Origin of the sequence: Edaphobacter sp. HDX4 (genome assembly GCF_036877565.1) — a bacterium.
Lineage (GTDB): Bacteria > Acidobacteriota > Terriglobia > Terriglobales > Acidobacteriaceae > Edaphobacter.
This window is the reverse complement of record NZ_JAEDXW010000007.1, coordinates 57,672-115,342: the sequence shown is the minus strand read 5'-3', so window position 1 is coordinate 115,342 and position 57,671 is coordinate 57,672. Positions and strand designations below refer to the sequence as shown.

The 57,671-nt window shown below is 55.8% G+C and carries 35 protein-coding genes and 1 pseudogene (2 of these 36 cut by a window edge); 18 read left to right on the top strand and 18 right to left on the bottom strand.

Translation table 11 applies throughout. The features are described 5' to 3' along the window. Both JAO29_RS09165 and JAO29_RS09160 read right to left on the bottom strand, forming a co-directional pair. A protein-coding gene (locus JAO29_RS09165) for a phage tail sheath subtilisin-like domain-containing protein (protein ID WP_334267901.1) crosses the window boundary here: on the bottom strand, nt 1–762 show its start. Its footprint begins 876 nt before the window's first position; 762 of the gene's 1,638 nt are visible here — the first part of the coding sequence; the start codon lies at nt 760–762; its stop codon lies beyond the left edge, outside the window. A gap of 51 nt (nt 763–813) precedes the next feature. Further along, complete coding sequence (locus JAO29_RS09160) at nt 814–1,680, bottom strand: hypothetical protein (protein ID WP_334267900.1); 867 nt, start codon at nt 1,678–1,680, stop codon at nt 814–816. Nucleotides 1,681–2,031: 351 nt separating this feature from the next. Between JAO29_RS09160 and JAO29_RS09155 the strand changes: the two genes are divergently transcribed. After that, nucleotides 2,032–3,366 (top strand): sensor histidine kinase, encoded by a 1,335-nt coding sequence (locus JAO29_RS09155; RefSeq protein ID WP_334267899.1) that lies wholly within the window; start codon nt 2,032–2,034, stop codon nt 3,364–3,366. 210 nt (nt 3,367–3,576) lie between these two features. After that, a complete protein-coding gene (locus tag JAO29_RS09150; RefSeq protein ID WP_334267898.1) occupies nt 3,577–4,224 on the top strand; it encodes a response regulator transcription factor in 648 nt (215 codons plus the stop codon). 1,822 nt (nt 4,225–6,046) lie between these two features. On the opposite strand, the gene JAO29_RS09145 is transcribed toward JAO29_RS09150, so the two are convergent. After that, on the bottom strand, nt 6,047–9,553 hold the full coding sequence (locus JAO29_RS09145; protein ID WP_334267897.1) for a TonB-dependent receptor domain-containing protein: 3,507 nt from the start codon (nt 9,551–9,553) through the stop codon (nt 6,047–6,049). A 306-nt stretch (nt 9,554–9,859) separates the two neighbouring features. Between JAO29_RS09145 and JAO29_RS09140 the strand changes: the two genes are divergently transcribed. The 3 genes from JAO29_RS09140 (at nt 9,860) to JAO29_RS09130 (ending at nt 13,566) form a co-directional block, all read left to right on the top strand. After that, nucleotides 9,860–11,134: a mandelate racemase/muconate lactonizing enzyme family protein gene (locus tag JAO29_RS09140; protein WP_334267896.1), complete on the top strand. Its 1,275-nt coding sequence runs from the start codon at nt 9,860–9,862 to the stop codon at nt 11,132–11,134. Between the two features lie 42 nt (nt 11,135–11,176). After that, nucleotides 11,177–12,547, top strand: a complete 1,371-nt coding sequence (locus tag JAO29_RS09135; protein ID WP_334267895.1) for a mandelate racemase/muconate lactonizing enzyme family protein — start codon at nt 11,177–11,179, stop codon at nt 12,545–12,547. An 80-nt stretch (nt 12,548–12,627) separates the two neighbouring features. After that, nucleotides 12,628–13,566, top strand: coding sequence for an RraA family protein (locus tag JAO29_RS09130; RefSeq protein WP_334267894.1), 939 nt, complete (start codon nt 12,628–12,630; stop codon nt 13,564–13,566). Between the two features lie 1,636 nt (nt 13,567–15,202). Here the strand turns inward: JAO29_RS09130 and JAO29_RS09125 are convergent. The 3 genes from JAO29_RS09125 to JAO29_RS09115 are packed head-to-tail and all read right to left on the bottom strand — an operon-like array spanning nt 15,203 to nt 18,935. Continuing rightward, nucleotides 15,203–16,165, bottom strand: coding sequence for an EamA family transporter (locus JAO29_RS09125; protein WP_334267893.1), 963 nt, complete (start codon nt 16,163–16,165; stop codon nt 15,203–15,205). 14 nt (nt 16,166–16,179) lie between these two features. After that, entirely contained in the window at nt 16,180–17,865 is a 1,686-nt protein-coding gene (locus JAO29_RS09120) for a sulfatase-like hydrolase/transferase (protein ID WP_334267892.1), read from the bottom strand. Between the two features lie 53 nt (nt 17,866–17,918). Next, entirely contained in the window at nt 17,919–18,935 is a 1,017-nt protein-coding gene (locus JAO29_RS09115; RefSeq protein ID WP_334267891.1) for a LacI family DNA-binding transcriptional regulator, read from the bottom strand. 193 nt (nt 18,936–19,128) lie between these two features. Between JAO29_RS09115 and JAO29_RS09110 the strand changes: the two genes are divergently transcribed. The 3 genes from JAO29_RS09110 (at nt 19,129) to JAO29_RS09100 (ending at nt 25,842) form a co-directional block, all read left to right on the top strand. After that, nucleotides 19,129–22,506 (top strand): TonB-dependent receptor, encoded by a 3,378-nt coding sequence (locus JAO29_RS09110; protein WP_334267890.1) that lies wholly within the window; start codon nt 19,129–19,131, stop codon nt 22,504–22,506. 178 nt (nt 22,507–22,684) lie between these two features. Continuing rightward, nucleotides 22,685–24,682 carry an alpha-L-arabinofuranosidase C-terminal domain-containing protein gene (locus tag JAO29_RS09105; protein WP_334267889.1) on the top strand — a complete coding sequence of 666 codons (1,998 nt, stop codon included), beginning with the start codon at nt 22,685–22,687 and terminating at the stop codon, nt 24,680–24,682. 56 nt (nt 24,683–24,738) lie between these two features. Next, nucleotides 24,739–25,842 (top strand): aldose epimerase family protein, encoded by a 1,104-nt coding sequence (locus tag JAO29_RS09100; RefSeq protein WP_334267888.1) that lies wholly within the window; start codon nt 24,739–24,741, stop codon nt 25,840–25,842. 557 nt (nt 25,843–26,399) lie between these two features. Here JAO29_RS09100 and JAO29_RS09095 read toward each other — a convergent pair. The 3 genes from JAO29_RS09095 to copC form a co-directional block, all read right to left on the bottom strand. Then, the gene (locus JAO29_RS09095) at nt 26,400–27,560 is read right to left on the bottom strand and encodes an amidohydrolase (protein WP_334267887.1); all 1,161 of its coding nucleotides are present in this window, start codon (nt 27,558–27,560) and stop codon (nt 26,400–26,402) included. 251 nt (nt 27,561–27,811) lie between these two features. Continuing rightward, entirely contained in the window at nt 27,812–28,687 is an 876-nt protein-coding gene (locus JAO29_RS09090; protein ID WP_334267886.1) for a copper resistance D family protein, read from the bottom strand. A 2-nt stretch (nt 28,688–28,689) separates the two neighbouring features. Further along, on the bottom strand, nt 28,690–29,082 hold the full coding sequence (gene copC / locus JAO29_RS09085) for a copper homeostasis periplasmic binding protein CopC (RefSeq protein WP_334267885.1): 393 nt from the start codon (nt 29,080–29,082) through the stop codon (nt 28,690–28,692). On the opposite strand from copC, the pseudogene JAO29_RS09080 reads away from it, so the two are divergent. The 3 genes and pseudogenes from JAO29_RS09080 to JAO29_RS09070 all read left to right on the top strand — a co-directional run. Then, nucleotides 29,033–29,491: pseudogene (locus JAO29_RS09080) on the top strand (ABC transporter permease); the annotation flags it as partial. The gene copC and the pseudogene JAO29_RS09080 sit on opposite strands and share 50 nt — an antisense overlap. Nucleotides 29,492–29,524: 33 nt before the next feature. After that, a complete protein-coding gene (locus JAO29_RS09075) occupies nt 29,525–30,115 on the top strand; it encodes an ABC transporter permease (protein WP_334267998.1) in 591 nt (196 codons plus the stop codon). Between the two features lie 6 nt (nt 30,116–30,121). Next, the gene (locus tag JAO29_RS09070; RefSeq protein WP_334267884.1) at nt 30,122–31,642 is read left to right on the top strand and encodes an ABC transporter permease; all 1,521 of its coding nucleotides are present in this window, start codon (nt 30,122–30,124) and stop codon (nt 31,640–31,642) included. A 751-nt stretch (nt 31,643–32,393) separates the two neighbouring features. Here JAO29_RS09070 and JAO29_RS09065 read toward each other — a convergent pair. Genes JAO29_RS09065 through JAO29_RS09040 form a run of 6 tightly spaced genes read right to left on the bottom strand, consistent with a single transcriptional unit; the run spans nt 32,394 to nt 38,628 of the window. Further along, nucleotides 32,394–33,845 carry an ATP-binding response regulator gene (locus tag JAO29_RS09065; protein ID WP_334267883.1) on the bottom strand — a complete coding sequence of 484 codons (1,452 nt, stop codon included), beginning with the start codon at nt 33,843–33,845 and terminating at the stop codon, nt 32,394–32,396. Beyond that, entirely contained in the window at nt 33,838–35,973 is a 2,136-nt protein-coding gene (locus JAO29_RS09060; protein ID WP_334267882.1) for an ATP-binding protein, read from the bottom strand. Before JAO29_RS09060 ends, JAO29_RS09065 begins: the two co-directional genes overlap by 8 nt. Then, nucleotides 35,970–36,938 (bottom strand): SpoIIE family protein phosphatase, encoded by a 969-nt coding sequence (locus JAO29_RS09055; RefSeq protein WP_334267881.1) that lies wholly within the window; start codon nt 36,936–36,938, stop codon nt 35,970–35,972. Before JAO29_RS09055 ends, JAO29_RS09060 begins: the two co-directional genes overlap by 4 nt. Before the next feature lie 37 nt (nt 36,939–36,975). Beyond that, the gene (locus JAO29_RS09050) at nt 36,976–37,377 is read right to left on the bottom strand and encodes an anti-sigma regulatory factor (RefSeq protein WP_334267880.1); all 402 of its coding nucleotides are present in this window, start codon (nt 37,375–37,377) and stop codon (nt 36,976–36,978) included. Further along, nucleotides 37,361–37,756, bottom strand: a complete 396-nt coding sequence (locus tag JAO29_RS09045) for an STAS domain-containing protein (protein WP_334267879.1) — start codon at nt 37,754–37,756, stop codon at nt 37,361–37,363. Before JAO29_RS09045 ends, JAO29_RS09050 begins: the two co-directional genes overlap by 17 nt. A gap of 2 nt (nt 37,757–37,758) precedes the next feature. Continuing rightward, a complete protein-coding gene (locus JAO29_RS09040) occupies nt 37,759–38,628 on the bottom strand; it encodes an STAS domain-containing protein (protein WP_334267878.1) in 870 nt (289 codons plus the stop codon). A 398-nt stretch (nt 38,629–39,026) separates the two neighbouring features. On the opposite strand from JAO29_RS09040, the gene JAO29_RS09035 reads away from it, so the two are divergent. Both JAO29_RS09035 and JAO29_RS09030 read left to right on the top strand, forming a co-directional pair. Continuing rightward, nucleotides 39,027–41,051, top strand: coding sequence for a DUF5050 domain-containing protein (locus JAO29_RS09035; RefSeq protein ID WP_334267877.1), 2,025 nt, complete (start codon nt 39,027–39,029; stop codon nt 41,049–41,051). Nucleotides 41,052–41,569: 518 nt separating this feature from the next. Beyond that, complete coding sequence (locus JAO29_RS09030; RefSeq protein WP_334267876.1) at nt 41,570–42,667, top strand: LacI family DNA-binding transcriptional regulator; 1,098 nt, start codon at nt 41,570–41,572, stop codon at nt 42,665–42,667. A gap of 16 nt (nt 42,668–42,683) precedes the next feature. Here the strand turns inward: JAO29_RS09030 and JAO29_RS09025 are convergent, their stop codons facing one another. Next, nucleotides 42,684–44,633, bottom strand: coding sequence for an alpha-L-arabinofuranosidase C-terminal domain-containing protein (locus JAO29_RS09025; RefSeq protein ID WP_334267875.1), 1,950 nt, complete (start codon nt 44,631–44,633; stop codon nt 42,684–42,686). 529 nt (nt 44,634–45,162) lie between these two features. Between JAO29_RS09025 and JAO29_RS09020 the strand changes: the two genes are divergently transcribed. Continuing rightward, the gene (locus tag JAO29_RS09020) at nt 45,163–48,570 is read left to right on the top strand and encodes a carboxypeptidase-like regulatory domain-containing protein (protein ID WP_334267874.1); all 3,408 of its coding nucleotides are present in this window, start codon (nt 45,163–45,165) and stop codon (nt 48,568–48,570) included. Between the two features lie 58 nt (nt 48,571–48,628). On the opposite strand, the gene JAO29_RS09015 is transcribed toward JAO29_RS09020, so the two are convergent. Both JAO29_RS09015 and JAO29_RS09010 read right to left on the bottom strand, forming a co-directional pair. After that, nucleotides 48,629–50,401: a CRTAC1 family protein gene (locus tag JAO29_RS09015; RefSeq protein ID WP_334267873.1), complete on the bottom strand. Its 1,773-nt coding sequence runs from the start codon at nt 50,399–50,401 to the stop codon at nt 48,629–48,631. A 41-nt stretch (nt 50,402–50,442) separates the two neighbouring features. Beyond that, nucleotides 50,443–51,477 carry a tetratricopeptide repeat protein gene (locus JAO29_RS09010; RefSeq protein ID WP_334267872.1) on the bottom strand — a complete coding sequence of 345 codons (1,035 nt, stop codon included), beginning with the start codon at nt 51,475–51,477 and terminating at the stop codon, nt 50,443–50,445. 376 nt (nt 51,478–51,853) lie between these two features. Between JAO29_RS09010 and JAO29_RS09005 the strand changes: the two genes are divergently transcribed. The 4 genes from JAO29_RS09005 to JAO29_RS08990 form a co-directional block, all read left to right on the top strand. Beyond that, nucleotides 51,854–52,648, top strand: coding sequence for a carbohydrate-binding family 9-like protein (locus tag JAO29_RS09005; RefSeq protein ID WP_334267871.1), 795 nt, complete (start codon nt 51,854–51,856; stop codon nt 52,646–52,648). A 490-nt stretch (nt 52,649–53,138) separates the two neighbouring features. Then, nucleotides 53,139–54,686 (top strand): FAD-dependent oxidoreductase, encoded by a 1,548-nt coding sequence (locus tag JAO29_RS09000; RefSeq protein WP_334267870.1) that lies wholly within the window; start codon nt 53,139–53,141, stop codon nt 54,684–54,686. A 248-nt stretch (nt 54,687–54,934) separates the two neighbouring features. Next, complete coding sequence (gene aceB, locus JAO29_RS08995; RefSeq protein WP_334267869.1) at nt 54,935–56,539, top strand: malate synthase A; 1,605 nt, start codon at nt 54,935–54,937, stop codon at nt 56,537–56,539. Between the two features lie 44 nt (nt 56,540–56,583). Further along, nucleotides 56,584–57,671, top strand: partial view of an FAD-linked oxidase C-terminal domain-containing protein gene (locus JAO29_RS08990; RefSeq protein WP_334267868.1) — the 5' portion only. The gene runs 376 nt beyond the window's last position; the window shows 1,088 of its 1,464 coding nt (coding positions 1–1,088); it begins with the start codon at nt 56,584–56,586; the stop codon falls past the right edge of the window.

The following is a 57,671-nucleotide window of genomic DNA, read 5'->3' as shown; positions in this document are numbered from 1 at the left end:
CGCTGCGGGCTCTCCGATGAAAGCCTGGCTTGTCAAAGCGGTGCCTGCTGTTCCGTTATTGTCCGAAGAGATCACGATGCCTACAGGGTTTCCCTGAGCGTCCTTTGGTGGAAACTTTGGTGGCAGCCCGGGAAAGACCCAGTCCGTTGCGCCGGGCGTTGCCGTGATCACACTCACCAGCGAAGAACTCTGCTGCAAAACCCGGGGCGCGAATCTCGGGTTGGACGGATCAAACGATAAGCCTAGAAATTTCTCGACGGTTCCCGCGAGCTTTAAATCAGGTTTGTCGCCTTTAGAGACCGCAAGGTTGAAGATTGCAGGATCCTGTTCAAAGACCGTAAGGTTGAAGCTTGCAGAATTCTGAAGGTCGGTGGGCGGATCCACGATCATGTGAAGGGTGTTGCCAAAAACGCCGGGGCTCGTCGCAACAAAATGCATTACATCGTCAGGCGCAGGTTGCCCCGTAGGTACCGAAATGGTCGCGGCTTTCGCGTCGGAAGCGACGACCCTCACGATAATTGCCTGACCGCCGCCGTTGAGGAAGAAATCTTGCACAGCAAAACCCATGCTGAAAGTCAGAGACAGGCCACCGAATGCTCGCTGGTAATCCGCGAAGCCGTTGACCGTGGTGGGATCATTAACCGGACCGCGCTCCGCTCCGCCGACGAAAGCTGCTATCGAAGTGGCCACCCCGGTGATTGTCCGGACACCACTCTTGATCTCTTCAACGTAGACACCCGGATACGTAAGCGGTGTAGGCATTGGCTTGCTCTCCTTAGGAATTGAGGCCGGCTGTTTTCTGCATAGCGGAGGTTAGCGAGTTGTTGACGCGACACTGCCCCTAGGCTTAATTTCTTTCAACTGTTTCAAAACATTTGATCGGAAATTGGCCGAATCAGTGTTGAGTGCCTTTTGTGCCTCAATGTGAGCTTGAGTTTTCTTATCGGAGTCTTGTTTCCGGGTGGCGGCCGTTTGCTTAGACGCCTCGACATCCGCCTGACTCACCTTGAGTTGCGCTTCAACATCCGCCGGTTTCGGGACAGTGATATGTTTGAATTCCTCGGATGCTTGTTCCAGAAGAAAGTACATCCCGAAAACATCGCCTTGTGCGTCGAGAGCGGACGCTTGGTCGAGCAGGGATCTGACGCTCTTGATGGCCGCGTCTGTGGTTTTCTGCGTGTTCCTTAGGTCGTTATATGCTTTCTCCTTCGTCGCGACCGTGCTCGCCGCCGTTGCATACGCCTGCTGCGCGTGTTCGGCGGCCTTTCCAAGCGCTTCCACCTCTGCGGCTTGGTCACCGATGGCCTTCTTGAACGACTCGATCTTCTGGTTGACGATACCTTTCTGATCGCCAATTCCCGCCTCGGCCATCGACATCTTTGTTTCAAGTGCCCTTTTACTTGACGCCAAATCCTGTTCCAGTTGCGCGCTAGCGGCTTTGAAGCCATCGCTGGCGCTCCTAATCTCCGCGACCCGGGCTTCAAGTATCTTGATCTCAGCCGACAGGGTAGTTAGAGTTTTTGTGCTATCGTCTAGTTGATCTTTGAGAGTTTCCGCTTCCTTCTTTTTGGCGGCTAGTAAGACTCCGTCATCGGGCGGCGGCGGAGAGGCTTCCGCGTGCTTGTGTGGTTTTTTCTCAGGCTCCTCTACGGAGGTCGGATTTTGATCTTCTTGTGCCATCGAGAAACTCGATTCGTTAACCAGCGTTGTGACCAACGGACTAATCTGGGGTTGCTCCGAAAATATCGAACGGTCTTTAGCTTTTACGGAGTTAGGCTGCGGGAATTGCAGTATTATAGTCAGACTCGGTGACAGCTTTCGGCCAGCAAACTTGATGACAATCTAGATGCCACTGAGTCAGGATGACTATAGAGCATTCAGGGTAGGGCGACTAGAAAAACACACTACGGTGGCTAGAGAAAACCCTCCCTGCAGTCGGATGTAGCGTGGCAGTGTAGCTGCTTGCTTCTGCGCTATCCCAAACAGCGATGGCGATCGTGAGCCTACGCTGTTAAGGAGTACCGTTGCGATATGCGTGCCCGACTTTGGCCTGCGGTCGCCGTATCCTTTACCGCTCTGCTGTTGCTTTTGACGGTATTCGCGTGGCTCGTCTCACGCGAGGCTGCTCAGATTCATGAACGCACGAGGACCGCTCGCCAGGTCTACAACAGAGCGGATGATGCCATCTCAGACATACAGGTCAGCATCAACAAAGGCACACTCATTGAACAGAGGGGGTTCAGCACCGCCAGCAATGCCGATGCGGTTGAGTTGAAGAGACGAATCGCTGACTTGCAGAGACGTACTGCGGAGGATGGCACGACCTTGGCTGAGATGCTCGGTTCTAGCCTTAAACCAGAAATCTTTGCTCTGCAGCAAGGGCTGTATCGGTACTGGAGTTCAATTCAGCAAAGCCTTGGCACATTACGCACGCAGCATGACGAACAGGGACTTTTGCGTGAGTTGGGGAATCAACTAGAGAAAGTGCTCGATCTCGTGGGACGAATTGATTCTCTCAATCAAGCGAGCCTCGCCCATGAGGAACGGGAGATCGAAGCGCAGCAGATCAAGCTGCGAAAATTCGCGATCGCTGCGATGTTCATGTTGTTGCTGTTGGAGTGTACTGTTGCCGTGTTCAATACGGCATACATGGCTCAACTCGACAAAGCCTCCGACGCAGAGAGGCGACGCGCCGAGAAGGCGGAACAAGAACTCCGTCGCTTATCCAATCAGCTAATACAAGTACAGGAAGAAGAGAGAAAAACGATCTCGCGGGAACTGCATGACGAAGTAGGTCAGCTACTTACGGGCCTACGAATGGAATTGGGAACGTTGTCGAACAGCGACCCGGACGATGAATTTAGGGAACGACTTGAAAGCGTAAAACAACTGGCGGAACAATCCCTCCGTTCGGTGAGGAACCTTGCTTTACTAGTGCGACCTTCCATGTTGGACGATCTTGGACTCGAACCAGCGCTTCACTGGCAAGCAAAAGAATTCTCGCGGCGCTACGGTATACCTGTTTCGGTGAACGTGGCAGGTAGGATCGACAGACTGCCGGAAGCGTTTCGATTGTGTTTGTACCGAGCGATTCAAGAGGCTATAACCAATTGCGGAAAACATGCCTGCGCCCATACAGTTACGATAGCCGTCAAGCGAGATGAAACTCAAGTGTCTGCTTCCGTTTATGACGACGGCAGAGGTTTCGACGCTCTCACTCAAACCCCTGGTCTCGGGCTACTCGGCATGACGGAGCGAGTGCGGGCTCTGAATGGGCGAATGGCCGTTGATTCCCAGCCTGGCGGCGGAACGTTGATCAGAATCGAATTGCCTGCGAGACCTGACTCAAGCGATCCCTATAGATAGGCTTCGTGGTTCATAGTAGGTCCTGCTATTTAGGCCTGATGATGATGAGTTGAGGGGATGGGTATTTGGACACCCCTTCCGTTTGTTGTTACCTCGGAGAGCCTGAGGGACTTTCGATCCCCAAAACGGGGAGTGAGTGTTAAGTCTATTTGCGACCTCCTCCACTGCAGTGAATCGATACTCGGATCGGTATCGGAAAGCAGAGCAAGAATGAAATGCAGGATTCTCATCGCGGACGACCACGGAGTAGTGCGCAAGGGGCTTAGGCTTCTTCTCGAGCAATATCCTGAGCTAGCGGTGATTGGCGAGGCGGCGAATGGGCGTGAGGCGGTGATTACGGCGGCGACGCTCTCTCCACAGGTTGTTGTCATGGATGTTGCAATGCCAATTCTGAATGGAATTGAGGCGGCTGAACAAATTCTTAAGGACAACAGTCAGATCAGCATCATCATGCTCACGATGCACGCAGACGAGAGTTACGTGCTGAGGGCGCTGCATGTGGGTGTACGAGGATATTTGTTGAAAGAATCGGCCGAGAAAGATCTGCTGTTGGCCATCATGACCGTGGCCCAGGGAAAGCCGTTTTTCAGCCGTGAGATTGGAGAGTCGCTGCTTGAGGATTACGTTCGGGTGCTCAAGCAACAAGGTCTCACTGACACATTCGACATTCTCACGCCTAGAGAAAGAGAAGTGCTCCAACTATTGGCTGAAGGAAAAACGAACAAAGACGTGGCAGTGCTCCTTGACGTGAGTCCCTATACCGTCGAAAGCCACCGAACCAACTTAATGCAGAAACTAAATGTCCATAATACGGCTGAAATCGTTCTTTATGCGGTCCGGAAAGGTTTAGTTAAGTAAGATATCGACTTCTTTACGGCGCATGAAAGTCCGCAAAGCGGGATGCGAAAGAAGCGGTAGGAGCTAAGCGGCAACTACGCAAGGTCACGCACAGATTCAAAGTGATCTCTTCTATGACTACCGCACGAACGTCGATGCTTATCCAAGGCGTTGCTGCAGAAGACGCAGCAAAGGCTCTTGATCCTCTGGGGTAAGCACGATCTCTCATTCAACCTCGGCGAGCCGGGACGCTGCCGCAAAGACCTTCCAAGTGCAGAGTCCACGTTCTCGATGCAGGGCACTTTTCGCTCGATACCAAAGCAGACGAAATTGCCGCGACAATCAACGAGTGTTATGAAAAAGGTTAGTTTTCACGACGTAATGTTGATGTAATCTCAGGTACAGTTCGGGTACAGACACCTGTTCGGCTTCTCTACGCTCAGTTTCGCTAAATTGCTTAGCTCCATGTATTTGGAGCCTTACGAGACTTCCCTCGATTTCGCTTATTTTTCATAAACCTACGGCAATCTTCGGAAACTCAAAATCCGCCGAGGGCAACCTCATGGGGGTTCGACCCCCCCTCCCGGCACCAACTATAACATCTGTAAATTATTTATCTTCAATAAGATACATGGCTTATCGATGTGTGATTCCATGGCTCTGCGGCTGATTTCAGGTACAAATACAGGTACAGTGAGCATCGTATTTACTTTGAGGTACTTGCAGGATTCGCGGCTCTTTGCCCTTCCAGTCACCTACTCCTTCGTTCGTCCTAATTACGCCAAATTACGGAATGCGCGGCGGATAATCGGTCAGCGACGCCGGCCGGGGTCAAGCGTCATTTCCTGCTCAAAGGCAATCTCCAAGCTTCCAACAAATGCCCGGAAGGTCGAGTTGAAGGTATTCGCATCGACTGCGTAGTGGGCGCGGCGACGGCAATTGGCGCATACCGCGGCGACCAGCGTGGGTGATCCGATCCGTCATCCGCAAGACGGTCGATGTGATGCGGCTCTAAATAGGGCTCACCGGTTGGGGTTAGAAATGGCGCTTTCCGCCTGCAACCTTCGCAAATTCCCTGAGCTCGATGCAAGACATAGCGGCGAATAGCTTCGCTTCTCCGTCTGAATAACTTCGCGATCTTTTCCATCGATGTCTGGACTGGGCTGGAAAGGATGACCAGTACAGACGAACTGACCAAGGAATCGTGCTGGGACCGCTGAGCCTGCTCGAATCAGTAGAGGTCCTTACGTGTCTGGACGTGCTCAGCTATCGCTTTCTTTCCTTCCGAGTTGCATGTCGCCACGTTTGCCCTCACCCATGTAGAAATAAAGATCGCGAGCATTCCAACCGTCTATGTATCCATAGGTGGTACCGGACTCCCGGTGAAGATGAAATCAAAGGCTGATTTTGCGGTGCTAATTCCACCCACCTTGACGCTGTCTACCACACTTATTATGAAGATCCCGTCGGAGGTAGGTTCACCGCTTATGAACATCGGAAAAGTGAGGTGTGCTGGAGACTTTAGGTTCGAGCTTGGACTCTGCCCGTTTACGGCGCTTGAAACTCACTGGATGGAGAAAGCCGACGTGAGGAAAAAAGCTGCTCGCCCAGCAAGGCGGGTTATCGATTTGTCCCTGGGCTTAACTAGCTTGAGCATTGAACGATGAACTCTCTGGTGCGGAGATCGGAGCGCAGATGCAGATCGAGCCCACGCTTCTACGTAGTCTGTATCTGCAAAACTCTCGCACTGCTGATTTATACCGTAAAGGTTTCCGCGCGGAGGCGGAATGGGGTGGAGTCACCAGATGGATGCGCGATCAGGAGATATTTCGGGTATGTCGATTTAGAAATAGAACGTGAAGGATCCCTGCAGGTCTCGATTGTCGTTGACCGTGCCGGTAATCTGGCCCGCGGTGGATGATCCCAGTGCTGCGCTGGGCGTGGCAAAGTTTGGAGTGTTGAAGATGTTGAAGGCATCCAGCCTGAACGCTATGGTCATCTCGCGATATATGGGGAACCTCCTCTGCAGGCCGATGTCCCAGTTTTTTGTCGATGGACCGTAGAGCACCGATCGCGCGGAGTTGCCGTAAGTATTGGCCGGCGGCGTCTGGAAGGCGCACGAGGTTCCGTTGGCCAGTGTGGTTGCTCCCACTGGGCAGAGAGTTGTGTCGAAGAAACGGAGCGGTGTGCCCTTGTCTAGCTTGCCGCGACGGCCGATCCGATTGGGCCAACTGGGCGAGCCGCTATTGACGCCCGAGTTGAGGGTGACGGTAAACGGCGCTCCCGAACCGTAGGTAGTGATGGCGTCCACCTGGAATCCTCCAAGGATATGGGACATAGGCCCGGTCTTGAAGTAGGCGCGGCTGCCACCGAAGGGAAGCTCATAGTTGACGGAGCTTACGAAGCGATGCTTCTGATCGAAGCCTGAAGCACCGTAGCCTGCGCGGAGATTGGTAATGGTCTGTGGGTTTCCGGCGGATCCGCCTCCGGACGCCGCCGATCCACCGTAATCAAGCGACTTGCTGTAGGTATAGCTGATGAGAGCCGTGAGTCCATGGCTGTAGCGCTTTACGTATTTGATCTGCAGGCTGTTGTAGTTCGACGCGTTAATGGGTTCCTGCTGCACCCAGGTTGAGATGTTGTTGAGCGGCTGAATCAGGCGGCGCGCGGTCTGCGCCGTGGGGCCGCCGGACTGTATAAGGCCGACCTCATTCGGGTTGTAGCTATAGTTCAGGTGCAGACTATGACTGCCGGCATATCCGACGGCGAAGAGGCCGCCAAGCATCTGGCGCTCAACATTCAGCGTGTAGGTCTGCATGCTTGCGGTCTTGTTCTCGAGCGAGTGGCTCACGATCGCAGGGGCCGCAGCATTTAGTGTCGCGGTATTGGTAAGCGTAGAGATGGGAAGCGTCACCGCGCCTGCAGGAAAAGGATTGCTGAGCACGGGCTGGCAGGTAGCCGACAGGTTCGTCGCGGAGCACTGATTGGCAGGCGCAAAGGACGCGGGCAGGGGGAAGGTCGCGGGGCTCGAAAACGTCTGCGAGACCGTGAATGGGGGGTTTTGCCCGAGCTCATTCGAAGCTGACGCAGGAACGACGAAGTACGAGATGCCGAATCCTCCGCGAACGACTGTCGTTCCTTTGCCGTCGACGTCATAGGCAAAGCCAATGCGCGGGCCGAAGTTGTTGTATCGCGTCTTTACGCCTGCTGTGCGGCTTATACCGTTAAGCCCGGCGAAGATAAACACGTTTCTGGAGTAATCGAAGTTGGCCAGGCGGTTGTCCTTCTCCACGTCAGGGGTGAAGACGTCATACCGAAGCCCGAGATTCAGAGTCAGCCTGGGTGTTGCTCTCCAGTCGTCCTGGACGAAGCCGGCGAACTGCTGATTGTGGATGTAGTTCGGCTTGATCAGGAAGTTTCTGCTGCCTGCGTTGGGGAAGCCAAGGAGAATGGCAGCAAGCCCCGACCCGCCCGCGGATGCTGTCCCACTGTTCGTGAATTGAGTACCAAAGGTCAAGCCGCCGCGCGTTGTGGTGTTGGTGAAAGGAGATGCGAGCGTCCGCACATAACGGAAGCCGAACTTGATGGTGTTTCCTCCCTTTGTCACCGACACGTTGTCTTCAACCTGAATATTGGTTTGCCGCGGGTTCGCGGGAAGGAAGGCGGTCCCGCCCTGCAGGCAGGTAAACTCCGAACCGCAGGAGTTGCCGATCGTGAAGTTGGGTAGCCCGGTGGTATATGGGCTGAGATTGAGCCCTTGGATCCCCAGCGATGTGCTGGCGTTGTGGCCGTAATCCGATTGATAGGTGAAGGGATTGGTGCGGGCGTATCCAGTTCGAAATTCGTTGAAGACCGAAGGCGTGAAGACGTGGGTTTCGTTCAGCGAGAGTCCTTGCGCGATCAGGTCTGTGTTCTGAATGCCTGCGACGTAGGGGCCGAGGTCGAAACGCGAAGCTGCGCTGGACGGGGTGGGAAGACAGCAGGTGCCCTGGCCTCCTGTCAGCGGATTGGGCGAGGTCTGGATGAACCTCTCGTAGCTGAAGCGACCGAAGAGCGAGTCCTTTGCGCTTAGCCGGTAATCTATACGCGCATTGCCGCCATTGTCATCGATGATCTGATTCGCCACGGAGGTGAAGTTGTTGAAGGTTCCGGGAGTCTGCGGAAGCGGGTAGATGCTTGCAACATTCAAGCCTACCTGCGACAGACGATTCGGGCAGATGACATTAGGATGCAGGCCATCGCACCCGGTGAACTGAGTGCGCGTAAAGGTTGAGGTTCCATTGACTGTAGTGGCTACCGTGGTAAGCGGATCGTAGATAGGAATCAGCGCGCCGCTCGCATTGCGAAAGTTGCTGAAGTCACCGCGGCGCTGCTCTGCAGTAGGCACGCTGTTCAGGTTGGTGATGCCTTTCAGGGATCGTTGGCCGTAGTAATCCGCAAAGAAGAAGAGTTTGTCCTTGAGGATCGCGCCGCCCACAGCGGCTCCAAACTGGCCGCGGCGGTATGCAGGTTTGGGAGTGACCGGCGCACGGGCGAAGTAATTGCGAGCATCGAGAGCGCTGTTGCGAAGGTAGAGGAACACCTCACCATGCAGAGCGTTTGATCCGGAGCGCGTCGAAGTGGAGAGCACGCCAGCGCCTCCACCGTATTCAGCCGAGTACGACCCGGTGAGTACTTTGAACTCCGCGATCGATTGGACGGACGGCTGCACCATGACGGTGTTGAAGGTGTACTCGTTATCGACGATACCGTCGACCAGATAGGTGTTGGTGTTGGCCTGGCTGCCGAGGGTGTTGAAGTTGGACGCCGCTCGCGGATTGAACGAGGAAGAGCCGCTCAGGTTTTCTCCTGCCTGCCCTGCCGTGACACCGGGCACGAGGTAAGTGAGTTGTACAAAGTTACGTCCGTTGAGAGGAAGGTTCTGCACCTGGGTTTTGCCGACCACGTCGCCAAGTTCTGATGAGTCGAGGCGAATGAGCGGCGCTGCCGACTCGACGTTCACCGTCTCCGTCGCTCCGCCAACCTGGAGGTCGACGTCGACGCGGGCCTTCTGGTCGATATCGACGACCACGTTATTGCTGACGCTCGTCTTGAAGCCGGTGTGCGTTACCGACACGTTGTAGGAACCGGGCAGCAGGAATGGAACGGTGTAGTTGCCGTCCTGATCGGTGGTTACTACCTTTGAGGTTCCCTTGCCGGTATCGACGATGGTGACGGTAGCGTCTTTCACGAGAGCGCCGGTGGTATCGCGCACCGTACCCAGAATGGTGCCGGTTGTCATCTGGGCGGTCAGCGCCACGGGGAGCAGAACGGTGAGGAATACAGCAGTTCCAAAGCTCTTCCATCTCATCTGACAATGCCTCCAAAAGGAATGCAGACGTGTAGCGTGCAGGGTCTGATCTGCTACGAGCTGGTTTAGAAGTTGCGTGCGCCCGTCCTTATAGACAGCGGAGACGCCATTGTCAAAGAGAATCTTTCGGGCCAGAAGTAATCGTTGATTTTTTTTGACATTAGTTCGGCACTTGACTATAAGGGCTACCGAACTTTGAGTCTGACGTGTGCTCACCGCAGCAACATTGGGAACATCCCATGCTGAATCCAGTCCATGCAAGCGAAGTGGGCCTGCAGAGCTTTTGTAAGTAGAGGAAGGACAAGCATGTTAGGTGACCGCAGAGGCTTCCTGAAAAAACTGGCGCTGGGCGCTGCCGGCGCCGCGACGTTTGCTCATCCTTTCGATCTTCTTGCGGAGCCACTCAAAAAGAAGATCAAAATCACCGACGTCAAAGTGATGATCGTTCGCGGAACCTGGGACTGGAACCTGATCAAGATCGAGACCGATTCCGGCCTCTACGGAATTGGAGAGGCTTACTGGGGACCAGGCGTTCGCGACATGATCGAGAAGCAGTTCAAGGCTCTGCTGGTCGGCGAAGACCCGCTGAACGTCGACAGGCTATACAAGAAGATGCTGCTGCGCAGCGGAGGCTATGGCGCTATTGCAGGCGTCACCATTACAGCAGCGAGCGGGGTGGAGATTGCACTCTGGGACCTTGCCGGCCGAATCCTTCAGACACCGGTCTGTAATCTGCTGGGCGGAAGATTTCGCGACCGTGTTCGTTTCTATCGCACTCTGCAGGTTCCAAGCGGCAACCCCGCCGATCCCGCGTCCTGGAAGCGACAGGCCCAAGAGGCGATCGGAAGCAATCCGTATGGGTTTACCGCTTTCAAGTTTCAGGGCGACAGCGTTCCTCCCACAGCGGACGCAGAGTTCAATGAACCTGGCCACGACCCTTACACGCTTCAGCTTACAAACAAGGATGTCCACCGCATCGTGTCCATCATGGAGAGCGTTCGCAACGTAATCGGACCGGATGTGGACATGGCCATTGAATGCCACTGGAAGTACAGCATGGGAGACGCGGTCAAGCTGTTGAATGCGCTCGAGCATGTGGAGCCGATGTGGTTGGAAGATCCCCTGCCGGCGGAAAACACGGATGCCATGGCGCGGCTGGCAAGAATGACCCGAACGCCGATCTGCACCGGCGAAAATCTCTACGGCCTGCATGGCTTCCGCACACTGATTGAAAGCCAGGCCTGCGCGGGCGTTCACATCGACATTCCCAAATCCGGTGGCCTGCTGGAGTCCAAGCGCATCTCCGATTTCGCCGATCTCTATGACATCTGGACCGCGGCTCACAACCCGGCAAGCCCCGTAGGAACCATCGCATCTGCACATGCCGCCGCTGCCATGCGCAACTTCCGAATCCACGAACTGGCGAAGTGGATCGACTGGTGGCCTACGCTCGTGACGCACGAAGGCGCGTTTTGGAAAGATGGCTACTTCATCATCGAGGACAAGCCGGGGCTGGGCATCGAGATCAATCCAGATGTTGCGAAAGCCCACCTTGCCCCCGGCGAGGCGTGGTGGGGATAACTTCGTTCATTCCACTCAATCGACCAAGAGGAGAGACAACGCATGTCGCAGGGAAACAAATTCAATCGGCGCAGCCTTCTTAAATCATCTCTTGCGGTGATGGCAGGTGGAATGGCGGGGGTGAACGCCCGTAAGCTCGAAGGCGAACCGGCTATTCAAAACGTCAATCCGCACTCTAGTCCTTCACAGCTGAAGATCACAGACATGCGGTACGCCATCATCACAAAGCCTGGACCTAGTCCTTGTCCCCTCATCCGCATCGACACTAACCAGGGGGTCTATGGTCTCGGAGAGGTTCGCGACGTGGCGAACTACCAGTACGCCATGGTGTTGAAGAGCCGCCTGGTGGGGGAGAATCCGCTTCAGGTCGATTACCTGTTCGAAAAGATCGCGCAGTTCGGCGGAATCTCACGCCAGGCCGGAGGAGTCGCCGCAGTTGAGATGGCTCTGTGGGATATCGCAGGCAAGGTCTACAACATTCCCATCTACCAGATGTTGGGAGGGAAGTGGCGCGACAAGGTAAGGATCTACGCCGATACTACGGAATCGGATGATCCGAAGGAATATGCCCGGCGCGCGAAGGAACGGAAGGCGATGGGGCTCACATGGATGAAGATGGATCTCGGCATCGTGATGCTCAAAGGGCAGCCGGGCATGGTGATGGAGCCCTCAGGTATGAGCAACTGGGAGCTGCGCAACCAGCCGCACCCTTTTACAGGAATCGAGGTCACTGACAAGGGAATCGAGCGCCTCAGCGAGTATGTGGACGCGGTTCGCGGGGCGATCGGCTACGACATGCCGCTCTCGATGGATCATCTCGGCCATATCGGCGTCAACTCGGCCATCCGCCTCTGCCGCGCCTTTGAGAAGTACAACCTGGAGTGGATGGAGGATCTGATTCCCTGGTACTACACGGACCTATGGAAGCAGATCACCGACTCCACGACAACGCCCACTCTCACCGGCGAAGACATCTATGAGCTCACCGACTTTGAGAAGATCTGCCAGATGCACGCTGTAGACAAGATCCATCCTGATCTCGCCACGTCGGGCGGCATTTTGCGCACGCACAAGATCGGCGACATGGCTTTCCGCCATGGTGTTCCCATGGCGATGCACTTTGCGGGGACGCCTGTCAGCTGCATGGCCAATGTCCACTGCGCGGCAGCGACCCGTAACTTCCTTGCGCTTGAGAATCATTCCCTCGATGTTCCCTTCTGGCAGGATCTGGTGAACGGCATCGAGAAGCCGATCGTCAACCAGGGATACATTACGGTTCCTGAAGGTCCCGGCCTGGGAGTTACGCTGAACGACGACGAATGCAAAAAACACCTGAAACCCGGCACCGGATACTTCGAGCCTACCCCTATGTGGGACGAGAAGCAGTCGTTCGACGATTACATCTTCAGCTAGAGACATCGTGGAGAGAAGGGAAGAGGAGCATGCATCTTCCCCGCTCTTTCCCGGGAATAAGATAACCAGGAGCGGAACCCTTGAGACGAATTCTGTTTGGAATCCTGTACGGTTGTGCGATCGTGGCAGGTCTTTCGGCGACGGCGCAGGTCAAGATGACGAAGGACCAGATGCTCTTCTATACCTCGGAGTGGAAGGGCGAGCGCTTCGCGGATGGACGGCCGAAGATTCCCGACAGTCTGCTTGAGCGCGCACTCTCCGTCACCATTGAAGACGTCTGGGGCTACCTGCGTGAGCGCGGCTACAACTGCCAGTACGAGGGCAATTGGCAGGCGCTGCACATGGATAAACCGATGGCTGGCCGTGCCCTGACCGCACAGTACATGCCCGCGCGACCCGACATGGTGTCCGCCATTACGGCTGAAGGGAAGAAAGAAAATCGTCTCGGCGGCAACAATATGTGGCCGATCAATGAGCTCCAGGTCGGCGATGTTTATGTCGCCGATGGTTTCGGAAAGATCGTCGAAGGTACGCTGATCGGATCGAACCTGGGCAGCGGCATCGCCGCACACTCGCATACAGGGTTTGTCTTCGATGCCGGAATTCGCGACGTGGAAGAGAATAAAGAGATCCCAAATATGAACGGGTTCTACCGGCAGGGCGATCCTTCTGCTTGGAAGGATATGACGCTCACCTCGATTAACGCGCCCATCCGCATCGGCCGGGCCACGGTGCTTCCCGGAGACCTGGTGTTGGCCAAGGCAGACGGCATCATCTTTATCCCGGCGTACCTTGCAGAGGGAGCAATCGTGAATGCCGAGTTCACCAAACTCGAGGATGCTTACAACTTCGAGCTGAACTCCTCCGGCAAGAATGGTGCCGAGTTCGAAGGAGGATGGACTCCGGCGAAGTATGATGCGCTTTCCAAGTGGATCGACGCCCATCCTGAGAAGCTGAAGATGAGCAAGGAAGAGTTCAACCAGGAGTTGGCCCGCCGTAAGGCGCCGCGAAGAAAGTGAATGTAGTTCTACCCTTCCTTGCAGGTCGACGCGCATAAAGGTTCCGCAAAGGTTCGCTTCTGCGCTCCGTTACTCTTAGCCAATGCACAGCTCGCATTGGAGACTCTGCTTGCGTTTCTGCCGAATTCTTTTATTCGGCTGGATCTCCTGTGCGATCCCCGCTGCGCTATCTCAAAATCCACCGCAGCTTTCAGTAACGGTGACCGATGCAATTCAAAGGGCGCTATAGAACGAACCCAACATGGAGCCTTTACTCGTGAAGATCGACATGGGCAAAATCACAATCGCATAACAGCGATGATCGCGAAAGAGAGAGAATTCGATTCGACTAAGGTTCAAACCCAAGGAGGCGCTTAGATGAACAGACAATCTTACTTACACCGCTGCGTCTTGGCGCGACCGAGATTCGAAATCGCGTCGTGATCGCGCCAACCCGGATGCGCGCCGGAGCCAATGCCGGTCGGCGGTCGTGCGCGCCGCAGCTCTGGTTCTCGGAGAGTGATAAATCGTCAACCCACTCACCGACAACGGAAGGCGAATCACTTGGCCGTATTGATTTTATCGGACACGGGCCTTTCCCCAGCCAATTTGTCGATAACAGGCCCGTATCGCTCATTACGATTGCCGCACGTCTGACTGTGAGAGGGTCGCGGAACACTGCCTTGCTGGGAATCTCCAATCGTCAGGAAAGCTTCTCGATCACTAAGCTGACGAGGGCGAACTTTTCTCTGAAGAAGCTTCGTCTAGAGCAATATCTCGGGTACAGGTTCGGGTACAGACGTCAGTTCGCAATAATTTCGCCAAGCTACGCTAAATTACAGGTAGGAATGGGTTTAGCTGGTTCACTAATTACGCTCGATTACGCTTATTTATCATAGACTCACGGTATTCTCAGGAAACCTCAAAATCCGCCGAGGGCAACCCTCGTGGGGTTCGACCCCCTCCCGGTACCAGATAATGCAGCTTATTAGCTGTCCGCTAAAATATCGATTTTTCCTGGGTTCAGGGAATTTTTAAGTTCCTTTAGATTGAGCGGCTAAGTCTATGACGCCCAAGAACATGTAATTCGAAGATCCTCAAACCAAGCGGACTTTTAGTCATTTGCGGTCAGGTCCATCGCTCTAAAAACATCTCTAATCAAAATAGTTATGGTGACGTGTGGAGCATTTTGTGCAACACGTTCATTACACATTTTGGTACTCGTAATCCGCAAGAAGACTCCTTCTGTATCTTCCAATTCGGGCTTGTTGATTGCAGCTCTGATCTCCGGTGTTGCGACGCCTACACGCAATCTTCGCCGCCACGATTTCGTGCTTCTTCGATCAACCTAATAAACGGGGGAAGTGACTTCACTACTGAACGGTACCGCGAGGATTTCAGGCACGCGAGACAGTTTAGTTGAACAGAACCAATGGCCTTTGCCCTGGAGCAAACTGACATCCGCTTTCTTTTCGCGGCAGCCACGTTAGTTGTCGATGGAGAAGGAACCGCCCTACTTACCCTGAGAATGGGTTTCATCCCCTAATAACAAACGGCAAAATATCGTCGACGCGGCAACATTCATTGTGTGACCTTGCAGTGCATCATGGGCATGCGGAACCAGACTCGACTACGCCGCTCTTCATCCAGTTTGAAACTACTTTCGCAGGACGCCGACGGGGGCTGAACTGTCCTGCGCCGTTGTCCTCGGTGTGCTTACCACCAGGGCCACTGAGGCGAGCACAACCACAACGGCTATTCCCTGGCTTAGCGAGAGCGGCTCATTCAACACCAGCCACCCGAGAACCACCGCCACCAGCGGATTGATGTACGCATAGGTCGCCACCGACGAAAGGGGCACGTTGCGCAGCAGGTAGGTGTATGCGGTGTATCCAGCCAGTGTTCCAAAGATGGCGAGAAACATGACCGCCAGCCACGGCCCCCCGCTCGCATGCGATGCCTGGAAGCCTCCCGTCGCAAGGCCGATCAACACATCGATCGCGCCACCGATCAGCATCTGCCACGCCGTGCACACCAGCGCGGGAGCTTGGAACTGCGTGCGGCTCAGCAGCACCGAGCCCAGCGCCCAAGCGAAAGCGGCGACGATCAAGCAGATGGCTGCAGGCGTCGTGCTCTGTACCGACAGGCCCTCCCGTACACTCTGCCTCAGCAGCAGCGCAACGCCGGAGAAGCCAAGAACGATCCCGATTCCCCTTGAGACGGTGGGCGAGTTGTTTCGGGTGAGCAGTGCCTCCAGTAACGCCATGAACAACGGGATTGTGGCGATGATCAGTGCCATCAGCCCTGCGGGCAGCTGTCTTCCGGCATAGCTCAACAGCAGTGTGTTGCAGGTGAACATCAGGAGGCCCAGCCCGGTCACCCGCAACAGGTCACGGCGCCCTATCTTCAGCGAAGATCCGCGCACCATCAGCACCGCCAGCAGAATGCCGCCGGCGATGAGGTAGCGGATACCCGCGACAAAGGCCGGATGGATCGTCTGCACGGAGTAACGGATCGCCACAAAGGCCGATCCCCAGCACAGGTACACGCAGGCAAACGCCAGCACGATGCGCAATGTTCGCCGTCGTGAGAGTCCGCTGTCTTGCCTGTCGAAGATCATACTTGGCTATAGGATCAGGCAGGCTTGGTAAAGAGCTGCATATCGCCGTTTGTCCTGGGAAGAGAATTGTATCGGGCCACGCGGAACTCTGCCCAGAAGCCGATCCAGCGCGGGTCCCGCTGCAGCTCCTCACCCAGCGCGAGAATCATCTGTTCGCGCACCGGGGCGTACTTTGGGTCGTCAATTAGGTTGACCGCGTCGTCGGAGTGCATGTCGTACATCTCGTCGTTAGGCGAGCTCGCGTTGTAGGCGTACAAGAAGTGTCCGCCGTCGGGGGTGCGGTGTTGCAGGCCGCAGGCGAAGTTGACGCCCACATGCCAGCCGCCGAAGAACAGCAGGCTACCATGCCGGGTCACCGGCCTGCCTGCCAGCGCAGGCAGCAGCGAGATGCCGTCGAACTTGGCCTCGGGTCGGATGCCAGCCGTGTCGAGGATGGTCTGCGAGAGATCGAGCAGCGAGATCGAGTCGGAGACGACCTTCTTCTGTGAACCGCCCCGCGGCTTCACCACAAAGGGCACGCGCAGCACATCTGGGTACAGGTAGACGCCCTTGTCCACCATGGCGCGGCGGCCGTTCATCTCGCCGTGATCGCTGGTAAAGATCACCAGCGATTCCTCGTACAGCCCCTGCTTGCGCAACTCATCGAGGAAGATGCCGATGGCGCGGTCGACGACCTCCATCTGCAGGATGTAGGCGACGCGATAGTCGATCAGCGTCTGCGGATCGTAGATGCCCCAGTACTTGCGATAGACATCGAGTATCTCCGGCTCGTTCTCCGCCTTCTTGAAGTCGCGCTCGCGCGACGCTTCGTAAGAGACGGGCAGCGCCATGCTGCTGCGCAGTTCCTTCTCGCGCTCCTCATAACCGGCTGGAATCGAGAAGGGCTGATGCGGATCGAAGATATCGAGCTGGTGATAGATGGGGTGCTTGCCCGTGTTTTCCGTCTCCAGCAGAGAGCGCAGCGTCTCCACCGAACGTTTAGCCAGATAGCAGGAGTAGTGTGCCTCGAACGGAAACGGCTTCCCGTCCTCTTGCACAATCCAGCCACCGGTGGAGTTGCCGGGAGTCTTGCGGTCTTGCATGCGGAAAACGATCTCTCGCGAGTACTTTTGCGGCTTCACGCCAAGGCTGCGCTGATACGCAAGAAATCCCTCGTCGTCGAAGACCGGCGGGGACCAGCGATCCCACGGCTGATCGTTTTCGCCGAAGGCATCGAGAAACTTCTGCGTGCCGACATGACCTTTGCCCGATTGTCGCGTCAGGTATCCCGAGGCCTTCAGATACTCGGGGAAGATGGTGTCGGTGGCACGCAGCTGCGTCTCCAGCCCCTCAGGGGCGCGCTCGCCGTTGCCCTGGATGTAGCTGTAGCGCCCAGTGAGATACGATGCACGCGACGGTGCGCACAGAGGCACCGTGCAGAAGGCGTTCGAGAAGAACGTGCCGTCAGCCATTAGCGAGCGGATGTTGGGAATCTTGACGTGCTTCGACAGTGGTCGGTCAGGGTGGTAGAGATCGGGGCTCACCATGTCCGCCGTGATTAGAAAGATGTTGGGGGCCTTGCCCGTGCCGGTGCGATGAAACGGCCCAACGCCGGTGCGAGGCTGGATGTACGACCGATCGTTCGCCTCAGGCGTCTGTGCTGCAATGCTGCCTGCGAGAAGCGCACCTGGCGCCATGCCAAGAAAATGTCGGCGATTCATAATGCTAAAAAATACGCTCTGAAAGCAGCGAGTGTAAAGCATTACATTCGCAATCATCCGGCCTTGCTCTTCAGACGTGCCACCGGCCCGGTCGATGCTCGCGGCACAAGATACGGCGAGATGACCCCAGGCTCATGTTGGAGACTCTCGTTACGGCTGGCCTGTAGCGCGTAGAAGGCGCGGGTGGCGATCTCCTTACGCGAAAGGTGCAGCGTGGTCAGTGCGGGGTGCACAACTTCGCAGACGAAGAGGTCGTCGAAGCCGATCAGCGAGACCTCATCCGGAACGCGGCGCTGCAGCCTGCTGGCAGTTTCCAGAAAACCGATCGCCATCATGTCGTTTGAACAGGCCAGCGCCGTCGGGGCATTACGCATCGAGAAGAGGCGTTCCGCCGCGAAACGTCCTCCCGTCAGGCGATGATCGCCCTCGAAGATCCACTCCTCTTTGAGCGAAAGATCGCACGATGTCATCGCCGCGAGAAAGGCTTTGCGTCGGCGGTTGGCCGAGCTTTGTGCTACTGGCCCGGCAAGGAAGCCAATTTTCTTGTGGCCGAGCATGCGCAGGTGCTCTATGGCCTCGACGAAGCCCTGAATGTAGTCGACTGTCACGGTTCGGAAGTCCTCTGCCAGCGCGGGTTGATTGAGAAAGACCACTGGCACGTCGGCCGAGCGCAATAGTTCGATCGTGGCCTTGCTCACCTCGGAGGTAAAGATCGCCAGCCCGTCGATCCCGCGCTCGAAGAAGCGCCGCACGGCGGCAACCAGGCGCTGTTCGTTGTATCCGGTATTGGCGATGGTGACGTCGATGCCGTGCTGCGTGGCGAGAAGTTCGAAGTGTTCGATCAGGTCGGGGAAGAAGGGATTGCGGATATCGGAGACGATGATGCCGAAGAGATTGCTGCGCCCGGACCGAAGACATCGTGCGCTGCTGTTGGGCCTGTAGTTCAGCTCCTCGATCGCAGCGCGCACCTTCGCAGCCGTGTTCTCCCGCACTTTACTCGAAGAATTGATGACGCGCGAGACTGTCGCGGTGGAGACACCGGCTTTTCGGGCGACCGCGGCTATGTCCATGAATGACCCGCCAAACGCAAAATATGCTGCTCTGTATAACTACGGGACCCGAGCGGTGGAAGGCAAGCACGTAAGTGGTGCGAATTATTCCTTGACAATATTTTTTCGCGGAACGTATGCTTCTCCCTCGCAAATGTAAACCATTACATTCGTGCCTTCGTGACAGCGAGGCATGTGTCGTTTCGAGGCCTGTATGTACGATTTCAGAAAGATATTGAAGTTTGTCCTGACTTCTGTCCTGCTCACATGCTGGGCGATCTCCGCGTATGCCCAGAGCGGAAGCTCGTCGGTGCAGGGAACCGTTAGCGATTCCACCGGCGCCGTCGTTGAGGGCGCAAGCGTCGTCCTCACCAATGCCGCCACCGGCGTGGCGCTCAACGCCGTTTCCGATGGCACCGGGAGCTACTCGTTCCCGACGGTGCCGCCGGGGACCTATGCCCTGATGGCCTCGAAGGGCGGCTTCGCTTCCTACCGCATCTCGCAGTTCACCGTGACCGTCGGCCAGCGTGCCAGCCTGAACGCCACGCTCAGCGCCGCGTCAACGGAGACGATTGAAGTCAACGCCAGCGGTCTTACCAACCTGCTGGACACCGAATCCAACGACCTTGGCACTGTCATTGGGCCTCGCAGCGTCAACCAGCTGCCTCTGGCCAATCGCAACTTCCTGCAACTGGGCTTGCTCTCGGGTGCGACTCAGCCTACCTCCGGCGCCGCCGCAGGCTCCGTCTCGCAGACTGGCCACGACGATGTCTCGATCAACATCGCGGGCAACCAGCCCGACTTCACGCTCTACGTTGTCAACGGTCTGCAGACGCTGGGCAGCCGCGCCGGGAACACCTCGCTCAATCTGTCGGTCGGCGCCATCGATCAGTTCGAGGTGCATTACGGCTTCTTCATGCCTGACCTCGGGCCCAACCCCGGCATCGTCGACGTCGTAACCAAGAGCGGCGGCAACAAACTGCACGGCGAGGTCTTCGAGTTCGTCCGCAACAACCAGATGCAGTCGCGGGACTTCTTCAACGTAAACGCCACCGGCAAGCCTACGCAGCCTGGGCCGTATCACCTCAACCAGTTCGGCTTTGACTTCGGCGGCCCTATCCTGCACGACAAGCTCTTCTACTTCGTCAACTACGAGGGCTACCGCCGCACGACATCAAATGTGCAGAATGCCACAACTCCCACAGCGGCGATGTTCGCGGGCGACTTTACCAACACCGGCGTGACCATCTATGACCCGGCGACCTACAATCCCGCCACCGGCCAGCGCAGCGCCTTCCCCGGAAACAAGATTCCCGATGCGCGTATCTCGCAGAACATCAAGGGACTGCTGAAGTACTACACCGCCGGCCCCACGCTGACGACCAACAATGTTGTGGGCACGCCCAAGGCGACCTATAAATCCGATCAGTTCATGGGCAAGATCGACTACAGTATCAACGCTGCGAACCAGATCTTCGCGCAGGGCAACTGGCTCAACTCACCCGTGGTCAACCCTGGCCTCTTCCCTGGACAAGGCACTTCGTTCCCGCTCGATACGGAGTTGGTGAATATCGGCTGGAACTCGACCATCGGCTCCAACAAGGTCAACGTGGTACGCCTCGGCGGCATCCGCGACTCCGTCTACTCGCAGGGCGTCTCGGTCGAGGGCATTCAAACTCAACTCGGCATCCAGGGTACGGCCGATGTCAATGGCGTTCCCGCCATTAGCTTCGCCAACGGCGGTTGGAGCGGCTTCGGCACTTCGACCGGCCTCATCGGCAATCTCGACAACGTCTACCAGCTCCAGGACAGCTTCAACTGGCTGCACGGCAATCATCAGATCAAGTTCGGTGCTGATATCGCCTACCTGCGTACCATCCAGTCCAGCGCTAACGCGAATGCGCGTGGTGCCTTCAACTTCAACGGCAACTTTACGGCGCAGTTTGCCCCCGGGGGCTTGACACCGGTCGCGGGCACGGGCAGTTCATTCGCCGACTTCCTGCTCGGTGACCTCAATACAGGCCAGTCTATCGGCATGCCGCGCACCCATCTGCGCTGGACGACCGCGCAGCCTTATATCCAGGACACCTGGAAAGCCACGCGCAACCTGACGTTAAACGTCGCCCTCGCCTGGTACGGCGCCACTTCGCCCAACCCCAGCGGCCCTGACAAGAACCTCATTCACAGCTTCGACTTTAGTGCGGGTAAGCCGACCTTTGCCGCGCTGGGGCAGGCTAATCCTTCGGTCTATCCGATGACGATGACCAACTGGGCGCCCCGCATCGGTCTCAGCTACGCGCCGCCCGCGGTCAAGAACACCGTCATCCGCGCCGGATGGGGCATGTACTACACCACGCAGCAGGCGGTGAACTTCCAGTATGCCGTCGTCTCGCAGGTGATCACCATCAATAACGCGGTCTCAAATACGCAGCCGAACCCGCGGTATGTGCTTGGGGTCAACGCAATGCCGGGCTTCACGGTGGGACAGATCACGCAGCCGCAGGCTGATGCGATCACCGGCCCCATCCAATATCTGAGCGCTACCCAGCGCTCTCCCTACGTCGAGCAGTGGAACTTGGACGTGCAACACACCTTCGGTGCCAAGAACCTCGTCGACGTCGCCTACATCGGCAACGCATCGCACCGTCTGCCGCTCAACTGGAACCCCTTTGACTGCTCCTCTCCCGGTTCGAATCTCTGCTTCGATTCCAACAACCCGTACAACGGTAAGTTCAGCTACATGCAGGAGGTCGATAACATCGGCTACGGCAACTACAACGCCCTCCTGGTGAAGTTTCAGCACCAGTTCTCCGACGGCTTCAGCCTGATGGCGAACTACACCTACTCCAAAGCGATGGCCGCCTCGCAGCAGGGAAGCAACGGCACGCTCAACCAGCGCCGCAGCTGCCTGCCCGGCTGCGACTATGGCCCGACCACCTCGAACATACCGCAGTCGCTGATCATCAGTGGTGTGTGGGAGCTGCCTTATGGGCACAACCGTCACTTCGGCAACAACTCCAACGCACTGATGAATACCGTTATCGGTGGATGGGACCTCGACGCCATCGTCACCATGCGCTCCGGCCTGCCCTTTACCATGACGGCACCCAACAACACCGCATGGTCGCCCGGTCAGATTCGAGCCAACACCTATTGCGACGGCAGGGCAGCGCTCTCCAACAAGGAGATCCGCACCAACGGTCACTACTGGCTAAAGCCGCAGACTGTCGGCCAGACGGAGCAGCAGGGCGCCTGCTATGTTGATCCCTCGCGTGACCCTGTCAATTTCGTCAACGGCGCTCTGCCGCTCAAGCCCGGCACCGCCGAGCGCGCACGTGCCGCCTTCGGCACTTCGTCTTTCGACAGCATGCGCGGCCCCGGTATCAACAACTGGGACATGGGCATCCACAAGGTCTTCCCGCTGTTCCGCGAGTCGACCTTTACCCTGCGCGGCGAGTTCTTCAACGTCTGGAACCATACGCAGTTTGCTAACCCCAACAGCGGCGTGGCGGCAGGCTCGAACTTCGGCCTGATCACCGCTACGCAACATGCAGCGCGCATCATTCAAATCGGCGGCATGATCAAGTTCTAGGCGGCCGCGGAAATCTCAGGAGGAAGACTCAGACAGGGGATGCGTGCATCTTGGGTCCCCTTCGAACCAGTCGCACCATAAGGAGCAGGGATTGCTGAAGACGACATTGGGTTCTCGCAGGGCACGCGGGCTGCGTGCCACTTCATTTGCCACAGGCTTGACTTGCGCAATCACCTGCATGAGCGTGGCGCAGATCACGCCCTCGCGTCCGATGCCGCACGAGGTCGAGGTGCACGTCTCGGCCAACGGAACCAAGATCGTCCCCGAGACACTCTTCGGTAGCTTTCTCGAGCCGATTGGCAACTCCATCAACAACGGCATCTCGGCCGAGATCCTGGTTAACAGGAGCCTCGAAGATGGGCTGTGGAATCACGTCAACCTTGAGAACATGTTCCGCGAGCAGCCCGAACTAATCGAGTCTTCCAATGAGACTGGCATCCCTCTGCCCTGGCAGTCGCTGAATACCAACGCAGGCAACCGCTTCGAGCTGCACGTTGGAGACGCGGCCAACAGCTGGCAGTCGCTCGAGATCATGGGACAGCCGGACGAGCTGACCGGCGTCAAGCAGCGTATCTATTTACCTGTGCATCGCGTGCTCAGCTACAAGGTCTCGCTCTACGCCAAGCATATCAACGGACCGGAGACGTTGCGCGCCTCTTTGCGCGACCGCGACTCGGGCAAGGTTCTCGCCGAGGCGGAGATGAAGGCCTCCGCGAAGGACTGGACCAAGTACACCGCTACGCTTGAGCTGAAGCAGGGCAGCGTGCGTCGCCTTGAGCCGGTGGACTTCGCCGTTTCGGTCGAAGACGCGGAGCGCGTCGACGTCGACCAGATCTCGTTGATGCCCACCGATGCCATCGGCACACTCGACCCCGATGAAGTTGCGATGGCCAAGGCCATGCACATGACCGAGCTGCGCTTCGGCGGCAACTTCAGCTCGTACTATCACTGGCGCGAAGGCATCGGTCCTGAAGACAAGCGGCTGACGATCAAGAACATCGCCTGGGGCATCCCCGAGTACAACAACTTCGGCACGGACGAGTTCCTTCAGCTTTGCGATCTCATCGGAGCCATCCCGCAGTTCAACCTCAACATGGGCAGCGGCACGCCTGAAGAGGCCGCTGAGTGGGTGCGTTACATTCGCGAGCACCACAAGGGCCATGTGATCTATGAGATCGGCAACGAGCTCTATGGTAAGTGGCAGGTCGGTTATCCCACTATTCATGAGATCGCCGCACGCACGCTGATCTTCAGCAAGGCCGTGCGCTCCGTCGATCCCGACGCCGAAATCATCGCCACCGGCCTCGGCCCCATGACCGACGGCAAGTGGAACGCGCAGCAGCTCAGCCTGCCTGCGAACACCTTCAACTATCTCTCGCTCCACTTCATCCTCGGCACTAATCATCCGGAGATGAAGCAGCCGACTCCTGACTTCGTCGCAGCCTCTGCTTACGCCATCCCATTTGCCGTCGGCCCGTACTTCGACAAGGTTCAGGCACAGGTCGATGCCGATCCGAAGCACCGCGGTAAGGTGCACTTCGCCATCACCGAGTGGCTCTTCAACAGCAAGGGCTTCGGCGAACGCAACTTCACCAACGAGAGTCCCAGCTGGATGAACGAAGGCGGAGCTGTCATGGCTGCCGGATTCTTCAACACCCTCCTGCGTCACACCGATCAAGTGAAGATCGCCGACATGACCGGGTCGATGGAGTTCGCTGGAGTCTGGAAGCGACGCGAGCAGGTCTACGCTGTACCCGCCTTCTACGCTTTTCAGATCTACAGCGAGGTCAAGGGCGACACCGTGCTGCCGGTCACCAGCGATACCGGCACCTACGGCGTGAAAGGCGGCGTGAAGCCGCTCGATGAGGTCGCCGACGTGCCCTACATCGACGTGGTGGCGACGCGCAGCAAGGATGGCAAGACGGTCACGCTGCTCTGCGTCAATCGCAGCCTCGAGCAGGATATCCCCACACGCTTCTATCTCGACTCGTTACACCCCGCTGGACCGTCCGTCATGAAGCAGATCTACTCAATCAGCCGCTATGAGCGTAACGACGAGATCGAGCCTAAGCACGTACTGCCGCTTGACGGCACAGCCACGTTCGCGAAGGATGGAGCCGTCTCCGTTGTGCTGCCGCACGACAGCGTTACCGTCATCCACGTTCCAGTCCAATAACGGGCCGGCTTTGCGCGTCAGCAAAGCGCAGCCGCCTTGGAGAGAGTCAACGGTTTATGTGGAAAGAGGCAATCATCTTTGCAGCAGTTCTTCTTGGCCTGGGTCAACGCGCGCTGGCTGCAGTGACGTCGGAGCGCTGGGGTGCTGCGTGCGATGGTGAGGTCAAGCTGTTCACCCTCACTAGCCCACAGCTGCGCGTGCAGCTCAGTGAGTATGGCGCGCGTATCGTCAGCGTCGAGGCCCCCGACAGGAACGGCAAACGAGCCGACGTCGTCCTCGGCTATAACAACCTAGCGCAGTACGTCGAAGATCCCAAAGACTTCTTCGGCGCTGTCGTCGGCCGGTACGGCAACCGCATCGCAAAAGGACAGTTCTCGCTCGACGGCAAAAGCTACCAGATCCCTGTCAACAACAAGGGTAACGCGCTACACGGCGGTACCAAAGGCTTTAGCAGCAAGGTGTGGCTCGGCAGCATCGTCGCCGACGACGCGGTCGAGTTCACGCTGGTCAGTCCGGACGGCGATATGGGCTTCCCCGGCACGCTTACTGCGCGAGTTCGTTACACGCTCGATCAAGGCAGGCTTCGTATCGACTACACCGCAACGACCGACAAGCCCACAGTGATCAACCTCACCAACCACACCTACTTCAACCTCGCGGGCGAGGCCAGCGGCGACGTTCTCAAGCAGGAGATCCGCATCAATGCCGACAGCTTCACGCCCATCGACGCGTCCCTGATTCCCACCGGCAAGATCCTTCCCGTGGCAGGCACGCCACTCGATCTTCGCCTTATGACCCAGATAGGCGAGCATCTCAACGCCGACGACAAGCAGCTTCATTTCGCCGGAGGCTACGACCACAATTTCGTCGTCAACGGCAAAGCAGGCACACTGCGCGAAGCTGCCTTTGCTGTCGACCGCGCCAGCGGACGCACGCTCCGCGTGCTGACCACTCAGCCTGGCGTCCAGTTCTACTCCGGCAACTTCCTCAACGGCACAAACCGTGGCTTCAGTGGCAAGCTCTACCGGCAGCACTATGGCTTCTGCCTGGAGACGCAGCACTACCCTGACTCCCCCAACCACTCCAGCTTTCCTAGCACCATTCTGAAGCCTGACTCCCACATGCACTCCACCACGGTCTTCGTCTTCGGCACGGAGTGACTAGGGGAGCTAGCCCTCACTTGCTGCGCTGCATTTACTCTTCACCTATACAAACATCGGGGAATCAAGTTCCGTCACATAGCCGCATGTAGGATTAACGCAACAGTTTCGCCAGAGTGATCTCGGGCCGAGGCGGCTGCTCCCTCGAAAAAACACCATCTTACACAGTATTCGGTCACCCTCCAGTAACGTAAACAGTCTTCCCGGACACATAAGAATCTCATTGTCGGCAAGTGGGGCGAGTCCCAAAACAATCGTCGTGCAAAGTTCTACAAGCTCACTGCGGCAGGCCGTAACCATTCGAAAGAAGAGACAGAGAAGTGGGCAGAATGCCATTGATTTTTACCTTCAAGTTGCTCTACCTCCTATTTCGAAAAGGAGAGTAGAGCTGAGTCAATCATTCTAGCAAATGAAGAAGAGTCAGCCGCTCGGATTATAGCGTCAGATCGGCAACACGAAGTACGTTTTCGGAGCACATGGTTCTATAACTTCCGTATCTGCTCTCCCCAAGAACGATACTAACGTGACGCATCTTAGAACCTAAGGTGTTAGCTTAGTCAGTGTTGAGTACTTGATCCCAAGCTGTTCCAGGTAAGTGCCGTATTTGCTCGAATCATAGTAGTACTTTTCGGCACGCCAATAAATTTTTGTAGCGCCTTCGCTAGTGCCTGATCATCTGGGGACCAATTCGGCATACCAATCATCTGTGCATTCGCATTCAGGTCTTCGGCCATGGGTTTGTTGTAGTGACCGGGCCATGCGGAGCCAAGAATCTGCTCGTCCCATGTCGTCTGCGTCATGAGAGCAGCGCCCTTCGCCATGCGATCGCCGTCCTCCCATAACCCCTTGACATGTTCGTAGTCGAGTTCACGAAAGTAGTACCAGACGGACGCTGATTGCGGGACGACGTTGGGCTGGTCGCCGCCATTCGAGATGACGTAATGAGAGCGCTGTTGCGGGCGTAGGTGTTCGCGATGGAAGTTCCACCCTGTATCCATCAACTCAACGGCATCGAGTGCAGATTTGCCGCGCCACGGTGCTGCGGCAGCGTGAGCAGATTCGCCGTGGAAGTTGTACTGCAGGGATATGAGCCCGGTCTGCCCACCTTCGCCCCAGTTGGATCCCAGGTTGTTCGCTACGTGAGCGAATAAGACGGCATCCACATCTTTGAAGTAGCCATCACGCACATAAAACGCCTTGGTAGCCACAAGCTCCTCGGCGACACCTGGCCATAGCTTGATGGTGCCGGAAAGGTGGTGCTTCTCCATCTCGGCTTTCACGGCGAGCGCAGCCAGGATATTCAGCGGAACACCCGAGTTGTGGCCTTCTCCGTGTCCCGGAGCGCCAGCGACGAGTGGCTCATGCCATGCGACCCCGGGCTTCTGAGAGGCCTGCGGAATGCAATCTATGTCGGACCCTAGAGCGATGACAGGCTTGCCGGATCCCCACGTTGCCATCCATGCGGTTGGAATGCCCGCGATATTGCGCTCGACTTTGAACCCGTTCTTCTCGAGAACCCCCGTGAGATAGGCGGAGGTTTCTGTCTCCTGAAATCCCAGTTCGCCAAAGGAGAATACTGTGTCCACCATCACCTGGGCGAGTTTGGCATTTTTATCGACATGCTGAATCAGATCAGTCTTTTCAGCAGAAGGTCTAGTTTGTGCAAAGAGATGAGAGGCTGCAAAGAAGAAGAGCGCGAGCGGTGATGTTAGTTTCACTACGTTGTCTCCATGCAAAGCTGTTGGGGTGATACGGCATTCAACCGGACAGTTGATCAATCAATTGATGAAGGGATGATCGAAGTGAGTTCCGGCTAATTGGTAGCAACTCGCCGAGCGGCATGGGTCAGAGAGCATGTATTGAGGGACGGATACACTTAGCTATATCAAATGATTCCGTCTTTGGTGAATCAAAGATGCGGCCGGTAAAGATTATCGCTTCTGGAGTCGGCAAGGCCGTGCAAAGCTATTCAGACTGGTGAAAGTGCGCTGAGCCAGCCTGAGGCGCAAAGAATCACAAGCATGATCGGTGCTTCAAGCCTTATCCGCTTTGCGACTGCTAGCTGAGTTTCTGCGGTGAGTGATCCGTTGATGTCCCGGCGATTCAGGAAGCCTAGTGTGAGGGCAACGAGAACAAAGGCCATCTTTACGATTAGTAATGTTCCCCATGTAGAGGAGCGAATATGTTCAAGCTTGCCCTCTGTAATAAGCCAACTATTGAGAACGCCGGTGATGCATACGATTCCTATCGATAGTGTGCAGTGGCGTGAGAGTCGTCGCAGATAGCTGACAAGCAAATTGCTTTCATTCCCCAGTAGAGGCACTGAGAGGACGGCTGCGAGCAGGATCCCTCCAGCCCACGCGGCGATTGAAGCAAGGTGAAGCCACTGTGATAGCTCACGCAGTGAGAAGGGACCATCGATGGCAGCGTGCCCGGTTGCTGCTTTAAATGTTGTGAGTGCAAGCAGCAGGAGGGTGAAGATCGATCGCCGTGTAACTGGCTTGAGCGGTACGAGAGCGGAGAGCGAAAGGAGAAGCACACAGATGAATTGTGAGCGGAGAACGCTGCCCGCATGCATTTCAAGGACATCCGGCAGAACAGCGTGAATCTCCAACCAATGAGTCGTTCCGCACATATCAGAAGTCAGCAGCAGAATCTGCAAGGGAAGCGCGAGGCAAAGCATAATGGCAGCTGCAGTCACCAGTCGGTGAACCGAAGCACGAAGTGAGTCGGGAAGCGCGCCCCAGTAAAGCAGAAGCACGCCTCCCCACATAAGGCTGAAGGCGATATCCGATGCAGCGCTACAAACGATATGCAGCGTCAACAGAAGGTTCTCCTGCGACACGTCTACTTCACCGTGAACTTGTACTCGCCTTGCATCTTGTGGCCGTCGGGGGCGACGCTCGTCCAATGTACGAGGTAATCTCCAGCGGCAAGCGGCGGGGGAGTCAAAGTAAGCGTCTTAGCATCTGACGGATCACCAGCCGACTTCTCTTTGCTGATGGGGTCGCCCTTCTCGGTGGTAAGAACGATGGAGCTAAACTTCGGCTCAACGGCCTCTGAGAAGGTGACGACGATCTTTGCTGGTGCAGGTCCGGTGGAGTCCGCTGCCGGAACCATGACCTTCGGGTGAGCGTGTGCCCAAGCGGCTGGAACAGATAACAATGTAACTGGACTCGGATCGGCCACGACACTGATTGCTGACGATGCAGATGCGATTCGATCGCGCGTCGAAGGCATTGCGCATGTGTCGCCGGTCTCGCGCATGCGCGGGTGGGTTGCTGGCGACAGCGATAAGAGCTATACGCAGGTGTTCGGCGTCAACGAAGAGTATCCCGAGATGTACAGCTGGAACTTCGAGAAGGGAAAGTCTTTTAAAAAAGGGTCGGTTGAGGATGCCGATAACGTAGTCCTCATTGGCACTGCACTGCGCGACACGCTATTCGGTGAGGTGAATCCCATTGGCAAAGAAGTAGAGATTCACGGAGAAAAATTTAAGGTCAAGGGAGTCTTTGAGACCAGCGACGAAGAACAGTCGCAGATGGCTGTCATCCCCTACACCAGGATGCAGAAGATGCTGGGCATCAACTACCTGTCGAACATCATGGTTACAGCAGAAGAGGCCGGTCGATCTTCGGAAGTCTCGCAAGGGATAACGGAAGTGCTTCGCTCGCGTCATCGCATGACTGCCTCGTCAAAGCCTTCAAACCTTGCAGGACCGATGAGCGGTTCTTCCGCGGACGATTTTACTGTGAAGACGCAGGCCTCAGAGGCACTGACGAAGGGGCTGAATACGTCGGTCGCGGCATTCATTCTGGCGAATATGCCGCAGATGGACCAGGTAAATATGCAGGAGATGTCGGGCACTCTGAACCGTGCCGGACAAACGATGACAGCTCTCCTGGCTGCGATTGCCACAATCTCACTGATCGTTGGCGGTATAGGCATCATGAACATTATGCTGGTCTCTGTCACCGAGAGAACACGCGAGATCGGGATTCGGCGTGCGGTCGGTGGACGGCAGTACGACGTACTGATGCAGTTTTTGGCTGAAGCCGTCACGCTGGGAGTTGCAGGAGGAGCCTTCGGCATTGTCTTGGGATATTTAGCTTCATTTGCCATTACTCAGCTTCTGCAGTGGGATGCGACGGTTTCGTTAGGGGCGGTTGCGTTGTCGTTTGGAATCGCCGCGGCGACCGGCGTCTTCTTCGGATTTTATCCCGCGCGTAGAGCCTCGAAGCTGAACCCCATCGATGCTTTGCGCTTCGAATAGGAGAGTATGTCTAACTTCTTTTTGCTCTCCAAGAGCGCATTCATCGGATGGCGTTGCCTGAAGCGGAATCGTCTCAGGACGATTCTAACGATCACTGGTATGACAATCGGCGTCGCCACGGTGCTAACGATGATCGCCTTAGGTAAAGGCGCTCAGTCGGCTATTCAGGACCAGGTACGTGCTGCTGGAATGAATGTGATTGTGGTTACGGCAGGAAACTTCAAGGCAAAACAACAGTGGACAAGCGCGGGAGAGTCGGAAGAGCCGGGATCTCTTGCGGATGGCGAGCCTGCAATGGCCGCATATGTTCCAGGAAGCGATGGAACAAGGCTGCGCTATGCAGATTGGGAGCCGAGGCGGCCGGTCAGACTCCTCCGCGTATGGCAGCCTTCGAACAATCCTCTGAACCATCTGGCACGGAGTGGTGAGAACGCTGCTGGAAGAGGTGCATCCGACAAACTGAGCTTAGAGGATGCCGACGCGATAGCTCGATTGACGGGAGTGCAGGCGGTCTCGCCTGGAGTTGCCGATAACATCACGCTGAAGAGGGGAGGCAAGACGTGGTTTACGCGTCTGCACGGAGAAGGTAGCGATCTGCCAATGATTCGACGTGCGTGGGTCTTCAAGAAAGGGCGCAACTTTAATAAAGCAGAGACCGATGGAGCGGAGAAGATAGCGGTACTTGGCAGCGTAGTCGCTCAGAAGCTCTTTGCTGACGCAAACCCGGTAGGAGAACATCTCACAATTCATGGCGAAGACTTCCGCATCATCGGGTTAGTAGGTAGCGGCAGTTGGATGGTGCCGAGCGGGGAGGGTGACGACCAGTTCGATGTCGTTTATATTCCGGTGACGACGGGCAAAGAGCTTTTAAAGAAAATTGGCTTGGGAACAGTAACAATCTCTACCGTCTCGACTGGCGATGTCGCCGGAGTTACCAAGGCGGTAAGGAATCTATTGCGGCAGCGTCATGGGTTGACCTACCGCGAGCCGGATGACTTTGTCGTCGCCAGCCAAGCGAAGAAAACGCTGGCCAAGGGTGGGATGAGGACCGACGTCGCGCGTGCGATCTCGAGCAACGTTACCAATCTCGATCAAGTGACGTTGGAACAGTTGGGTAAAACATTGGACCGTGCGAGCCGCACGATGACAGCTTTGCTGGCGAGTATTGCGTCGGTCTCGTTGATCGTCGGCGGCATCGGCATCATGAACGTGACGCTTCTATCTGTCACGGAGCGAACGAAAGAGATTGGGATTCGCAGAGCTGTCGGCGCACGCTCCGACGAGGTGATGTTGCAGTTCCTGATGGAAGCCGTAACGCTTAGCTTGTTTGGCGGAGGTCTTGGAGTCTTGCTTGGCCTCCTTATCTCAGAACTAATCACAAGGATGGTCGCCTGGTCGACGAATGTATCAGCCCTGGCAATTGCTCTATCTTTTGGTATATCTGCTGGGATCGGTATCCTGTTTGGCTATTACCCCGCTCGGCAGGCTTCACGCGTCACCCCGATGACCTCTTTAGGATATGAATAGGGTCGATCTCGATTGGGCTGCTGATGTCAACGGGTGCCGATCTTGCGCTCTCAATCGATGATCAAGAACGATCAAGAACGAAAGTTCAAACGCGCTGGAGCTTGGATTCTGAAGCTCTCGCAGTAACCGTTCTCCCCAGGGCGAGCCGGGTTTGATGTACAGGGTCTTGGCACCTGTCGGCCAGCCATTTGCGCAGTTTTTTTCACGAACTCCGGGAATAGGCAGATGCGCATGGCAACCACCTATTCCCGGAAATGTTATCGCTTACATTGAAACATTTGTGAGTTACGATTCGCCGAACCTGGCGTCTCTCAGATTTTTCATAAACATACGGCTATCTTCGTAAACTCAAAATCCACCGAGGGCAAGCTCGTGGGGGTTCGCCCCCCTCCCGGCATCAAATAGAAAAGGACTTAGGCTACTCTTGCCTCTCGAAACCCGAGAGACACCAAAGCTTGATGGCGAGATAGCTTTATAGCTGCATTCTCATCAACGGCTAAGCCTCGGATTTTTTGCAAACGCCTTTCCTCACTCACGGCCGCGATGCTTCTTGGCTTTGCAGCCGATGCTCTCCGTGAGAGACTGGGAAGCGGAATGCCAGTCAGAGGTGGTAAGTAGCAGGATCTCTCCGCGTAGAAGCTACAGGCCTCCCGCTGAGCGGGCAGGCTTCTACAGCATCCACGGCAATCGCACCTGGAGATCCGGATTCACGAAATGGCAGATGCCGAATTCGAGCAAGTGCGGTTGCCACCTATCGCGGGTACGGGATGAAGAGGTCGAAGGTGGTTCCCTGGTATTGTCCTTGGGTGCGAGTACGGATCCGGACCAGCCCATCGTGTTTCGCGATCACTTCACCACTAAGCCAGAGCCCAATACCCGAACCTTTCGAATCTTTCGTGGTGAAAAAAGCTTCAAAGATTCGCGGCAATACCTCTTCTGGAATACCGGCACCTGAATCGCTGAAGATAAACCGTACACCGTGTCTGCCGGTCTTGTAACTTTTGGAATTGATGCATCGAACAAGAAGTTGGCCTTTGGGTGCGACGGCGGCGTCCAGCGCGTTCGTAATCACATTGTTAAAGACCTGCCGAAGCTCACCAGGGTGTACCAGGATTTCTTGGAAGCATGAGATCTGGGTCCTAAGCCGCACGCCGCGTGCCGCGATATGGGCGTTGAGCATCGCAAGGACACTCTCGAGAATATTGCCGGCGGGAACCAGAGTTGGAACGGAAGATTCCCGATGATACGCAAGGATCTGCTTGGTGATCGTACTGATCCGTTCCAGTTCGCCGGACGCCTGCGCCACATAGTTGTCTATATCCCCACGTTCGGTACTCTTTTGGCCAGCCAGATACAGCAGGTTTGACATGGCTTCAAGCGGATTATTAATCTCATGGGCGATGATGTGCGCAAGGCGACCGGTCGCTGCAAGACGTTCACTGAGTTTGAGGGTCTCTTCCAGCTTCTTGTGATCGGTGATATCTGCCAGGATCAGGATCGATCCGTTGATCTGATCCAGATCTGTCTTGATGTTGTCATAGCGAACGCGAAACCAGTGCCGGTTAGCAGACAACTCAACTGCGTGGCCATGCCGCGCTCGCCGGAAAAACTCATGGAAGCTTAATTCAAAGCGTGAATTGAATACATCTGCAAGAGAGCGGCCATCAATCTCGTGGTGACCGAAGTCGAGCAAATGCATAAACGCCGCATTCGCTCGGACCACCATGCCGTTAGCATCTGCCAGAGCTAACCCATCGCTCAATGCGTCGAAGGTGGTTTGCCACTGAAGAGCGGAAAGGTGAGATAGCGACTCGGCCCTCCGCATCCGAAGCAGCGCGTTTACCTGGGCAATCAGAACGGTTGGCTCAACTGGTTGTGTGAGGTAGGAGTCCGCTCCTCCTTCGAGGCCTTGAACCTTGCTCTCGCTCGAGGTGAATGCAGCCGAGATTTGAAGGACTGGAATGCTGGCGGTCAGCGGATTCTGCTTGAGGCGCCGCACTACCTCATAGCCCAGCATGTCGGGAAGGTTGACGTCCGAGATGATAATGTCCGGGAGGTTCGTTGCCTTATGCAGTCCTTCGCTCCCAGTTGACGCCTCATCGATCGAGAAACCGGCCCTTGTGAGGATTCTCCGGAAGATGTACCGAGTGGCGTCCTGATCATCAATGACCAGGGCGCGCAATGGGAGCGTTGGTTCAGACATCGCTCTCCACCTCGCCAACTCGAGGTGATAGCAACGAAGCAATCAGGCGCCTGACACGGTCGGCGGGATCTGGGAGGCTCAGCGATTGTTTGGTGAAGATGATGGTCGACTGCTCGCGAATAAACGCGGTTTCGCTGTCATCGAGATTTTTCGTCGAGTGGAGCACAACTGGAGTATCTGACAAGCTTTCAATGCGTCTGATGCTCTTGAGCACATCCATGCCGTCCAGATCTGGCATATAAAAGTCCAGGAAAATCAGATCGGGCTGAACATGCTCGGCAAGCCGAAGACCATCCCGTCCATTGACGGCCTCAAAGATCTCGAAGATGGATTCATCGATATAGCCGCGTAGCAGGTATCGTGAGACCTCATTGTCGTCGATCATCAGGATGCGCTGCCGATTCGTGGTCGCTGTGAGTTGCCGCACCTTTTCAACCATCTCCGCTGGATCGAAAGGCTTGCTAAGATATGCATCCGCTCCGGAGCTGAAGATTCTGTGCCGATCCTCGCTTATGCTCATGACCAGGACAGGAGTTGGATTAGCCCGTGACTTAACCTCAACCAGGAAGTCCCAGGTCAGGTTCGTCCCGAGCTGCAGATCAAGAATGATTGCGGCAGGCCGTAAACTCGTCAGTAGGTTACGAGCAGTCTCGATGGATGACGCTCGCTGCGACTGAAATCCCGCTGCCGTAAGATAACGTGAATAGACGAAGGACGTTTCCTCGTTGTCTTCGACAATCAAGACAAGTTTTTTATCGGAAGCCGGAAGCGGTGCGATCGAGGTCTGGGTGAAGAGCGTCTGATCGTAGATCATAGGGACCCTAAGCCGGAACGTCGAACCCACTCCTACTGAGCTCTCAACCTCGACGGTTCCGCCGAGAAGCTCCGCGAGCTTCCGAGAGAGAGGCAGTCCCAGCCCAGTACCCTTGACCCGTTTCTGCATGCTGCTCTCGACCTGCGAAAACTCTTCGAACACCATCCTTTGATCGCTCTCCGATATTCCGATTCCAGTGTCGGCGACGGAAAATATCACAACACTTCCATCCACCTCCGCCGAGATTGTTACCGTCCCCTCTGGGGTAAACTTGATGGCATTCGATATAAAGTTCCGTAGTACCTGAGATACCTTCTGCTCATCGGTAAACAGCTGAGGCAATGTCTCTGAAGCTGTAAAAATTAATTGGATCCGGCTCTCTGCAAGCAATGGCTTTAGCATGCCTCGCAAGGCTCCAAAGAGAGCAGGTATGCTGAACGAGTTAGGCTTTACATCCAGCCTGCCCGCCTCGACTTTTGCGATATCCAGAAGGTCGTCCACCATGTCGGACAGCTCCTTTGCGGATCGCCTGATGAACTGGACCTGCTGCTCTTGCTCCTCTGTGAGTTCGCCGTCCATACGGTCAAGCAACATCTGCGTCAGCGCCAGCATGGAATTCAGAGGTGTCCGAAACTCATGAGACATGTTCGAAAGGAAATTTGTCTTCAACTCGGACGCTCTGCGAAGATAGTCAGCCCGTTCGTCCAGCTCCGCGTACAGAGCGACTACGCCACGATTTGTATCCTGAAGCTCAGAGTTGATTCGAACGAGCTCTTCCTTGCGTTCGCGCAGCTCATCCAGCGTCCGGAGTAGCTCCCGGTTCTGTGTCTGAAGCTCGTCGATTGGAGTTGCAGGATGCTGCCGCGAGATCTCTGCGATTATGTCCTGTCGTCCGGAATCCATCAGGGCTGGGCTATGCGCCGGCAACTGCTTGCCAAACTCAACGGAAGTTCCAAGTTTTGTCGACTCGATTGAGAATTCATCCATCAGTCGCTTGGTTCCCAGGAGACCCATTCCCATGCCGGTGGTAGAACGGTAAGATCCTGCCATCACTACATCCAGATGTGGGATCCCTGATCCGTGATCGGTTACCGCAATCCAGAAGATGCGCGTTTCCGGGTCGACGCTGAAGGATACTGCTCCATCCCGGGCATAGCGGAATGCATTCCTCGCAATCTCGGAGACCGCGGTAGCTAATCTGATCTGATCGTGATGATCAAATCCAAGAGCGCCAGCAATCGTGCGCGCACGTTGACGGGCATTGACGACGCCACGCTCATCCGCCAGAGACATGCTGTGGAGGAAATGTTTCAAAGCCGGCTTCCCCCTAAACGCGTGACGAGAACAGAAGCATCATCCCGTCGACGGCTGAAATCTCGATACATCAATCCAGCAAGGAGCATCGCAGGCCGGTTGTGAAATCCGGTGTAAGCCACGGGAGAAGCCTTCGATGTCAGTCCGTCGGAAAACATGATGAGCATCGTGTCAGGATCGACAGGGTACGTGAATTCCTGAACGTTGCGGGGCATAACAGCGCCCAACGTTCCATTCTGCGAGACCAGGCTCCGCGATGAAGCTCCAGATAACAGAGATGCGCTAATGTTCCCGATGCCCGCGTAGCTGAGGATCTGTCTTTGCAAATCCACAATGGCGATGGCCATCGCGGCTCCTCGGGTCTTCTTTAATGCTTCGTGTGTACGGGTAACGATTTCGGCAGCAGATTGGTTGAAATGGGTTTTTACCGTCAGTACTGCCTCATCAGCAGCTTCCGCTGCACCAATCCCATGGCCAAGTCCATCCACCATCATGTACATAGCACGTGCAGGGTTGGTATCGGTGAAGTACGAGTCTCCTGCAACAGGTTCTTCTCCAAGCGGGAGGTTAACCACGCCGGCGACCGGAGAATCGCCGGTCTGGAAGCGACTCCAGCATACCGTGCCTTGCGTTGTATTTGAGTAAAGCCCCGATGCGTGCGATAGGCGCTTGATGGCCCCCAAACCTTGCCCCGCTGTTCCAACGGTCGAGAACCCATCCTCCATCGCACGACCGATATCGCCGATGCCCGGACCGGAATCCAGAGCGAGCATGTCCAGGCGTATTCCATTCTGATCCTGGCTCGGACAGACCAGAAACTCACCAGTCTCAGCGTGAAGCAGGATATTGGTTGCGAGTTCCGTCGCCACGATCCCGACATTGCTGCGGCTCTCTTCATCGAATCTGAGAGCCTGCGCGACACCGACAGCAGCGCGACGGACCTCACCGATTGAACTGCGATCCATGATCGCTATGGATTTGTGCGTATGTCGCAAAATGCCACTATTTCCAGCGAACAATCGTTACGACAGTTCCTCGTCCCGGCTCGCTCTTGATATCGAATTCGTTTACCAACCGCTTGCTTCCGCTCAGTCCCAGACCCATCCCACCGCCAGTGGTGTAACCGTCTCGAAGTGCCAGGTTAATGTCGGAGATACCTGGTCCCTCGTCGCGGAATGTGAGCCTGAGTCCTCGTCTCGTTCCGTTCTCAATAATCTCAGCCGTCATTGTGCCGCCACCCCCATGCTCAAGGGTGTTTCGTGCAAGTTCGCTGGTCGCGGTAACAAACTTGGTCTGGTCGACAAGGCTGAACTTCAGTTCCGTTGACCAGATGCGTGTAACCTGACGAACACGGACGACGTCATCCGACGTAGCAATGGGAAAAGTCTCAGTCTTCAGAGCCATCGCTATCTTCTAGGCCCACATTCTGCTGAGTAAATTCCCTCAAAAGTTCCATGCCGCGTTCAACGTTGAGCGCCGTCTTGATTCCCGGGAGAGACATTCCCAGTTCAACCAGCGTGATGGCGACGGCAGGCTGCATACCGGTAAGGACCGTCTGCGCATCCAGAACACGAGACATGGCGGCGATGTTGGCCAGCATGCGACCGATGAAGGAGTCAACGACCTCCAGGGAGGAGATATCGATCAGCACTCCCCGGGATGCGTGCTTTGCGATCTGCGACGTAAGGTCCTCTTGCAGGGACATCGCCAATTCGTCATGCATGTCGACCTGGATGGTTACGAGCAGACAATCGCCCACTTTGAGGATGGGTATTCTGTCCATGTCTACTCTTCCTTGATCTTCGACGATGCTTGAGCGGTTCTGGCGGAGACCACGGACTTACCCAGGATCCTGAGAGCTATAGAGAAGGCATCAGAGAGCTTCGCCTTTGTCTGGATGTCGGCCAGGTCGATACCTAGATGGACGATGGTCTGCGCGATCGCTGGCCGAATCCCGCTCAGGAAGCACTCTGCGCCCATGAGTCGGGCCGCTGTGATCGTCTTAATCAGATGCTGTGCCACTAGCGTGTCGACAGTTGGCACGCCCGTTATGTCGATGATCGCAACCTGGCTATTCGTCTCCACAATCGCGGTCAGCAGAGACTCCATAACGACTTGTGTTCTGGCGCTGTCCAGTGTGCCGATAAGGGGAAGAGCGACGATGCCGTCCCACAGCTTCACGACCGGTGTCGAAAGCTCGAGCATCTCTTCCTGCTGCCTGCTGATCGTCTGTTCGCGAAAGCCGATGGCAGTGTCCACAGTCAACATGGCGAGCTTGTCCAGCAGATCTCCGCTCGACCATATTTCAGTCACCAGCTCGGACGGATTGCCCTTCAGTGTGTCCTTAAGAGCTACAAATACAGGTTCCTTCAGCGAAAGAATAAACATCGCCGTGTCGGCTGGGCTAAACCCGCGGTCCATGCGCGACTTCGCTATCTGCTTCAAAAATTCCCGAACGGATACGTAAGCTGCAGACTGGATGTCAGAACTGATCTGAGCTGCCTCGGTAAATAGCCGGAGGAACTCCTTAACCTGCTGCTTAAGATCAGCATCGTCGATCAGATCACTCCGCCGTGTGCTCGACGACATCCCCTTAAGCCACGAGGTCAAAATCGAATCTTCGTTTGACCTCAGTATTTGCTGAAACGCACTCATATGAATGGCCTTTTCCCTTCAACAAAAAACACTTATTACCCTGAGCTGCAGGGTTCAACACAAAGTGCCTCTCTAGGCTTTGATTCTAGTGGACTTGACCGAAGCACGCCAAAACATTCCAGGCGGTCGAGTGGTTGATGACGTTCATCTTCCGAGCCGGACGAATCCCTGATCCCCCGAACCTTGCTCATCGAGATTTTGTTGACTTTTACTCGCATATTGATCTATTTCTAGTCCTTTCCTCCGAGAGGAGGTCGGTCGGAGGCGGCGAACAGCTTTCTCATCCTGGGCTCCCGGGACACTTTCTATTTTGGGCTGACTTACTCGACCATATTCCTCCCAGCATCTCGGAAACAGCTTGCTCTTTGGGCTCCTGCAGTTATCGAAAGGAGCGCGTCATGATCTATTTTCAGGGAACCGACAACACCCTCTGGCAGATGGGTCCCAATGGCCAGAACCCCGCGAAAGTTCATGGATTCCAATGCAAATCCAGCCCCTTCGCCTACGGCAAGGCCATCTATTTCCAAGGGACCGATGACAAGCTCTGGGCGGTTAATCTGGACGGCTCCGGCTCGGTTGTGCTCGGCAATAACACCTGCGCATCAGCTCCCTTTGTCGCCGCTACTGGAGTTTACTTTCAGGGCACCGACGATAAGCTCTGGCGATGGAGCCTTGTCGGCGAAACCCTGATCAGCCTTGGAGGAAATACCTGCAAATCCACACCCTATGTCCTCGGTCAGTATGTCTTTTTCCAGGGCACCGACGACGCTCTCTGGCGCATAAACATCGATGGAACCAACCTCGTCCACATCGGCTCGGGCTTCCAGACCAGCTCCAGCCCCTTCGCCACTCCTCACTTCTTATTCTTCCGCGGCACTGACGATAAAGTGTGGCGCACTGATCTCGACGGTGCCAATGGATTGAACTTGGGCGGCGGATACAAATGCAGCTCCACACCGTGCGCCAGCGACACATCGGTCTATTTCCGCGGCACCGACGATGCGCTCTGGAAGACCGACTTGGCCGGCAACGGAGGCCGGAAACTCTCCGGATGGAAGTGCAAATCCTCGCCCGTCTTCGACCCGGACCAGAACTGCCTCTTTTTCCAGGGTATCGATGACGCACTTTGGCGCACCGACACCGACGGCAACCACGGGGTCCACCTGGCCAACTACAAAACGGCCTCTCCCGTCTTTGCTGCCGAGCCCTCCAACCAGCCTGTGGCTGGCGATGTGCCCATTCCTTATGTTGTCCTTCTGCTTGCCTACTCGCCGCCCGGCAGCAGCACTGGTGCGGGCGCCTCGCAGATTGAGTACTCAAGCGGGAGCACCGCCGGTACCAGCCTCTCCTACAGCCACTCCGTCAACGAGGGGTGGGGCCTAACAGCCTCACTAACCGGACCCCAGACCTCCTCCGGTGGCGGCAAGATGGGAGGTGATTCCGGCCAGGGTTCCTCCGCAATCGGCAACTTCGATCTTGGCTATTCTCGCTCGGGGACGAATACCACCAAAGCCAGCCTTGACGTTAAAAAGACCCAGAGCTCAAGCATTACGATCGTTGGTCCCAGTACCGACGGGATCAATCATGACCTCGACCTTATCTTTCTGCTCCTTCGCCCCAGCTACAGCGTCATCCTCGATCCCAAATTCAATATGAACTGGAACCTCGACTTCGCTGGCCCGAATCAAGGCGTCGTCTGGCTTCAGATGGATTGGCTCAAGAACCTGGACCTCTTCGCTCAAGCGGAGCCCAGCGTAAAAAGCCGCTGCGATGCTGCCGGCCTCACCCCTGCTGACTACAAGCAGCTCCTCGCGCTCAACCCCTTCGCCTACGGTCCCGCACCGATCGATACGCAACGCTACATCTCGACCGGCATACAGGCCTACTACCAACCCGCTGGTTCGGAGGGGCAAGCTCCCACGCAGAGCTATCCCTTCAGCTACAGCGTCAACAATGCCAATGAGAGCTCTGTCGAAACCTCGTGGACAATCACTGGAAGTCTGAGCGGTTCGCTGACATTTGGCGCCCTCATGGCCGCCCTGAAGGGCAATCTTTCACTTACCAGTACTGATACGGCGGTCACCAACAACTCGTTTGAAGAAGACCAATCTGCTACCGCCACCATCACCGCGCCGGCCGCCGGTTATCAGGCTGACACTTACCTGCGAGTTTACTGGGACACGATCTTCAGTACCTTCATGTTTGTGCTCTCCGATGCCGAACCTCCCATCACCGGGGTCATTCACGATGTAACTGGCAAACCCCTGCCCAATACCGAGGTACAGCTCGTGGTCGCCGGCCAGGTCTTCTACACCTGGTCCGATTCCACCGGCACCTATCGCTTCTACGACATTCCGAGCGGGGAAGCAGTAGTCACCATTGTAAAGCGCAAGCACCGGTGGCCACCTCCTCGTCCGATCTGACAGTAGCAACCCGGAAGCTGTGTGAGTTCTGTCGTCTGAGGATGTCACGAGCCAGAGCGTGCGCATATGCGCTCCTTTTTACAGAGGAGCTGTTCCTTTGGAATCCGCCTAACTGTGCTTGTTTCCTGGCTCACCAGTTCTGGTATCGAACGTCTTGTGTCCGTTCGGACAAGCCGGGATCTTGTGCCCTTTGGTTACGTGAACAACCGCATTGCAACTCTGGCAATGGAAATCGCCAGTCTCCTGTGCAGTTTCTCCTGCATGTGCAGCCATAAAACACCTCAGTCTATGAGGTGCAAAATGAACCGCCATCCGTTGCCATTTTCATTAGCAATTTTAATCATTTGGCTGGGGAGGTGCTGAGCGCCTGTTGAGTACGAGCCAACGGAACCCAAACCTCCGATACCCAGGATCGGAGACACTGAGACGAGGGAGGCCGCAGGATCGGCATGATTATCATGGACATGCGAGTCTCAGGTGCAATATAGAGGAAGCTTGAAGAAGCCAAAGGGTTCTTTATGAAGAAGGCGACCGCCACGCGATCTGTCGGACAGCCAGACCGACGCACAGATATTCGTACAGTAGCTGCCGCCGCCAAAGTTTCGGTCGCGACCGTATCAAGGGTAATTAACAGCGTACCCAATGTAGATCCCGCTCTCGCGAAGCGCGTTTGGGACGCGATTCGAAAACTCGGATATATCCCCAACAATCAGGCTCGCGCACTGGTCAGTGGCCGCAGCAGACTGTTTGGAGTCATCATCTCCGACATCACAAATCCCTTCTTCCCGGAACTGATTCAGGGATTCGAAGAAGAAGCCGTTGCTGCGGGGTATGAGACGCTCATCGGCTCGACAAACTACGATCTTCGCAGCATGGAAATCTGTGTCCAGCGCATGCTGGAGCGAAAAGTCGACGGTGTTGCTGTAATGACCTTCGGTATCGAAGAGCCGCTCCTCGAGCGGCTTGCCTCGAAAAAAATTCCTATGGTGTTCATCGACATAGCACCGGCGCAAAAAGGATTCTCCGCCATCCGCATCGACTACCAGAACGGAATCTACGAAGCGGTGCAACATCTCGCGGTGCTTGGCCATCGGAGAATTGGATTCATCTCAGGACCGCGTGGCCTTCATTCAGCCAACGAGCGGGAGAAAGCGTTTCGCTCAGCTCTGAAGACGATCGGCCTGACGCTTCCCGCCGAGTATGTGTATGTCGGTGATTACACCAACGAAGGAGGATCGAGCGGAGCCGAACACCTCCTCACACTTCCCAATCCCCCCACAGCGATCGTCTGCTCCAACGACATGACTGCCATCGGAGCCATGCATGCCGCTGCACGGCTTGGGCTCAGTATTCCGCAGGATGTTTCCTTAGTGGGCTTTGATGATATCGGCATCGCACGCTATATGCTCCCGCCGCTCACGACCGTTCGCATGTCGGGCAGAGAGATTGCCGTTAGCGCCGTCAGGACGTTGATTGCGAACTTGAAGGATGATGTTCTGGCGAAAGCTGCCTATCAAGTCGTCGCCACGAGGCTGGTCGTGCGTCAATCCACTGCAATCCCGAAAGGCAGCCTCGCAGGGCTCAAACCGGCGAGACCTGCGAGGAGTAGATCGTAGAGCTTCCACGGCCTCTTCACTGGGTCGAGAGTTCGATCACCTGGATCGAGTAAGCCGGGACCGTATGCTCAAAGGTCTCCTTCACGCCTTTCAGTGATGTCTTCACCGGAACGATTCTCTGTGGTTCTCTGATCGTGTTTGTCTCGGCTGGATTGTTTCCTCCAAGAGTCTCGACGATAGCCTCTGCCTTCAGGCTCTTTGCTCCATCCAGATGCACGCTCACTGTCCTGGGCTCCGAGTTACCATTCACCAGCTTTAGATATACCTTGCCTTGAGCCTGGCTGACGGTCGCCGAATAGAAGAACCTGTTGGGAAGTTCCGTCGCGGTTGACTTCGGCACGGTATCACCAAGATATTTAGCGAAGAGTACCTGAGCGTAATAGGAAGGGGATCCATAACTTAACATGGCGTCATAGCCGATCAGGTCGCTCTCCCATTGCATCCCACCCGGCTCAACATTGACGAAGAGCGGAGCATACGAAGCCATCAGGATGAGATCGCTGTTTCGCTCGAAGCCCGTCATCAGTGCCGCATCGCCAAGCGCCGAATTGAGGTTGGGAGTGGGGGAGCCTTCCCGGGTTGCCCATTCACCAACAAAGATCTTGGGACCATTACGATCGACGGAGTCGTACTTGCTCGCCATCTTATAGCTCTCAACGGCGCGCAGATAGTAGTGGTCATCCTGCATGTCTGGCTTTGTATTCTTGAGCGGCATCGTGGCGATCGTCTGCAACTGCGGATACTTCGCTTTGATGGCCTTATTGAATTGATCGAACCGGGCTTCGTAGCTTCCGGACCGGTCAAACCAGTCCTCATTTCCAATCTCAACATAGTGAAGAGGGAACGGCTTGGGATGCCCCAACTGCGCTCGCTTCGCCCCCCATAGTGTGTCCGTTCCGCCGCTTACAAACTCGATCTCGTCAAGAGCATCCTGCACGAACGGTTGCAGGAAGGGGCCGGCGTTGATGTGGGCGCCTTTGAGTGAGTAGCCTGCATACACTGCAAGCACCGGCTCCATGTTCAGGTCTTCCGTCCACTCGAGGAACTCCAGAAGTCCCATTCCATCTGTAGACTGGTACCGCCACGGACTGGGGTGGGTCGGACGATCGACAAGCGGGCCAATCGTCGTCTTCCAGTCAAAGCGATCCTGAATCTCATCACCCTCCAGGTAGTTTCCTCCGGGCAGGCGAAGGAAATTCGGCTTCATGGCCGCCATCTTTTCCATGAGGTCAGGCCTGTTTCCGTTCTCGCGATTCTTATAAGTGGGTGGAAACAGCGAGACAAGGCTCAACCACACCTGGCCGGGGTGCGAGACGGTAAGAACAAGATGGTTGTTGGCGTTAGCCTCCAGCTGGCCCGTCTTCAACGTAACCTCGTATCTCTTCCAGGCGGAAGAGAGGGACTCGCTCTTCGTGGATGCAACTACCTTTCCTGAGTCATTGCTTACCAGAGCCAGCGAGACGCCTCCCATGTCATCTTTGTCAGTCTTTGCGTAGAAGGACGCCCGATAAGTCGTGTTGGGGCGAAGAGCCATTCCCCAATAGCCCTCGTTATAGACTCCCACCGGGTTGTCGGCATCTGCTTTCGTCGCCTCGATCAGCAGACTATTGCGAAGCGCATCACTTGGACCCGTGGCGTCATCGAGCGCCATCCTCCCGCTGCTGTTCCCCCGCTCGACGAGGAACCAATGAGCCGGTTGGGAATGCGAACGTCCGCTGAAGGTGCGATTCCGAACCATCTCGGCGTACAGCCCGCCGTCGTAGGAGTAGTTGATCTCTTCCGTCATCAATCCATAGAGCATCGGGCTCACCTTGTGTGAAGGAGAGTCCAGCTGAATTGAGATAGAGGCTGCTCGATCCGGTTGAGCGTGGCTTATTCCGCAAAGACCAAGGGCGAGCGCGACTGCAATGTACTGAAGATGATGCTTCCGAAATAGCCCCTGCATGACCCGAAAATGCGATCTCAAAAGCGACAATCCTCCGCGCATAGGCAACTTTTCCCTTCGGGTAAACGTTTTTGCAGAACTCGAGGTAAGTTAGCTGGTCCGTTTCTCACTCGTCAACTCCCTTCTCGATAAGCGCATATTCTTCAGAGTCTTATCGGAGAATTGTTCGCTCTTCTGAGCGCACCTTAGCTTCTGCTTTCCCATGGATGGGGAACTGCAAATAGCTACACGCAGGAAGCTTTTTCCAGCTTAAGTTATTCAATCTAAAAGCAATATATTTCCGGACAAATATCTTGACAACTCCGTAAAGCTTTCAGTAATCTTCGGCGGCTTCAAAGGACATCGCTTCCGTTGCCGCGAATGTCCTGGCTTTTTACGGCCCATGGAATAAAGAGGCTGCTCACAAGAAGCAGCAGGCGTCATTTCGTTTGCAGGTCTGTCTTCTGGTCTTGAACGAAAGAAAACGTTTTCCCGATATCGCCGACTTCGCTTCCATCGCTGGAGCGAAATGCCTTTGTAAACACTGCAGCTCGTTCTGGAGGGTGACACCGTGCGTCGAATCTTACATTTATCCATCGCGTTGTTAAGTCTTGTCCTGTTCACGCCATATTTGATCGCGCAGGAAAACGCCACAATTACCGGAACCGTCATCGACTCTTCCGGCGCGTTGATTGCGAATGCGGAAATCACGCTTACAAATCCCGCCACCGGACAAACGAGAGGTGCGGTCACCAATAGCTCAGGCATCTACCTCTTTGCCAATGTGGGTATCGGTCACTTCACTCTGGACGTAGTGGCCAAGGGATTTCAGAAGTACACCAAGACCGACATCATTGTGAACACGGCCCAGACCATCAAGCAGGACTTTCAACTCACTGTTGGAAGTGAGACCCAGACGGTGACCGTCGAAGCGGACGCGCTGCAACTGCAATCAGAGACCAGTGAAGTAAGCAATCTGATCAGCGGCGAGCAGGTCTCACAGTTGGCGACGAACGGCCGCAACGTGGTCTCGCTGGCTGCTCTCGGAATGGGAGTCTCCAACAACCTCCCGGCCTTCGGTGGTGTCAATGCTCTGACGTCTGCGAACGGCATAAGCTTCAATGGAACCAGGGTCACTCATAATATCTATCTGCTGGATGGCGGAGAGTTGAATGACCGGGGTTGCGGTGGTTGCTTTAGCTCGCTGCCGTCCGTCGATGCACTCGCCCAATTCCAGACACTCGATAGCAACTACAGTCCTGACTACGGTCTTGGTTCCGGTGGAACCATCCTCATGGTTCTCCGATCCGGCACCAGCAAGTTCCACGGAGCTCTATGGGAGTTCAATAGAAACGAAGCCTACGATGCCAACCACTATTTCACGAATCTCGCTGGTCAGCCTCGACCGAAGTTTCGTTTGAACACCTTCGGTGGAAACATCGGCGGTCCCCTGTGGATTCCGCATCTTTACAACAATGCGCGCAACCGCACCTTCTTCTTCGTCAATGAGGAGTGGAGGAAACTGGTGCAGGGAAGCGCTCCTGCAACCGTGAATACGATCGCCTCCGCCAATTTCGCGCAGCCCGGCCAGGACCTGACGTATCAGGTCCCATCGAACGGAACCGTCCCCACAGTCCCAGTCACAAGCGATCCCGCGAAACTGGCAATCTATGCGGCACGAGGGCTGACACCCGGGCAGCCGTTTCCCAGCAATGTGATCCCGCGAGAGTTGATCGATCAGAATGCCGTACGTGAGCTGAATGCCGGTACATTTCCTCGTCCTAACTTCGGCAACAGTCAATACATCTCTTCGATCCCGCAGCCTACTAACGTGCGGGAAGACGTCGTTCGTATCGACCATGCGATCAATACCAAGCTGCAGCTGATGGGCCACTACCTGCACGATCAGGTGGATCAGACCTACTATCCGCCGCTCTGGGGCAACAGCTCGTACCCAACGGTAGGAACCGCGATGCTCAACCCTTCATGGTCTTCAACCATCAAGTTGACGCAAACGCTTTCTCCGAACCTTCTGAATGAGACAGCCTTTCTCTACAGCGGCAATACCATTCACCTCGATCCAGTTGGAGTCTCCACTCAACCAACCGGCTGGAATGCGACGACCTTCTTCCCGCCTGAAAACAACTTCGGCAGCCGCCTTCCCGAGATCCAGTTGGGAGGCCCCTACAACACCACCTGGAGTTCCAGCTACTTCCCCTGGAAGAACTCCTACATGGGTTACGAAGTACGCGATGATCTCTCCTGGAACAAGGGGCTGCATCAGCTCAAGTTCGGCTTCTCATGGCTGCATGCCGTCAAGAACCAGGAACTGCAGGCCAATACGCAAGGTACAGCAGTATTCAACAACAGCTCCTTCTCTGGAGACTCGTATATCAACTTCCTGCTCGGCGATGCTGCCACCTTCACGCAGCTGGAGTACCTCGCAGGCAAGCATTGGGTAAACAACAACTACGGCTTCTATGTGAACGACAACTGGCGCGTTATTCCGCGACTTACCCTCAACCTGGGTCTCAGATTCGACGGCATGCCTCACGCATTCGAGCGCTACGATCAGTTTTCGAACTTCGTACCCAATCTGTACGACCGTACTCTTCCTTATCCTTTGAATTCGGATGGAACTCTGAATCCCGCCTCTCTCACCAACTTCCAGGGAAGGCCTTTCTATCTCAACGGAATCCGCGAAGCTGGTGTCGGAGGCTTCCCGCGAGGCAACGTTCAAAACCAATACCACACATTCCAACCGCGACTTGGATTTGCCTACACTCTTCCGGGAGCAGGCAACACCGTGATTCGCGGTGGATTCGGTATGTTCTTCGAGCGTGTCCAGGGCAACGACGTCTACAACGCTGCTCTGAATCCACCCTTCGCCTACCAACCTTCAGCAACCAACGTCTACTTCTCAAATCCAAATCAGAGCGCTCTCACTGGAGCAGTAACCAGCCAGGCCTTCCCCTCCACACTCACCACCCTGCAGTATGGCTACACGCCGCCCGGAACAGCGCAGTTCAGCCTGGGCGTCCAGCGTCAGGTGGCCTCATCCGTAATCGCGGTTGTGCAGTATGTAGGCTCCCTCGGTTGGAGCCAGAGCGACAATCGTTCGATCAATACGCTTCCGCTCACAAACCCGAACAATCCCGCAAACCCATATGATCTGCGCCAGGGCGTGGCCGCGGGCAGACTCAATGCAAATCAGTATCGAATCTTCCCTGGATTCAGCTCCATCACTCAGGAAGAAAATCAGACCAACTCTAACTATCACTCCTTCCAGGCCGGCTTACGAATGGAAAACAAGCATGGCCTCACCTTCCAGCTGGCTTACACCTATTCTCACGAGATCGATATCGTAGCGAACGATCTCGGTGCACTCTCCAATCCCTTCAACCAGGAATATGACCGAGGCTCAGGAACCTTCGACAGACGTCATATCTTCAACGCGAACTACATTTATCAATTTCCGTTTTTCCTCAATAGCGGCAATGGATTCCAACGTTCCGTGCTGGGTGGCTGGGAGCTCTCCGGCATCACCGTGGTCCAGGCAGGCTCTCCACAACCCCTGCGGTACACCGGAGTTGATACGCTGGGCCTAGGCGGCGGTACTACCAACCGGCCCAACCAACTCACATCCGTGAGATACCCGAAGACCCGTCTCGCGTGGTTCGACAAGAGCGCATTCGGAAACCCGACTGCACCCTGGAACGGTGGGCCCAATCAAGGATTTGGCAACGCCGGAAAAGATGCAGTGATATTGCCAGGGCTCTTCAACTTCAACATGGCATTGTTTAAATCGTTCTCCTTCACCGAAGCGGTAAAGCTTCAGATGAGGCTCGAAACCTTCAACACCTTCAACCACACTCAGTTCAACGGTATCGATTCGGCATCGAACGATGCGAACTTCGGGCAGGTAACCTCAACCTACGATCCAAGAACTCTTCAACTCGGAGCCAAGCTCTCCTTCTAAGGGGCTTGCGCTTAGTCACAAACCCAGGGGCGCCATGCATTAGACATGCGCCCCTGAATTATCTGTTACGTGAAGGCAACGCTGCCTTCACTATCCCTTTGGCCTCTGTCACCGTGACCAGCTGGTTCGTTTCGATACCGCTGAACCGCTCAATCAACCCATTAGTCCAGTGGATCTCCAGGTCGACGTGAGTGTTCTCTCCCACGCCAAAATGGAGACGGCGATCATTAACTGAATAAAAGCTCGATTGTGCCATCACTGCCTGGGCCTGAACTTTGCCGCCGTATCTCGCAATCACACGCGATCCTATTGCGCTTCGATTCGACCTTGTTCCAATCAACAAAACCTTCAGCCATCGAAGATCATTCGTCACATCGTTTCGAAGCAGGGAAGGTGGCTCGTTGAGATTGACCACCACCATATCCACATCGCCATCGTTATCGAAGTCTCCGAAGGCACATCCACGACTGCAGTGAGCAGCCGCGATTCCCGAGCCCGCCTCTTCGATAAGTTCTTCGAACTTGCCATTTCCCAGATTCCTGAAGATGAACCTCGGTGTCTTCAACGGATAGCTCGGAAACGCTCTCTCCACCTCCGGATAAACCGACCCGGTCACGATAGCAAGGTCAGGCCAGCCGTTGTTATCGAAATCCGCGAAGCCGGTTCCCCAGCAGGTATAACGTGTCTCTACGCCAAAGCCACTGGCCAGCGTAACATCCGTAAAGTTTCCTTCGCCATCATTCTTGTACAGCACATTGGTGTCGTCCGAAAAGTGAGTCTTGAAGAGGTCAAGCCTTCCATCGAGGTTATAGTCGCCCACAGCCACACCCATCCCGGCCTGTTCGGCTCCATCTGCGCTAAAGGCAACGCCGCGTTCCGCGCCCTCCTCGGCAAAGGTTGAATCTCTCTTGTTGATCAGAAGTAAGCTCGGCGTCGAGTCGGAGGCCACGTACAGATCCGTCCAGCCATCTCCGTTCAGGTCAGCCGCTACGGTCGTCATGGAGTAGGTACGTTCCGCCTTGGAGATTCCGGTCTGCTCCGACACGTCACGAAACGTTCCATCCCCCTGGTTGCGATAGAGATGGTTGCGAGGCATCTGCAAACCTCGAGGCCCGCAGTTGACGGCTACTCCTTTGAAGTTGCAGTACGGATTGGCTCCGGGTTTCGGCACCTTATCCATGTGTAGATCAACGTAGCTCGCGACAAACAGGTCCAGATGACCATCGCGGTCGAAGTCGATGAAGGTGCAGCCGGAGCCCCAGCGGGCAGCGCCCTCGTAGAGCAGTCCCGCTTCCCTGGTTACATCCGTAAAAGTGCCGTTTCTGTTGTTGCGATAGAGAACATTCTGCCCGTAGTACGAGATAAAGATGTCTTCGAATCCGTCGTTGTTGTAGTCCCCAACAGTCACTCCGCTGGCCCACCCTTGACGCCGTAAGCCAGCCTTCTCCGTCACGTCGGTAAAGGTGCCATCGCGATTGTTCTTGTAAAGCCGATTGCTGGAATCAGGAACCATCTCGTCCATGCGAATCCCGGATAGAACAAAGATGTCCAGCCAGCCATCGTTATCGAAGTCCAGAAAAGCAACTCCGCAGCCGACCGTCTCCAGGATGTAGCTCTTATGATGCTGTCCTCCGTAGATCACCGGAAACGTCAGCCCTGCCTCTGCTGCAATGTCGGTGAAGTGCGCGTTAAACGGCAGGCCTGAAGGCTTTCCTCGCGGGACCGGCTTCACGTTTCTGGTCGACACTCCCTGGGCAAGACTGACGGTCGATGCGGCAGTCATCCAGAGAAAACTACGACGGGAAACCTTGCTGCCTTCAACTTCGTTCATTCGTTCCAGCCTGAGAAGGAGATGACAAGTTATAACGCAATCTACTGAGAAGTTTGACCGCCAGAGATCTTTTCGATCAAAGTATCGTCAGTCTTCTTGTGCAGCTCCTTGGTCTTGGCAAGCTCCTGCGCTGCCTTTTCTTTCTGGCCCATCGCCGAATAGACTCGCGCAAGTCTGTAGTGAGCGTCCGGCTGAGAAGGATCAAGCTGGATAGCACGTTGAAACGCCTCGACAGCGTCCTCGTTGCGCTTCTGATTGACGTAAATGCAGCCGAGATCGAAATGCGCCAGACGGCTGCCCGGTTGAAGCTGCAGCGCCTTTTGCAACAGTTCCTGGGCCGACGTGTCATCGTTTGTGCGCAGGGCAATGTCGCCCAGATAGAGATACGACTGTGCATACCCCGGGTTGTTTGCAATCTCCGCGCGCAGTTCGGAGGACGCCCTGTCGTAGTCGCCCTGTTTGTAATAGAGAAAGCCAAGCTCGAAGTGAAGTACAGGTTCCTTGGGCGATGTGCGAGCCGTCTCCTCGAGCTCTTTCGTCGCTTCATCTGTCTTGCCCATTCCATCGAGTGCCTGCGCCAGCAGCATATGCGCCTGGACGGCCTCGGGGTTGACCGCCAGAATACTTTGGAACTGTGTCAGGGCACAGTCATACTGGTGGCTCCATAGACAGCTTTGCGCCAGTACATTTCTCAGCTCGAGGTTCGAGGGGGAGCTCTGAACTGCTTTCGTGAGAAACTGGCTCGCATTCGCGTACTCTCGCAGACCGAAGTAGCTCATGCCGATAAGGATCGTGCTGCGCGGATCCCCGGGTCTCGCCTTCTCAACTCTTTTCAGTGCGACAATGGCATTCTGAAAATGACCTTGCTTGAACTCGGCAATGCCGAGATTCGCCTCCACATCCGGCTGTTCGGGCTTTATCTCCAGCGATTGCCGATACTCCGCCACCGCCATCGGAAGCTTGCCCTGCTGCGCCAGCGCGACCCCCAAGTTTCCATGCACCACCGCATCATTTGGGTGCGTCTTCGCAAGCTGTCGCCACAGCTGTTCAGCGCCCGCGAAGTCTCCGGTCCTCATCTTCTCCGAGGCACTGGCGGCAACCTGATCCTGTGCATGCAAGGGAAGGAAGCTCAGGATCATCGCCGCAAGATAGAGTGCAGTCGTTGCTGTTCGAGATAGAGCAACTCGCCTCCCAGCCCGGCATCTTCCTTGATAGAAGTCTCTCGAATGGGCAGAGCGCGACACTTTATACCGATGCGGCATGCCAAGCATTCTAGCTCACGGTTACCGCTGCATAGTGTCAGTGAGATCTCCTGAAAGTGTCTCGCGCTGAGGCGGCCTTGTCCTGTGAAATAGCTCTCTTCTTCTGGCTTCCATAAAAAGAGCAAGTGGTGCCGAAATTCAACTCCTATAGACTTGAGCCCGACCCTAAAGTTCAACTCAGGAGTGATTCGTGCCCTCTCTCTGGCGGATTGTTTGCACCGCTCTCTTTGCTTCCCTTGCTGCTGCTCCGCTTCTTGGCCAGTCGCTCACTCCCTCTGCTCAACCGGCGCCTCTGCCTCCACCAGTTGCGCAGCCCCGGTCCTATAGTGTCCATCGCGCATCAAACCCCGTTGAGATCGACGGAAAGATTAACGAGGCAGAGTGGAAAGACAGCGTCTGGACAGACGATTTTGTGGATATTGAGGGATCTCGAAAACCCACACCGCGCTTCCGCACCCGCGCCCGGATGCTATGGGATGACCGTTATCTATATATTGCCGCAGAGCTGGAGGAGCCCGATGTGAAAGCATCCATCACCAGGCACGATGCGGTGATCTTCCGTGACAACGATTTTGAGGTCTTCCTCAAGCCTGTCGCGGAACAGGAGGGCTACTTCGAGTTCGAGATGAACGCCCTCAATACCGGGTGGGACCTATACCTCAATAAGCCCTACCGGTTCGGAGGTCACGCCGACAACAGCTTCGAGCTGGAAGGCCTGAAGACCGCCGTCGCAATCCATGGCTCATTGAACCACCCTGACGACACCGACAAGGGGTGGACCGTCGAGATCGCCATCCCTTGGACAGCCTTCCTCTCCCGGCAACCGGTTCCTCCACCTCATGTCGGAACTGACTGGCGCATCAACTTCAGTCGCGTCGAATGGAAGACTGGTCAACCCAAAGAAGATAACTGGGTCTGGTCACCGCAGGGAGTGGTCAACATGCACGTTCCGGAGCGCTGGGGCTACCTGCACTTCGAGAACTAAGCAGGGAAGCCCGGGAGCGACATCCGGGCATCCTCTCATCCGCGGCCGATAGTCCCAAACTCGCAACTCGGGAGCCAATCCTGAGCCTCTACGGCAGGCGCCTGGCGAGCGTCATTATTTCCTTGTCACCCGGCTCTCTAAACTCTGTCAAGTAGCCCTTTGACTTAAACCCAGGTCCAGCCATGACTTAGAAGATGCGCTTTTGATCGGATGGAATCGGTAGACTTAACTGTAGGGACAGTTCTCACCCTGTCCATGGCAAAGCGCAGCGTGTACTCGCCAAAAACACGAAGTCCCAAGCTAAGTACCATCGATCGAAGACTTTGCACAAATTCGGTGCGGGGGGTAGGGCAGGGAAGATCCCCTCTGGAGCCGCACACAGTGCCAGAGACGCGGTACGCAGGATCTCGAAGCGGGAACGGTAGGGCGAATGCCTCATCACGACAGGTGATGGCTGCTGGTATCGTGCCTCCAGAGGAAATTCCTGTAAATGTCTATTGAGATGGTGTTGGCTGAAGATGTCCGTTTTGAACGGCTGAGTCACGGGCAGAACGCCCGCTTCCCGGGCAAGCCGGAGGAGCGTGCCAGCAAAATCGCTCTCTGCGACTCCACGGAAGATGTCGCCGAGGCTTTGGAGCGCTTTGTACATGCCGGGCTGCGACCCACCGTTCGCTCCGGTGGTCACTGCTACGAGGATTTCGTAGATAACAATCCTGGCGGAGCGATCATCGACCTCAGCCTGCTGGTCGGAACAGCCCCGCTCCCCAGGTCACCCAAGTACCGGCTCGGTGCAGGGACCAGGCTCGGACAGGCTTACCCCGACCTCTACAAACGCGACCTGGTGACCATCCCGGGAGGCACCTGTCCCCCGGTCGGAGCGGGAGGCCACATCTCGGGCGGCGGCTACGGTCTGCTCTCGCGCCTGCACGGAATCACCCCGGACTGGGTCAGTGCGGTCGATATCGTTACCGTCGACCACGCGGGAAAGGCGCAGGTTCTACGGGCCGACAAGCAGCAGAACTCCGATCTCCTGCGAGCCTGTCGCGGGGCGGGCGGCGGGAACTTCGGCGTCATCACCAACTTCTACTTCGACACCCTGCCCAAGGCTCCCACCGAGGTTCTCAGGGGAAGCGTCAACTTCAGCTGGGACGGTATGACCGAGGAGCGCTTCACGCGCATTCTCTATCTCTTCAGCAACTACTGGGAGACTCGCGGTCGGGACCCGGAGACATGGGGACTCTTCTCCATCTTCAATCTCTCCCATCAGAGCTCAGGGCACCTAGGCATGTCCGTCACCTTCACCAACCCCGACGGAACGGTAAAGGACACGCGGGTCGTGGAGGAGTTTCTGACGATGTTCGATGAATGCAAGCCGGTTGCGGAGCTCTCCACGCATCCCGCAATGGCAGAACATCATCCCGAACCGGCACATCCAGGAACGAACATGTGCCTGGCCAAGCACACACTCAACAAGATGGCGTGGATCGACTCCCAAGGAGGAGGGGGGCGCTCAGGCGGACCTCCGATGGACCGCCGACACAAGTACAAATCCGCCTTTATGAAAAGAGGCTTCAGCCCCGAAGAGAGCCGCTGTTTTTACAAGCATCTGACACGAAAGATAGAAGGCGTCGATCTGTCAGGAACCACCGTTCTGGCTGACTCCTTCGGCGGAGCAGCCAATCGGAAACAGATGCTCGAGGAGACTTCGGCTCCGCAGCGGGATTCAGTCATGAAGCTACAGTTCATTGGAACCTGGACCGATCCTGCGCAGGACCAGGCGCATATCGAGTGGATGAGGGACTTCTATACAGAGCTGTATTCGATCTCACAGAAAGGGCAGAAGTATGCGGGCACTCCGTATTGGAGCGATCAATATGAAGGCTGCTATATCAACTATCCCGATGTAGATATGCTGCAGTATTCCTTCTGGCATCACCTGTACTACGGACCTGGCGACCTCTACCCGTTTCTGCAGAACGTGAAACGGCGATACGACCCAAACAACATCTTTCATCACGCGATGTCTATTCGCGTCTGATGGTCGTGTTCGCCGCTGGAGCTCTGCAAACGCATCGGTGGACAGGACCATCCTGACTTCCATATAGTTGTCTTTCATTCGGGGTCGTGCGGGTCGGGAATTGGTATGTCAGTACGACCAGCAGGGATCTTCGAGTTGATTTGCCTTGCTCGCCGATCATCCGCCATCACTTGGCCTGGATGGCAGGGTTGACTGGGGCGTGCAAAGAGTGTGGACAATGCAATCTCGTGCAGTGTGGGAGTTCGATCGTGTCTAATTTGCCGTCCGGAGTCGAAATCGTGGCTCCTATGTCCCCTGAGTTCTCAGATATCCTCTCTTCCGATGCGATTGCCTTCCTCGTGAATCTGCAGCGCAAATATGGTGCGAGGCGTAAGGAGCTGTTGTCTGCTCGCATCGCTCGCCAGGCGCGGCTCGACGCGGGAGAGAAGCCTGACTTCCTTCCCGAAACAAAACACATTCGCGACGGGAGCTGGCGCTGCGCTTCTATTCCCGCGGATCTTCAGGACCGGCGGGTTGAGATTACGGGGCCGGTCGACCGCAAGATGATCATCAACGCTCTGAACTCCGGCGCTTATGTGTTCATGGCAGATTTCGAAGATTCTTCGACCCCGCTTTGGCGCAATCTGCTGGAAGGGCAGATGAATCTCAGAGATGCGATTCGCCGCACGATTCGTTTCCAGGATCCGAAGACAGGGAAGAGCTATGAGCTGAATGAGAAGACTGCCGTCCTTTTTATTCGGGCACGGGGCTGGCACATGCTCGAACAGCATGTATTGGTGGATGGCGAGCCGATGTCGGCTTCGATTTTTGACTTCGGGCTGTATTTCTTCCATAACGCGAAGGAGCTGCTTTCGCGGGGAAGCGGACCCTATTTCTACCTTCCGAAGATGGAGTCCCACCTGGAGGCACGCCTGTGGAACGACATCTTCGTTGAAGCACAAGATGCGCTCGGAATCCCGCAAGGGAGCATTCGTGCGACCTGCCTGATTGAGACGATCCTCGCAACCTTTGAGATGGACGAGATTCTTTACGAGCTACGCGACCACTCCGCCGGTCTCAATTGCGGTCGATGGGACTATATCTTCTCCTTCATCAAGAAGCTCTCCGCTGATCATTCGATTGTCTTGCCGGATCGTTCTCAAGTTACGATGACGACGCATTTTATGCGGAGCTACTCCAAGCTATGTATCAAGACCTGCCACAATCGCGAGATCCATGCGATGGGCGGAATGTCGGCTTTCATCCCGATCAAGTCCGACCCGGTGGCAAATGAAAAGGCGTTGGCGCAGGTTCGGGCAGACAAAGAGCGTGAGGCGGTGGATGGACACGACGGCACGTGGGTAGCGCATCCGGGCCTGGTTCCTGTTGCGCTGGAGGTTTTCAATCGTGTGATGCCGCAGCCCAACCAGATTGATAAGAAGCTCCCGGACTTTACGGTCACGGCCGCTGATCTGCTGGAAGTCCCACAAGGCGAGATCACAGAGGCCGGCCTTCGTCAGAATGTGGCAGTTGGTCTGGGATATGTCGAGGCGTGGTTGCGGGGCATTGGCTGTGTTCCACTCTTCAACCTGATGGAGGATGCGGCAACTGCGGAGATCAGCCGGGCACAGCTCTGGCAGTGGGTCCACCACAATGCAAGTTTAAGTGACGGCCGCAGGATCACGAAGGAACTCTGTGATCAGTTCATCGATGAGGAGCTCACTGCTGTCAAACCCGTGGTTGATGAGGAGCGATTCGCTGCCTATGAGCAGGCGGCCTCTCTTATGAGAGATCTGATCGGCAGCGAGAGGTTCGTAGACTTCCTCACCCTACCTGCGTACGACAGAGTCCTGCAAACGGAAGTCTCTGCCTAGATTACTAGGGCGTCTTCAGCAAAACGGTTCGTAGAGATCAGCCTATGCCTTCATCCCTTTCACCCACCATCCTCTCCGAACTGCAAGCCATCGTCGGGGCGAAGGGCCTCATTACCGCGGCGAATCAACTGCAGACCTACGAGTGCGATGGTCTTACGGCGTTTCGCACGCCGCCTCGAGCTGTACTGCTTCCTGAATCCACTGAGCAGGTCCAGGCGATATTACGACTGTGTCATCGTGAGCGGATTCCGTTTGTGGGGCGCGGCGCCGGAACAGGACTTTCGGGAGGAGCACTGCCTTCAGAAGACTGCATCGTTATAGGAATGTCGCGAATGAATCGCATCCTGAATATCGATATTCCCAATCAGCAGATTACGGTTCAACCCGGAGTCATCAATGCAGCGGTGACTGCCGCGGTATCTCCTTACGGCTACTTCTATGCTCCTGATCCCAGTTCACAGACGGTCTGCTCGATTGGAGGCAATATCGCGGAGAATGCTGGCGGAGCGCACTGTCTGAAGTATGGATTTACCGTGACACACATCCTCGAGATGACAGTGGTTCTGCCGAATGGAGATCTCGTCACTCTTGGTGGTAAGACGATCGACACACCGGGATACGACCTGGCCGGAGTGTTTATCGGGAGCGAAGGAACGCTTGGAATCGCCACCGAAGCAACGCTGCGGATTATGAGAAAGCCTGAGACCGTCCAGGTGATTTTGGCGGCGTTCGATACGATTTCGGCAGCTGCCCAGTCCGTTTCAGAAGTAATTGCAAGCGGTCAACTCCCGGCCGCTATGGAGATCATGGATCGCCTCTCGATCGAGGCTGCCGAGATGTCGGTCCATCCTAACTATCCATCGTGCGAGGCTCTACTGCTGATTGAACTGGATGGACCTGAAGCAGAGGTAAACCTGCAGATGACATCCGTCGTCGAGATCTGCAGGACTAATGGAGCGTGGGAGACAAGACTGGCCGTGGATGAAGAGTCACGCTTTCTCGTTTGGAAGGGTCGCAAGGCAGCATTCGCCGCAGCGGGTAGGCTCTCGCCGAACTATATCGTGCAGGATGGGGTGATCCCGCGTACTTCGCTCCCCGCAGTGCTGGAAAAGCTGAACGCAATGGCGGCGGA

What these genes read in the sequence shown, in the direction of transcription:
- JAO29_RS09040 (WP_334267878.1), bottom strand. Translation starts at nt 38,628, where the DNA reads ATGAGTGCGTTTCAGCAAATACTGAGGTCAAACGAAGATTCGATTTTG.
- copC (WP_334267885.1), bottom strand. Translation starts at nt 29,082, where the DNA reads ATGCCTTCGACGCGCGATCGAATCGCATCTGCATCGTCAGCAATCAGT.
- JAO29_RS09100 (WP_334267888.1), top strand. Translation starts at nt 24,739, where the DNA reads ATGTGGAAAGAGGCAATCATCTTTGCAGCAGTTCTTCTTGGCCTGGGT.
- JAO29_RS09050 (WP_334267880.1), bottom strand. Translation starts at nt 37,377, where the DNA reads ATGGCTCTGAAGACTGAGACTTTTCCCATTGCTACGTCGGATGACGTC.
- JAO29_RS09070 (WP_334267884.1), top strand. Translation starts at nt 30,122, where the DNA reads ATGTCTAACTTCTTTTTGCTCTCCAAGAGCGCATTCATCGGATGGCGT.
- JAO29_RS09115 (WP_334267891.1), bottom strand. Translation starts at nt 18,935, where the DNA reads ATGGACATAGCCGCGGTCGCCCGAAAAGCCGGTGTCTCCACCGCGACA.
- JAO29_RS09140 (WP_334267896.1), top strand. Translation starts at nt 9,860, where the DNA reads ATGTTAGGTGACCGCAGAGGCTTCCTGAAAAAACTGGCGCTGGGCGCT.
- JAO29_RS09030 (WP_334267876.1), top strand. Translation starts at nt 41,570, where the DNA reads ATGAAGAAGGCGACCGCCACGCGATCTGTCGGACAGCCAGACCGACGC.
- JAO29_RS09150 (WP_334267898.1), top strand. Translation starts at nt 3,577, where the DNA reads ATGAAATGCAGGATTCTCATCGCGGACGACCACGGAGTAGTGCGCAAG.
- JAO29_RS09045 (WP_334267879.1), bottom strand. Translation starts at nt 37,756, where the DNA reads ATGGACAGAATACCCATCCTCAAAGTGGGCGATTGTCTGCTCGTAACC.
- JAO29_RS09065 (WP_334267883.1), bottom strand. Translation starts at nt 33,845, where the DNA reads ATGTCTGAACCAACGCTCCCATTGCGCGCCCTGGTCATTGATGATCAG.
- JAO29_RS09035 (WP_334267877.1), top strand. Translation starts at nt 39,027, where the DNA reads ATGATCTATTTTCAGGGAACCGACAACACCCTCTGGCAGATGGGTCCC.
- JAO29_RS09110 (WP_334267890.1), top strand. Translation starts at nt 19,129, where the DNA reads ATGTACGATTTCAGAAAGATATTGAAGTTTGTCCTGACTTCTGTCCTG.
- JAO29_RS09015 (WP_334267873.1), bottom strand. Translation starts at nt 50,401, where the DNA reads ATGAACGAAGTTGAAGGCAGCAAGGTTTCCCGTCGTAGTTTTCTCTGG.
- JAO29_RS09075 (WP_334267998.1), top strand. Translation starts at nt 29,525, where the DNA reads ATGACTGCCTCGTCAAAGCCTTCAAACCTTGCAGGACCGATGAGCGGT.
- JAO29_RS09105 (WP_334267889.1), top strand. Translation starts at nt 22,685, where the DNA reads ATGAGCGTGGCGCAGATCACGCCCTCGCGTCCGATGCCGCACGAGGTC.
- JAO29_RS09135 (WP_334267895.1), top strand. Translation starts at nt 11,177, where the DNA reads ATGTCGCAGGGAAACAAATTCAATCGGCGCAGCCTTCTTAAATCATCT.
- JAO29_RS09125 (WP_334267893.1), bottom strand. Translation starts at nt 16,165, where the DNA reads ATGATCTTCGACAGGCAAGACAGCGGACTCTCACGACGGCGAACATTG.
- JAO29_RS09000 (WP_334267870.1), top strand. Translation starts at nt 53,139, where the DNA reads ATGTCTATTGAGATGGTGTTGGCTGAAGATGTCCGTTTTGAACGGCTG.
- JAO29_RS09155 (WP_334267899.1), top strand. Translation starts at nt 2,032, where the DNA reads ATGCGTGCCCGACTTTGGCCTGCGGTCGCCGTATCCTTTACCGCTCTG.
- JAO29_RS09160 (WP_334267900.1), bottom strand. Translation starts at nt 1,680, where the DNA reads ATGGCACAAGAAGATCAAAATCCGACCTCCGTAGAGGAGCCTGAGAAA.
- JAO29_RS09010 (WP_334267872.1), bottom strand. Translation starts at nt 51,477, where the DNA reads ATGAGGACCGGAGACTTCGCGGGCGCTGAACAGCTGTGGCGACAGCTT.
- JAO29_RS09145 (WP_334267897.1), bottom strand. Translation starts at nt 9,553, where the DNA reads ATGAGATGGAAGAGCTTTGGAACTGCTGTATTCCTCACCGTTCTGCTC.
- JAO29_RS09055 (WP_334267881.1), bottom strand. Translation starts at nt 36,938, where the DNA reads ATGGATCGCAGTTCAATCGGTGAGGTCCGTCGCGCTGCTGTCGGTGTC.
- JAO29_RS09120 (WP_334267892.1), bottom strand. Translation starts at nt 17,865, where the DNA reads ATGAATCGCCGACATTTTCTTGGCATGGCGCCAGGTGCGCTTCTCGCA.